The sequence below is a fragment of the Chromobacterium sp. Ag138 genome, assembly GCF_055181315.1.
Genome location: NZ_JBUPWA010000001.1, coordinates 2,211,683 through 2,257,244, shown reverse-complemented (window position 1 = coordinate 2,257,244; position 45,562 = coordinate 2,211,683). Strand labels below are relative to the sequence as shown.

The 45,562-nt window shown below is 66.3% G+C and carries 40 protein-coding genes, 1 rRNA gene and 3 other annotated features (1 of these 44 only partly in view); of the genes, 23 read left to right on the top strand and 18 right to left on the bottom strand.

Annotated elements, in window-relative coordinates; genetic code table 11:
- Window positions 1-133, top strand: a sequence feature (23S ribosomal RNA rRNA prediction is too short).
- 20 nt (window positions 134-153) lie between these two features.
- Window positions 154-313 (top strand) — a sequence feature (23S ribosomal RNA rRNA prediction is too short).
- A gap of 19 nt (window positions 314-332) precedes the next feature.
- Window positions 333-598, top strand: a sequence feature (23S ribosomal RNA rRNA prediction is too short).
- Between the two features lie 136 nt (window positions 599-734).
- Window positions 735-849: ribosomal RNA gene (gene rrf / locus ACY3GB_RS10380) — 5S ribosomal RNA — on the top strand.
- Window positions 850-941: 92 nt separating this feature from the next.
- On the opposite strand, the gene ACY3GB_RS10375 is transcribed toward rrf, so the two are convergent.
- The 7 genes from ACY3GB_RS10375 to ACY3GB_RS10345 form a co-directional block, all read right to left on the bottom strand.
- Entirely contained in the window at window positions 942-1,166 is a 225-nt protein-coding gene (locus tag ACY3GB_RS10375) for a hypothetical protein (protein ID WP_463088658.1), read from the bottom strand.
- 160 nt (window positions 1,167-1,326) lie between these two features.
- Complete coding sequence (gene gabD, locus ACY3GB_RS10370) at window positions 1,327-2,787, bottom strand: NADP-dependent succinate-semialdehyde dehydrogenase (protein ID WP_463088657.1); 1,461 nt, start codon at window positions 2,785-2,787, stop codon at window positions 1,327-1,329.
- Between the two features lie 71 nt (window positions 2,788-2,858).
- Window positions 2,859-4,124: a 4-aminobutyrate--2-oxoglutarate transaminase gene (gene gabT, locus ACY3GB_RS10365; RefSeq protein WP_463088656.1), complete on the bottom strand. Its 1,266-nt coding sequence runs from the start codon at window positions 4,122-4,124 to the stop codon at window positions 2,859-2,861.
- A gap of 181 nt (window positions 4,125-4,305) precedes the next feature.
- On the bottom strand, window positions 4,306-5,649 hold the full coding sequence (locus ACY3GB_RS10360; RefSeq protein ID WP_463088655.1) for a TolC family outer membrane protein: 1,344 nt from the start codon (window positions 5,647-5,649) through the stop codon (window positions 4,306-4,308).
- Complete coding sequence (locus ACY3GB_RS10355; RefSeq protein WP_463088654.1) at window positions 5,646-8,735, bottom strand: efflux RND transporter permease subunit; 3,090 nt, start codon at window positions 8,733-8,735, stop codon at window positions 5,646-5,648. The genes ACY3GB_RS10360 and ACY3GB_RS10355 overlap by 4 nt, the downstream gene beginning before the upstream one ends.
- Before the next feature lie 10 nt (window positions 8,736-8,745).
- A complete protein-coding gene (locus tag ACY3GB_RS10350) occupies window positions 8,746-9,813 on the bottom strand; it encodes an efflux RND transporter periplasmic adaptor subunit (RefSeq protein ID WP_463088653.1) in 1,068 nt (355 codons plus the stop codon).
- Window positions 9,810-10,475, bottom strand: coding sequence for a TetR/AcrR family transcriptional regulator (locus ACY3GB_RS10345; protein ID WP_463088652.1), 666 nt, complete (start codon window positions 10,473-10,475; stop codon window positions 9,810-9,812). Before ACY3GB_RS10345 ends, ACY3GB_RS10350 begins: the two co-directional genes overlap by 4 nt.
- A gap of 176 nt (window positions 10,476-10,651) precedes the next feature.
- Here ACY3GB_RS10345 and argB point away from each other — a divergent pair, with 176 nt between their 5' ends.
- The gene (argB, locus tag ACY3GB_RS10340) at window positions 10,652-11,521 is read left to right on the top strand and encodes an acetylglutamate kinase (protein WP_463088651.1); all 870 of its coding nucleotides are present in this window, start codon (window positions 10,652-10,654) and stop codon (window positions 11,519-11,521) included.
- Between the two features lie 97 nt (window positions 11,522-11,618).
- Window positions 11,619-12,053, top strand: a complete 435-nt coding sequence (locus tag ACY3GB_RS10335) for a CBS domain-containing protein (RefSeq protein WP_463088650.1) — start codon at window positions 11,619-11,621, stop codon at window positions 12,051-12,053.
- A gap of 60 nt (window positions 12,054-12,113) precedes the next feature.
- On the opposite strand, the gene ACY3GB_RS10330 is transcribed toward ACY3GB_RS10335, so the two are convergent.
- Window positions 12,114-12,884, bottom strand: coding sequence for an IclR family transcriptional regulator (locus ACY3GB_RS10330; protein WP_463088649.1), 771 nt, complete (start codon window positions 12,882-12,884; stop codon window positions 12,114-12,116).
- Between the two features lie 133 nt (window positions 12,885-13,017).
- Here ACY3GB_RS10330 and ACY3GB_RS10325 point away from each other — a divergent pair, with 133 nt between their 5' ends.
- From ACY3GB_RS10325 to ylqF, 7 genes are all read left to right on the top strand, one after another.
- Window positions 13,018-14,205, top strand: a complete 1,188-nt coding sequence (locus ACY3GB_RS10325) for an acyl-CoA dehydrogenase (protein WP_463088648.1) — start codon at window positions 13,018-13,020, stop codon at window positions 14,203-14,205.
- Window positions 14,206-14,421: 216 nt separating this feature from the next.
- Window positions 14,422-15,612 carry a CaiB/BaiF CoA transferase family protein gene (locus ACY3GB_RS10320; protein WP_463088647.1) on the top strand — a complete coding sequence of 397 codons (1,191 nt, stop codon included), beginning with the start codon at window positions 14,422-14,424 and terminating at the stop codon, window positions 15,610-15,612.
- Window positions 15,613-15,713: 101 nt separating this feature from the next.
- Window positions 15,714-17,333, top strand: coding sequence for an electron transfer flavoprotein-ubiquinone oxidoreductase (locus ACY3GB_RS10315; protein WP_463090933.1), 1,620 nt, complete (start codon window positions 15,714-15,716; stop codon window positions 17,331-17,333).
- 336 nt (window positions 17,334-17,669) lie between these two features.
- Window positions 17,670-18,209, top strand: coding sequence for a hypothetical protein (locus ACY3GB_RS10310; protein WP_463088646.1), 540 nt, complete (start codon window positions 17,670-17,672; stop codon window positions 18,207-18,209).
- Between the two features lie 14 nt (window positions 18,210-18,223).
- On the top strand, window positions 18,224-18,568 hold the full coding sequence (locus ACY3GB_RS10305; protein WP_463088645.1) for a DUF4870 family protein: 345 nt from the start codon (window positions 18,224-18,226) through the stop codon (window positions 18,566-18,568).
- A gap of 202 nt (window positions 18,569-18,770) precedes the next feature.
- Window positions 18,771-18,983, top strand: coding sequence for a DUF3820 family protein (locus tag ACY3GB_RS10300; RefSeq protein WP_463088644.1), 213 nt, complete (start codon window positions 18,771-18,773; stop codon window positions 18,981-18,983).
- Between the two features lie 3 nt (window positions 18,984-18,986).
- Window positions 18,987-19,928, top strand: coding sequence for a ribosome biogenesis GTPase YlqF (ylqF, locus tag ACY3GB_RS10295; protein ID WP_463088643.1), 942 nt, complete (start codon window positions 18,987-18,989; stop codon window positions 19,926-19,928).
- Between the two features lie 219 nt (window positions 19,929-20,147).
- Here the strand turns inward: ylqF and ACY3GB_RS10290 are convergent, their stop codons facing one another.
- From ACY3GB_RS10290 to ACY3GB_RS10280, 3 genes are read right to left on the bottom strand one after another with little or no spacing between them, the layout of a single operon-like run.
- Complete coding sequence (locus ACY3GB_RS10290; RefSeq protein ID WP_463088642.1) at window positions 20,148-20,606, bottom strand: DUF3592 domain-containing protein; 459 nt, start codon at window positions 20,604-20,606, stop codon at window positions 20,148-20,150.
- Window positions 20,606-21,046, bottom strand: coding sequence for a Holliday junction resolvase RuvX (ruvX, locus tag ACY3GB_RS10285; protein WP_463088641.1), 441 nt, complete (start codon window positions 21,044-21,046; stop codon window positions 20,606-20,608). The genes ACY3GB_RS10290 and ruvX overlap by 1 nt, the downstream gene beginning before the upstream one ends.
- Window positions 21,030-21,590 (bottom strand): YqgE/AlgH family protein, encoded by a 561-nt coding sequence (locus tag ACY3GB_RS10280; protein ID WP_021476103.1) that lies wholly within the window; start codon window positions 21,588-21,590, stop codon window positions 21,030-21,032. Before ACY3GB_RS10280 ends, ruvX begins: the two co-directional genes overlap by 17 nt.
- Before the next feature lie 127 nt (window positions 21,591-21,717).
- Here ACY3GB_RS10280 and smc point away from each other — a divergent pair, with 127 nt between their 5' ends.
- The 3 genes from smc to ACY3GB_RS10265 all read left to right on the top strand — a co-directional run bounded on the left by smc (window position 21,718) and on the right by ACY3GB_RS10265 (window position 27,544).
- Window positions 21,718-25,206 (top strand): chromosome segregation protein SMC, encoded by a 3,489-nt coding sequence (gene smc, locus ACY3GB_RS10275; protein WP_463088640.1) that lies wholly within the window; start codon window positions 21,718-21,720, stop codon window positions 25,204-25,206.
- Between the two features lie 227 nt (window positions 25,207-25,433).
- Window positions 25,434-26,813: an MFS transporter gene (locus ACY3GB_RS10270; protein WP_463088639.1), complete on the top strand. Its 1,380-nt coding sequence runs from the start codon at window positions 25,434-25,436 to the stop codon at window positions 26,811-26,813.
- Entirely contained in the window at window positions 26,774-27,544 is a 771-nt protein-coding gene (locus ACY3GB_RS10265; RefSeq protein WP_463088638.1) for an energy transducer TonB, read from the top strand. Before ACY3GB_RS10270 ends, ACY3GB_RS10265 begins: the two co-directional genes overlap by 40 nt.
- A 21-nt stretch (window positions 27,545-27,565) precedes the next feature.
- On the opposite strand, the gene ACY3GB_RS10260 is transcribed toward ACY3GB_RS10265, so the two are convergent.
- Window positions 27,566-28,033 carry a MarR family winged helix-turn-helix transcriptional regulator gene (locus tag ACY3GB_RS10260; RefSeq protein WP_021475181.1) on the bottom strand — a complete coding sequence of 156 codons (468 nt, stop codon included), beginning with the start codon at window positions 28,031-28,033 and terminating at the stop codon, window positions 27,566-27,568.
- Between the two features lie 513 nt (window positions 28,034-28,546).
- Between ACY3GB_RS10260 and ACY3GB_RS10255 the strand changes: the two genes are divergently transcribed.
- The 5 genes from ACY3GB_RS10255 to ACY3GB_RS10235 all read left to right on the top strand — a co-directional run bounded on the left by ACY3GB_RS10255 (window position 28,547) and on the right by ACY3GB_RS10235 (window position 35,202).
- A complete protein-coding gene (locus ACY3GB_RS10255) occupies window positions 28,547-29,740 on the top strand; it encodes a cell division protein ZipA C-terminal FtsZ-binding domain-containing protein (protein WP_463088637.1) in 1,194 nt (397 codons plus the stop codon).
- 61 nt (window positions 29,741-29,801) lie between these two features.
- Window positions 29,802-32,213 carry an NAD-dependent DNA ligase LigA gene (gene ligA, locus ACY3GB_RS10250; protein WP_463088636.1) on the top strand — a complete coding sequence of 804 codons (2,412 nt, stop codon included), beginning with the start codon at window positions 29,802-29,804 and terminating at the stop codon, window positions 32,211-32,213.
- An 11-nt stretch (window positions 32,214-32,224) separates the two neighbouring features.
- Window positions 32,225-33,658, top strand: a complete 1,434-nt coding sequence (locus ACY3GB_RS10245) for a tetratricopeptide repeat protein (protein WP_463088635.1) — start codon at window positions 32,225-32,227, stop codon at window positions 33,656-33,658.
- Between the two features lie 69 nt (window positions 33,659-33,727).
- Window positions 33,728-34,600, top strand: a complete 873-nt coding sequence (gene galU / locus ACY3GB_RS10240; RefSeq protein ID WP_463088634.1) for a UTP--glucose-1-phosphate uridylyltransferase GalU — start codon at window positions 33,728-33,730, stop codon at window positions 34,598-34,600.
- Between the two features lie 59 nt (window positions 34,601-34,659).
- On the top strand, window positions 34,660-35,202 hold the full coding sequence (locus ACY3GB_RS10235; protein WP_046158834.1) for a hypoxanthine-guanine phosphoribosyltransferase: 543 nt from the start codon (window positions 34,660-34,662) through the stop codon (window positions 35,200-35,202).
- Between the two features lie 58 nt (window positions 35,203-35,260).
- Here the strand turns inward: ACY3GB_RS10235 and ACY3GB_RS10230 are convergent, their stop codons facing one another.
- The 6 genes from ACY3GB_RS10230 to hemP are packed head-to-tail and all read right to left on the bottom strand — an operon-like array spanning window position 35,261 to window position 41,269.
- On the bottom strand, window positions 35,261-36,028 hold the full coding sequence (locus tag ACY3GB_RS10230) for an ABC transporter ATP-binding protein (protein ID WP_463088633.1): 768 nt from the start codon (window positions 36,026-36,028) through the stop codon (window positions 35,261-35,263).
- Entirely contained in the window at window positions 36,021-36,977 is a 957-nt protein-coding gene (locus ACY3GB_RS10225; RefSeq protein ID WP_463088632.1) for a FecCD family ABC transporter permease, read from the bottom strand. The genes ACY3GB_RS10230 and ACY3GB_RS10225 overlap by 8 nt, the downstream gene beginning before the upstream one ends.
- Window positions 36,974-37,765: a heme/hemin ABC transporter substrate-binding protein gene (locus tag ACY3GB_RS10220; RefSeq protein WP_463088631.1), complete on the bottom strand. Its 792-nt coding sequence runs from the start codon at window positions 37,763-37,765 to the stop codon at window positions 36,974-36,976. Before ACY3GB_RS10220 ends, ACY3GB_RS10225 begins: the two co-directional genes overlap by 4 nt.
- Window positions 37,755-38,789 carry a hemin-degrading factor gene (locus tag ACY3GB_RS10215; protein WP_463088630.1) on the bottom strand — a complete coding sequence of 345 codons (1,035 nt, stop codon included), beginning with the start codon at window positions 38,787-38,789 and terminating at the stop codon, window positions 37,755-37,757. The genes ACY3GB_RS10220 and ACY3GB_RS10215 overlap by 11 nt, the downstream gene beginning before the upstream one ends.
- A gap of 49 nt (window positions 38,790-38,838) precedes the next feature.
- A complete protein-coding gene (locus ACY3GB_RS10210) occupies window positions 38,839-41,037 on the bottom strand; it encodes a TonB-dependent hemoglobin/transferrin/lactoferrin family receptor (RefSeq protein ID WP_463088629.1) in 2,199 nt (732 codons plus the stop codon).
- A gap of 58 nt (window positions 41,038-41,095) precedes the next feature.
- Entirely contained in the window at window positions 41,096-41,269 is a 174-nt protein-coding gene (gene hemP, locus ACY3GB_RS10205; RefSeq protein ID WP_463088628.1) for a hemin uptake protein HemP, read from the bottom strand.
- Window positions 41,270-41,470: 201 nt separating this feature from the next.
- Here hemP and ACY3GB_RS10200 point away from each other — a divergent pair, with 201 nt between their 5' ends.
- The 5 genes in view from ACY3GB_RS10200 to ACY3GB_RS10180 are tightly spaced (at most 54 nt apart) and all read left to right on the top strand, a layout consistent with a single transcriptional unit that may run on beyond the window.
- A complete protein-coding gene (locus tag ACY3GB_RS10200) occupies window positions 41,471-41,704 on the top strand; it encodes a hypothetical protein (protein WP_463088627.1) in 234 nt (77 codons plus the stop codon).
- A gap of 11 nt (window positions 41,705-41,715) precedes the next feature.
- A complete protein-coding gene (locus ACY3GB_RS10195) occupies window positions 41,716-42,447 on the top strand; it encodes an S-methyl-5'-thioinosine phosphorylase (RefSeq protein ID WP_463088626.1) in 732 nt (243 codons plus the stop codon).
- Window positions 42,448-42,501: 54 nt separating this feature from the next.
- Entirely contained in the window at window positions 42,502-43,500 is a 999-nt protein-coding gene (gene pseB / locus ACY3GB_RS10190) for a UDP-N-acetylglucosamine 4,6-dehydratase (inverting) (protein ID WP_463088625.1), read from the top strand.
- Window positions 43,493-44,659 carry a UDP-4-amino-4,6-dideoxy-N-acetyl-beta-L-altrosamine transaminase gene (pseC, locus tag ACY3GB_RS10185; protein ID WP_463088624.1) on the top strand — a complete coding sequence of 389 codons (1,167 nt, stop codon included), beginning with the start codon at window positions 43,493-43,495 and terminating at the stop codon, window positions 44,657-44,659. The genes pseB and pseC overlap by 8 nt, the downstream gene beginning before the upstream one ends.
- A protein-coding gene (locus ACY3GB_RS10180; protein ID WP_463088623.1) for an N-acetylneuraminate synthase family protein crosses the window boundary here: on the top strand, window positions 44,656-45,562 show its 5' portion. 164 nt of this gene lie beyond the right edge of the window; only the first 907 of its 1,071 coding nucleotides appear in the window; it begins with the start codon at window positions 44,656-44,658; its stop codon lies beyond the right edge, outside the window. The genes pseC and ACY3GB_RS10180 overlap by 4 nt, the downstream gene beginning before the upstream one ends.

Here is a 45,562-nt window from a genome sequence, read left to right as displayed (position 1 = left end):
CCTAGGTACGGTCGGAAATCGTGCTGATAGTGCAATGGCAAAAGGTAGCTTAACTGCGAGACCGACAAGTCGAGCAGGTGCGAAAGCAGGACATAGTGATCCGGTGGTTCTGAATGGAAGGGCCATCGCTCAACGGATAAAAGGTACTCCGGGGATAACAGGCTGATACCGCCCAAGAGTTCACATCGACGGCGGTGTTTGGCACCTCGATGTCGGCTCATCACATCCTGGGGCTGTAGCCGGTCCCAAGGGTATGGCTGTTCGCCATTTAAAGTGGTACGTGAGCTGGGTTCAAAACGTCGTGAGACAGTTTGGTCCCTATCTGCAGTGGGCGTTGGAAGTTTGACGGGGGCTGCTCCTAGTACGAGAGGACCGGAGTGGACGAACCTCTGGTGTACCGGTTGTCACGCCAGTGGCATAGCCGGGTAGCTAAGTTCGGAAGAGATAACCGCTGAAAGCATCTAAGCGGGAAACTTGCCTGAAGATGAGACTTCCCTGGAGGCTTGACCTCCCTGAAGAGTCGTTCGAGACCAGGACGTTGATAGGTCGGGTGTGGAAGCGCTGTGAGGCGTGAAGCTAACCGATACTAATTGCTCGTGAGGCTTGATCCTATCATTTGAGTGGCTTAGCGAGGCTAAGTGACGAGAGTGGATGTGCGACGTACATCAAATACCGAATATATGCGGGCTGGTTGAATACCAGCCCAGGCTTCTTCAAGTTTGTGCCAGTTTATGTCTGGTGGCCTTAGCGAGGTGGTCCCACGCCTTCCCATCCCGAACAGGACCGTGAAACGCCTCAGCGCCGATGATAGTGTGGCATTCGCCATGTGAAAGTAGGACACCGCCAGACGCCCCATAACAAAGCCCAGCTCAACCGAGCTGGGCTTTGTGCTTTGCGCGCGCGAAATGCGCCCCCCAGCCCCGACCGGTGACCGGCGGGGCTTAGCTATTTTTGGCGCCGTTGAGCTCAATGAAGGCGATAGTGAGGCCTGGACTGGGGCTGGTGGTGGCGATCAGCAGCTTGTGTCCTTCCAGGGCTTGAGCCAGATCTTCGACCTCGAAGGCGATGTGCGGCACCCGTTTGGCCTGTGCCGGATAGGGCGCATCCTGCCAGCAGCGCTGCCATTGAATGCCGAAAGCGTTGTCCTGATGGTCGCTGACCGTCATCGGCAAGTGCGGCAGATCGATTTCATTGTCGAAACCTCCGCTGGTCGGGTATGCCGATATGGTTGTATTTCATACGCTGTCTTCGTTGGCGGACGTAAAAAATCCCCGCTGTTTCGACAGCGGGGAGGGGGAAGAATCCTGTTGATCGATGCCGAGGCTCTCAGCGATCCAGCCCTCCCAGCAGCACGTATTTGATCTCCAGATAGTCTTCGATGCCATATTTCGAGCCCTCGCGGCCCAGGCCGGATTGCTTGACGCCGCCAAACGGTGCGGCCTCGTTGGACAGCAGGCCGCTGTTGACCGCCACCATGCCGTATTCCAGGCCTTCGGCGACGCGGAAGATGCGGCCGACGTCGCGGGCATAGAAGTAGCTGGCCAGGCCGAATTCGGTGTCGTTGGCCAAACGGATCGCTTCTTCCTCGGTCTTGAAGCGGAACAGCGGCGCCAGCGGGCCGAAGGTTTCCTCGCGCGCCACCTTCATACTGCTGGTGACGTCCGCGATCAGCGTCGGCTCGAAGAAGGTGTGGCCCAGCGCGTGGCGCTTGCCGCCGGCGATCAGGCGGCCGCCCTTGGCCAGCGCATCGGCGATGTGTTCTTCCACCTTGGCTACCGCGTTGTGGTCGATCAGCGGGCCCTGGCTGACGCCGGCTTCCAGGCCGTTGCCTACCTTCAGCGTCGCCACCGCGGCGGCGAACTTGTCGGCGAAGGCGTCGTAGACGCCGTCCTGCACATAGATGCGGTTGGCGCAGACGCAGGTCTGGCCGGCGTTGCGGTATTTGGAGATCAGCGCGCCTTCCACCGCGGCGTCCAGGTCGGCGTCGTCGAACACGATGAAGGGCGCGTTGCCGCCCAGCTCCATCGAGACTTTCTTCACCGTGCCCGCGCATTGGGCGATCAGCTTGCGGCCCACTTCGGTAGAGCCGGTGAAGGAGAATTTCTTCACCGTGTCGCTGCCGGTCAGCACCGCGCCGATTTCGCTGGAGCCGCCGGTGATCACCGAGAACACCCCCGGCGGAATGCCGGCGCGCTCGGCCAGTTCGGCCAGCGCCAGCGCCGACAACGGCGTCTGGCTGGCGGGGCGGACCACCATGGTGCAGCCGGCGGCCAGCGCCGGCGCGGCCTTGCGGGTGATCATCGCGCTGGGGAAGTTCCACGGCGTGATGGCGGCGGTGACGCCGATCGGCTCCTTGGTGACCAGCACGCGGCGGTCGCCAGCCGGGCCGGGCACGATGTCGCCGTAGACGCGCTTGGCTTCCTCGGCGTACCACTCGATGTAGCTGGCGCCGTAGGCGATCTCGCCCTTGGCCTCGGCCAGCGGTTTGCCTTGCTCGGAGGTGAGGATTACCGCCAGGTCCTGTTGGTGGGCGATGATCAGGTCGAACCAGCGGCGCAGGATGGCGGCGCGCTCCTTGGCGCTTTTGGCTTTCCAGGCCGGGAAGGCGCGGGCGGCGGCGGCCACCGCGCGCTCGGCTTCGGCTGCGCCCATTTTCGGTACTTGACCTATGGTTTCGCCAGTGGCCGGGTTTTGCACGGCGATGGATTGGCCGCCGTCGGCATCCAGCCATTGGCCGTCCAGATAGCATTGCTGGCGGAGCAGCTTGGCGTCTTGCAGGTTCAACATATCGGGTATTCCTTGAGCAAGCGAGCGGACGCGCCGTCAGGCGTGACCGCTTGCATGGGGTAGAGGGTGGATCAGGCTTTCAGCGCCGCCTCCAGCTTGCCCAGCGCCTCGGCGAAGACCTCGTCTTCGATGGTCAGCGGGAACAGGAAGCGCACCACATTGGCGTAGATGCCGCAGGTCAGCAGGATCAGGCCGTTGGCCAGCGCGTGCTGCTGCACTTTTTTGGCGAAGTCCGGATCCGGATTATGGCTGCCGGGCTGGTTGAATTCGACGGCGATCATCGCGCCCAGGCCGCGCACTTCGGCGATCTGCGGCACGACCGATTTGAGGCCGTTCAGTTTTTCCTTCAGCGCGTCGCCCAGGCGCTGGGCGCGCTCGTTCAGCTTTTCGCTGTCGATCACGTCCAGCACGGCGTGCGCGGCGGCCAGCGCCAGCGGGTTGCCGGCATAGGTGCCGCCCAGGCCGCCCGGCGCCGGCGCGTCCATCACTTCGGCGCGGCCGGTGACGGCGGACAGCGGGAAGCCGCCGGCCAGCGACTTGGCCATGGTGATCAGGTCGGGCACCGCGTCGAAATGCTCGCTGGCGAGCAGCTTGCCGGTGCGGGCGAAGCCGGACTGCACCTCGTCGGCGATCAGCAGGATGCCGTGGCGGTCGCACAACTCGCGCAGCGCCTTCACCCATTCGGCCGGCGCGGCGTAGAAGCCGCCTTCGCCCTGCACCGGTTCATAGATGATGGCGGCGACGCGCGCCGGGTCGATGTCGAACTTGAACAGTTTTTCCAGGCCGGCCAGCGAATCCTGCACCGATACGCCGTGCAGGGCGTTCGGGTAGGGCGCGTGGTAGACGTCGGAGGGGAAGGGGCCGAAGCCCAGCTTGTACGGCGCCACCTTGCCGGTCAGCGCCATGCCCATCAGCGTGCGGCCGTGGAAGGCGCCGCCGAAGGCGATGACGCCGGGGCGGCCGGTGGCGGCGCGGGCGATCTTCACCGCGTTTTCCACCGCCTCGGCGCCGGTGGTGAACAGGGCGGTTTTCTTGGCGTGGTTGCCGGGCGTCAGCTGGTTGAGCTTTTCCGCCAGGCTGATGTAGGACTCGTACGGCACCACCTGGTAGCAGGTGTGGCTGAAGCGGGACAGCTGCTCCGCCACCGCGGCTTCCACTTTCGGGTGCAGGTGGCCGGTGTTGAGCACGCCGATGCCGCCGGCGAAGTCGATGTAGCGCCGGCCCTCGGTATCCCACACTTCCGCGTTTTTGGCGCGTTCGGCGAAGAAACTGCACATCACGCCGACGCCGCGCGGGGTGGCGTCGGATTTGCGTTGCATCAGTTGCTGCTGGCTCATGGAAATCTCCTCGGGGCCGGGCGATCGTGGCGCCGCCGCGGCGGGTCGATATGGCGCCGGGATAGACGGCGCGTCAGCGGATCATTCTATGAGGGTGTTTAGCAAAAAGCCACAGATGCATTAAAAAATTAAACGCCTGTGGCGGAAGAGGCACAGGCGTTCTATCGCGAGAGGTTTGGGCTCAGCGCACGATCAGCTGATTGACCTCGCCCAGCGTATCCGGCTGCAGCTGGCCGGCGGATTGGGCCAGGGCCAGACGCGCTGTGAGGTAGCTGTATTTGGCGTTGGCCAATGTGGTGAGCGCGGTGTAGTAGGCCTGCTCCGCCTGCAGCAGGTCGATGCTGGTGCGGATGCCCACTTCCTTGCCCAGGCGGGTGGACTCCACCTTGCTCTTGGCCGAGACCAGCAGCTGTTGCTGCGCGCGCACCAGCGCCGCGCCGTTGGTGACGCCCAGGAAGGCCTTGCGCACATCCTCTTTCACCTGGCGGCGGGTGGACTCCAGCTGGTCGCGCGCGGCGTCGCGCAAGGCCACCGCCTCGCGCACCTGGGAGTTGATGCCGCCGCCGGCGAACAAGGGCAGGGTGACGGTGACGCCCACCTGGCTGCCGCGGGTATGCTGCGCGCTGGGAAGGGTGCCGGGCTGGTTGCTGATGTTGTCGCTGTAGCCGGCGGTGAGATTGACCGTGGGCAGGTGATTGCCGCGCTTCTCGGTGATGGTCTGTTCGGCCAGCTGCAGGTTCTGCTCGGCGCCCTTGATCTTCAGGCTGTTGCGCTGCGCCATGTCCACCCAGGCCTCCAGGCCGGCGGGCTTGGGCGGCACCAGCGGCAGTTGGTCGCGCACGGTCTGGATGCCGGCCGGCTCCAGGCCGGTCAGTCGTTTCAGATTGTTCTGCGCCAGCTCCAGATTGTTGGCGTCGCTGATCTCCTGCGCCACCGCGCCGTCGTAGCCGGCCTGCGCCTCGTGGGTGTCGGTGATGGTGGCGGTGCCGACCTCGAACGCGGTCTTGGCTTGTTCCAGCAGGTTTTGGTAGGTCTTCTTGCTGGCGCGGGTGGCGGCCAGCGTGTCCTGGGCGCGCAGCACGTCGAAATAGGCCTGGGCGATGTCCAGGATCAGCTGCTGCTCGGCGGCGTCGAAGGTGGTGTCGGCCAGTTCGGTGCCGATCTTGCCCTTCTTGTAGCCGGTGTACTTGCCTATGTCGAACAGCGGCTGCTGCAGGTTGGCGCTATAGCCGTGGCTTTCGTAATGCATGTCGGAAATCGGCCGGCCATTGGCATCTTGCGTCGTCTTGGGCTGCAACGGATTGTTGTAGTTGTAGCTGCCGCTGAGGCTGGCCTGCGGCAGCAGCTGGCTGCGGCCCTGCACCGCTTTTTCCTGGCCGGCGTCGCGCTGGGCGCGGGCGGCGGCGAAGTCGGCGTTGTAGTCGCGGGCCGCTTGCCAGGCGCCGACCAGGTCGAAGGCCTGGGCGGGCAGCGCGGCGCCGCACATCAGCAGGGCGGCGATGAGGGATAGGCGGTGGTTCTTCATTTGTGCTCTTGTTCTTGCGGTTGGGCAGGGAGTTGCCGCTCGTCGCGTCCGACGCGGAACCATTGGGCGTACAACGCCGGCAGGAACAGCAGGGTCAGCACGGTGGCGACCAGCAGTCCTCCCATGATGGCGACCGCCATCGGACCCCAGAACGTGCTGCGGGTCAATGGAATCATTGCCAAAATGGCGGCCAATGCCGTCAGCATTATGGGCCTAAAGCGGCGCACGGTGGAACCGACGATAGCCTCGAAGCGGTCTATGCCCTCGCGGATGTCGTGCTCGATCTGGTCCACCAGGATCACCGAGTTGCGCATGATCATGCCCGACAGCGCGATCACGCCCAGCATCGCGACGAAGCCGAAAGGCGCGCGGAACAAGATCAGAGTCAGGGTGACGCCTATCATGCCGAGCGGCGCGGTGAGCACCACCATCAGCGTGCGCTGGAAGCTCTGCAACTGCAGCATCAGGAGTGTCAGAACTACAACAATCATCAGCGGCGCGACGGCGGCGATCGCTTTCTGCGACTTGCCGCTGGATTCCAGCGTGCCGCCGACCTCGATGTGATAGCCCAGCGGCAGCGTGCGCTCCAGCGTCTGCATCTGCGGCCAGAGCTGGCCGGACACGTCCGCGCCCTGCACGCCGTCCACCACGTCGGCGCTGACGGTGATCGCCGGCAAGCGGTTGCGGCGCCAGATGATGCCTTCCTCCGGCTCGTAGCGGACGTGACCGATCTGCGATACCGGCACGAAGTGGCCGCTGCCGGTCTGCACCATCAGATTGCCCAGGCCGGCGACGTTCTTCTGCTCGCCGGGATTGAGGCGAGCGACGATGGCGATGCTCTGGTCGCCCTCGCGGTAGGCGCTGACGCTTGAGCCGGAGATCAGCATCTGCAGTTGCTGCGACAGCTGCTGCGAGCTCAAGCCCAGCGCGCTGGCCTTGTCCTGGTCTATGTCGATGCGCAGCGCCTTCACCTGCTCGCCCCAGTTCTGGTTGACGTGCAGCGTCGACGGCTGCTTGCGAACCAGCGCCTCCACCTGGTCGGCGATCTTGCGCACCTGGCCGTGGTCCGGGCCCATCACGCGGAACTGCACCGGGTAGCCGACCGGCGGGCCGTTCTCCAGCCGGGTGACCCGGCCGCGCACCAGCGGGAAGTCGTTGTCGAAGATTTTCTCCAGCCGCTTCTTCACGTCCTCGCGCACGTGCTCGTCGCGGGTCATCACCATCAGCTGCGCGTAGTTGACGTGCTGCTGCTGCTGGTCCAGCGGCAGGTAGAAGCGCGGGCTGCCGCTGCCGACATAGCTGGTGACGCTGATCACGTTGGCGTCGGCGCGGGCCAGCTTCTCCATCTTTTCCACCTGTTCCAGCGTGGCGTGGTAGCTGGCGCCACGCGGCAGCCACATGTCTACCATCAGCTCCGGCCGGTTGGACGAGGGGAAGAACTGCTGGGCGACGAACAGCTTGAACGCCAGCAGCGACAGGATGAAGGCGCCCAGGGTGACGGCGATCACCGTCTTGCGGTAGTCCAGGCACCAGGCCACCAGCGCGCGGAAGCGGCGGTAGAACGGCTTCTGGTAGACGTCGGGCTGCTCGCCGTGATGGGCGTGGGAGGGCAGCAGCTTGTAGCCCAGGTAGGGGGTGAACACCACCGCGACGATCCACGACAGCACCAGCGCGATGCCGACCACGGCGAACAGGCTGAACACGTATTCGCCGGCCATCGATTTGGCCAGGCCCACCGGCAGGAAGGTGGCGGCGGTGATCAGCGTGCCGGTCAGCATCGGGAAGGCGGTGCTGGTATAGGCGTAGGTGGCGGCCTGGAACTTGTTCCAGCCCTGTTCCAGCTTCAGCGCCATCATCTCCACCGCGATGATGGCGTCGTCCACCAGCAAGCCCAGCGCGATGATCAGCGAGCCCAGCGAGATGCGCTGCAGGTCGATGTTGAAGAAGTACATGGCGAGGAAGGTCATCGCCAGCACCAGCGGGATGGACAGCGCCACCACCACGCCGGTGCGCAGGCCCAGGCTGAAGAAGCTGACGGCCAGCACGATCACCACCGCCTCCACCAGCGAGCGCATGAACTCGCCCACCGCGTCGTGCACCACCTTGGGCTGGTCGGACACCGCGTGGATCTCCACCCCCAGCGGCAGCTTGCCCTTGATGCGGGCGATGGCCTGGTCCAGGTTGGCGCCCAGCTTCAGCACGTCGCCGCCGCTCTTCATGCTGATGGCCAGCGCCAGCACCGGCTTGCCGTTGAAGCGCACGCTGGTGGCCGGCGGGTCGATGTAGCCGCGCGAGACGGCGGCGATGTCGCCCAGCTTGAAGGTGCGGTCGCCCACGCTGACCGGCGTCGCGGCCACGGCCGCCACCGAATCGTACTTGCCGGTGGGGCGCACCCAGATGCGGTCGCTGGCGGTTTCGAAGGTGCCGGCCGGCGTCATCGCGTTCTGCTGCTGCAGCGCCTGCCAGATGGCGCGGCTGTCGAGTCCCAGGCTGGCCAGCTTGGCGCTGGACAGGTCGACGTAGATGCGCTGCTCCTGCTTGCCCAGCATCTGCACCTTGGCCACGTCCGGCGTGCGCAGCAGCTCTTTCTTGGCCGCTTCCGCGTACTGGCGCAGCTCCTCGTAGCTGAAGCCGTCGCCGCTGAAGGCGTAGATGTTGCCGAAGGTGTCGCCGAACTCGTCGTTGAAGAAGGGGCCCTGCGCGCCGGACGGCAGCGTGTAGGCGATGTCGCCCAGCTTCTTGCGCACCTGATACCACAGCTGCGGCACGTTCTTGGGCGGCACGTCCTCGCGCAGCGACACCACCATCAGGCTTTCGCCCGGCTTGGTGTAGCTCTGCACGTAGTCGATCTCGCCCATCTCCTGCAGCTTTTCCTCCAGCTTGTCGGTGACTTGCTGCTCCATTTCCAGCGTGGAGGCGCCGGGCCAGTTGGCCTGCACTAGCATCGCCTTGAAGGTGAATTCCGGATCTTCCTTCTGGCCCAGCTGGGTATAGGCCCAGCCGCCGGCCAGCATCAGCATGATCATCAGGTAGCGCACCAGCGCCTGATGGCCCAGCGCCCATTCGGACAGATTGAGTTTCTTCATCGGCGCGTCCTCACTGTTCCAGCAGCTTGACGCGCTGGCCTTCGCGCAGTAGGTGCACGCCGGCGGTGACCACCTTGTCGCCCGGACGGACGCCGGAGGCGATGACGGCGCCGTCGCCGTCTATCGACGCCACGGCCACCGGCTTGCGGCTGACGCGCAGGGTCTGGCCGTCTATCGTCCACACGTATTGCTTGCCCTGCAGGTCCAGCAGCGCGGTCAGCGGCAGTTTGAGCTCGCTGCTGGCGCGGGCGGGCAGGGTGGCGGTGGCGGTCATGCCCAGCTGCAGCGCATGGCTGTCGCCGGCCAGCGCGATCCGCGCCGGGTAGGTGCGGGTGGCCGGATCGGCGTCGGCGGCCAGCTCGCGCAGCCTGCCCTCCAGCGGCGCGCCGCCCTTCCACAGCGTCACGCGGAATGCGCCGGCCTTGCGCACCGCCTCCAGCGCGTTTTCCGGCACCTGGATGGCGATTTCGCGCGCGCCATCCTGCGACAGCCGGGCCACCGGCTGGCCGGCGGCCACCACCAGGCCGGGCTCGGCCTGCATCTGGCTGACCACGCCGTCGGCGTCGGCCGTCAGCGTCGCGTAACCGGTCTGGTTGCGGCTGGCGGACAGGGCGGCGCGCGCCTGGTTGACCTTGGCCTGGGTGGCGTTGACGCCGTTCTGCTGCGCGTCGACCTGGGCCTGGCTGATGAACTGCTTGGCCAGCAGCTCGCGGTAGCGCTTCAGGTTGAGCTGCTGCTGGGCGAGGTCGGACTCGGCCGCCGCCAGCTGCGCCTGCTTGGCCGCCAGGTCCAACTGGTAGTCGCTGGGATCCAGCCGCGCCAGCGGCTGGCCCTTCTTCACCCGTTCGCCGCTGTTGACCAGCTTGGCCACCACCTTGCCGGCCACGCGGAAGGCGAGCTGGGTCTCGTGGCGGGCGCGGATCTCGCCGGCGTAGCTGTCGCCGCCGATTTCGGCGTGGCCGCCGGCTGTCGCATAGCGCACCGGGCGGATGTCCTCTGGCGCGGCGGTCTTGTCCTGGCAGGCGGAAAGGCCAAGCGCGGCGATGAGCGCGAGGCCGAGTGGAAGCGGATGTTTCATGGGCGGGCGTCCTGGGGCGCGGGCTGATGCATGCCTTGCAGCGTCAGCCGCAGCGAGGTCTTGAGGAATTCGAGCGGGTTGTCCTTGATGCTGTCGCAACAGCCGGGCACCAGGGCGAAGGAATGGCTGAGGATCATGGTCATCATCATCGGCGCGGTCAGCGAGTCGATCGCGTAGTCGAGATGGACCGGGCGGAACTCGCCGCTGTCCATGCCGCGCTGGATGATGTGGCCGAGCAGCTGGCGGGCCGGCAGGATGGCTTCTTCGTAGTAGAAGCGTGTCAGTTCCGGGAAGTTGGTGGCCTCGGCCGCCATCAGCTTGCACAGGCCTGCGGCGCGGGTGGAGCCGATGTGGGTCCACCAGTCCTCCAGCGCCAGGAACAGCAGCTCGCTGCTGCCGATGCCTTGCAGCTGGGCCAGCTGCGCGCTCATCGCGTGGACGCGGGCGACGATGGTTTCGCGCACCACCGCCTTGAAAATCTCTTCCTTGTTCTGGAAGTACAGATAGGGCGTGCCCTTGGTGACGCCGGCGGCGCGGGCGATGTCTTCCATCTTGGTGGCGAGATAGCCTTTTTCGACGAACAGCGTCAGCGCTGCGTCCAGGATCTCGCTGGGTCTGGCGTTCTTCTTGCGTTGCCAGCGGCTGGTGCCGGTCTCTCCCATCGCGTTCTTTCTGAATGCATGTTCAGTAATGTCGGCACTGTAGGCCTTTTGGCCAGGGATCGGCAATTAATAAATTACAGTTCAGTAACTGGCGTGATTAAAATGCAACACCGTAATCCAAAATCGCCGGCCAGCCGTTAAGGGGCGAAAGCGATCCGCTAGCAAGGAGAAATGAAGTGGCAACAGACGCAGCCGAAAAGGCGAACATCCTGGCCGAGGCCCTGCCTTACATCCGCCAGTTCGCCGGCAAGACCATCGTGATCAAGTACGGCGGCAACGCGATGACCGACGAAGCGCTGAAGGAAGGCTTCGCCAAGGACGTGGTGCTGTTGAAGCTGGTGGGGATGAATCCGGTGGTAGTGCACGGCGGCGGCCCGCAGATCAACGACTTGCTGGCGCGCGTCGGCAAGCAGGGCGAGTTCGTCCAGGGCATGCGCGTCACCGACGCCGAAACCATGGACGTGGTGGAAATGGTGCTGGGCGGCCTGGTGAACAAGGAGATCGTGTCGCTGATCAACAAGCACGGCGGCAAGGCGGTGGGCCTGACCGGCAAGGACGGCCACTTCATCCGCGCCCGCAAGCTGTTCCTGAAGACCGACGGCGACGAGGCGGTGGACATCGGCCAGGTGGGCGAGATCGAGTCCATCGACCCGTCGCTGGTGTCGCTGCTGGACAGCCAGGATTTCATCCCGGTGGTGGCGCCGATCGGCGTCGGCGTCGACGGCGAAGCCTACAACATCAATGCCGACCTGGTGGCCGGCAAGCTGGCGGAGACGCTGAAGGCGGAAAAGCTGGTGTTGATGACCAATACCCCGGGGGTGCTGGACAAGCAGGGGCAATTGCTGACCGGCCTGACCGCGCAGCGCATCGACGAGCTGTTCGCCGACGGCACCATTTCCGGCGGCATGCTGCCCAAGATCAGTTCGGCGCTGGACGCCGCCAAGAACGGCGTGCAGGCGGTCCACATCATCGACGGCCGCGTCAAGCACGCGCTGCTGCTGGAAATCCTCACCGCGGCCGGTGTCGGCACCATGATCCGCGCCTGAGGCCGGTTATCCGGGAGACGTGGAGCCGGCGGCGGGGCTGGGCTATAGTGATGGCATGCCGCGCGCGTAGCCGCGGCGGCTCATAAGGGGAGGCAGCATGCAGACCGTGAAGCAATTTCTGGACAGCAAGCCCAACCGGGCCCTGGTGTACGTGACGCCGGACAGCACCGTGTTCCAGGCGCTGCAGGTGATGGCGGAAAACGACATCGGCGCGGTGCTGGTGATGGAGTCCGGCGACATCGTCGGCATCTTTTCCGAACGCGACTACGCCCGCCGCATCGTGCTGCAGGGGCGGACCTCGGCCGGGACCAAGGTGCGCGACATCATGACCAGCCGCGTGGTGTACGTGACGCCCCAGCAGACGCTGGACGAGTGCCGGGCGCTGATGACCGAGAAGCGCATCCGCCATCTGCCGGTAATGGAGGATCAGACCGTGCTCGGCATCCTGTCCATCGGCGATCTGGTGCGGGCGACCATAGAAGAGCAGGAGCAGGTGATCAACCATCTGGTCCATTACATCCAGTCCGCCTGACGCCGCCACGCGGTTTCTTAAAGACGGCCTGCCTTGAGCGGGCCGTTGTCGTTGGCGCGCTCAGCCGGGCATCGGCGCGATGCGCTGGCGCAGCGCGCGCAAGGCCGGCGCCACGCGCTCGCGCATCGCCGGCTCGTCGAAGGCGAAGGCCGGGCCGCTGGCATTGAGCGCCATCGCCGGCTGGCCGGGCAGCAGCGCCGGCAGATGGATCCCCACCGCCATCACGTCGGGCTCGTATTCGCCGAAGGACGCGGTGTAGCCGTGGACGCCGTAGTCGGCGCAGGCCTGCAGCAGCCGCGAGCGCAGCGCCGGCCAGTCGCCGCGGTAGCGCTCGGCCAACAGCGGCAGCAGCGCCTCGCGCTCCTGCGGCGGCAAGCCGGCGAAGTAGGCGCGGCCGATCGCGGTGGTGGCCAGCGGCACCCGCGAGCCGGTGGATAGCTGCACCGACACCCGGGCCTGGCTGCGGCAGGTTTCCAGATACACCATGTCGCTGCCGTCGCGCAGCGCCAGGCTGACCGACACATTGTTGGCCAGCGCGAACTCGCGCATCAGCGGCGCGGCCGCCGCGCGCGCGTCGTAGCCGGCCAGCGCCGCCGATCCCAGCGCCAGCAGCGCCAGCCCCAGCTTGTATTGGCCGCTTTCCCCTTCCTGTTGCAGGTAGCCCAGCCGGGTCAGCGTGTAGCTCAGCCTCGACACGGTGGACTTGGGCAGCCCGGTGCGGCGCGCCAGCTCCTGATTGGACAGCGATCCCTCGCCGGAGCGGAACGCCGCCAGCACCTCCAGACCGCGCGCCAGCGCGGTGACGAATTGGCGGTCTTCTTCCTGTTGCATCCTGTTCCCCATCGCGACAAAGAATTTGCCGCATGACAGGTAAATCGCTTTACAAGCGCGCGGCAGAGTGTTTAGTCTATTCTGCATGGTGAAATCTAATTCCGCAATGCGGAACTAAAGTGGGAGAAAGCAGATGGCAGCATCCACGCAGCGCGCCTCGTTCGCTTGGGAAGATCCCTTGCTGTTGCAGGACCAGTTGACCGACGAGGAGCGGCTGGTGCAGCAGAGCGCGCACGAGTATTGCCAGGAGCGGCTGCTGCCGCGGGTGCTGACCGCCAACCGCGAAGAGCGCTTCGACCGCGAAATCATCAACGAGATGGGCGAGCTGGGCTTCCTCGGCTGCACGATAGAAGGCTACGGCTGCGCCGGCCTGTCGCATGTGGCTTACGGCCTGGTGGCGCGCGAGGTGGAGCGGGTGGATTCCGGCTACCGCTCGGCGATGAGCGTGCAGTCCAGCTTGGTGATGCACCCGATTTGGGCCTACGGCTCCGACGCGCAGAAGGACAAATACCTACCCCGGCTCGCCAGCGGCGAATGGCTGGGCTGTTTCGGCCTGACCGAGCCTGACTCCGGTTCCGACCCCGCTAGCATGAAGACCCGCGCCCGCAAGGTGGACGGCGGCTATCTGCTGTCCGGCAGCAAGATGTGGATCACCAACAGTCCGGCCGCCGACGTGTTCGTGGTCTGGGCCAAGGACGACGACGACGAGATCCGCGGCTTCATCCTGGAGAAGGGGATGAAGGGGCTGTCGGCGCCCGCCATCCACGGCAAGTTTTCGCTGCGCGCGTCGATCACCGGCGAAATCGTGATGGACGACGTGCTGGTGGCGGACGAGCAGCTGCTGCCCGGCGTCAAGGGCCTGAAAGGCCCGTTCGGCTGCCTGAACAAGGCGCGCTACGGCATCGCCTGGGGCGCGATGGGCGCAGCGGAGTTCTGCTGGCACGCCGCCAGGCAGTACACGCTGGACCGCCGGCAGTTCGGCCGGCCGCTGGCCGCCAACCAGCTGATCCAGCTGAAGCTGGCGAATATGCAGACCGAGATCGCGCTCGGCCTGCAGGCCGCGCTGCAGGTGGGCAGGCTGATGGACGAAGGCCGCGCCGCGCCGGAAATGATCTCGCTGATCAAGCGCAACAACTGCGGCAAGGCGCTGGACATCGCCCGCGTCGCCCGCGACATGCACGGCGGCAACGGCATCAGCGACGAATTCCACGTGATCCGCCATGTGATGAATCTGGAGGCGGTCAACACTTACGAGGGCACGCATGACGTGCATGCCCTGATTCTGGGCCGAGCCCAGACCGGTATTCAGGCATTTGCCTGATAAGCCGGCGCGGCCGGAGGGCCGGCCGCGCCGTTGATTCCTGTCTGTCCTTTGTTGGCCCGGCCTCGCCGGGCCACTTTTTTTGCCGGAACGCATTGCGCGCCGGGTAAGGGACAGTGTCTGGAATATCAGCGATTGCTACACTGAAAGCGCCGTGCGGCGGCGAGCGCCGCGAACGGGCGCATCATCGACATCCGAGCGGGGGAGGGAAGCGCGATGGCAGGAGCGTTGTCGGGTATCAAGGTGGTGGATCTGAGCCGGGTGCTGGCGGGGCCATGGGCGAGCCAGCTGCTGGCCGATCTGGGCGCGGAAGTGATCAAGATAGAGAAGCCGGGCAGCGGCGACGACACCCGGCAGTGGGCGCCGCCCAGCCTGCCGGACGGCAAGGCCGCCTATTTCCTGTGCACCAACCGCGGCAAGCGCTCGTTGACGGTGGACATCTCCCAGCCTGCCGGCCAGGACATCGTGCGCAAGCTGGTGGCCGACGCCGACGTGGTGCTGGAGAACTACAAGGTGGGCGGACTGAAGAAGTACCGGCTGGATTACGACAGTCTGAAGGCCATCAATCCCAAGCTGGTGTACTGCTCGATCACCGGTTTCGGCCAGACCGGCCCTTACGCCAGCCTGGCCGGCTACGACTACATCGTGCAGGGCATGTCCGGCCTGATGAGCATCACCGGTCCGGCCGACGGCGAGCCGCACAAGGTGGGCGTGGCGGTGTCGGACCTGTTCACCGGCCTGTACGCCGCCAACGCGGTGCAGGCGGCGCTGATCGCCCGCGAGCGCACCGGCGCCGGCCAGCATATCGACATGGCGCTGTTCGACTGCTCGCTGGCGATGCTGGCCAATGTCGCCTCCAACTGGCTGGTCGGGCATAATGTGCCGCCTCGGCTGGGCAACGCCCACGCCAATATCGTGCCCTACCAGGTGTTCGCCGCCTCCGACGGCCATTTCATCCTGGCCTGCGGCAACGACAAGCAGTTCGCCGAAGTGTGCCGGCTGGTCGGACAGGCGCAGTGGGCGCGCGATCCGCGCTACGCGACCAATCCGCAGCGGGTCGCCCATCGCGTGCAACTGGTGCCGCTGCTGGCCCAGGCCTTCCGCCACCATGGCCGCGACTACTGGCTGTCGGCGCTGGATAAGGCCGGCGTGCCCTGCGGCCCGATCAACAATGTGGCCGAGGCATTCGCCGACCCGCAGGCGCAGGCGCGGGAAATGGAACTGGAAATGCGCGACGCCGCCGGACAGCAAGTGCCGCTGGTAGGGTGTCCGATCAAACTTTCCGGCACGCCGGTCGAGTACAATCTAGCCCCTCCCGCTCTGGGAGAACATACTGAGCAGATCTTGCGCGCGTTGGGTTATGTGGATTCGGACATTGTCGCATTGCGCAACAATGGCACCGTTTAAACGCTTGTTTGATTTTGACGACGTGACATCTTCATAGCATGATGTCCGGAAAATCAAACCCGTCCAGCGGGCGCAAAGGAGAAACGGTGCAACGCGAATACATGGAATACGACGTGGTGATCGTCGGCGGCGGCCCTTCCGGCCTGTCCGCGGCGATCCGTCTGAAACAACTGGCGGCCGAGCAGGGCCGCGACATCAGCGTCTGCCTGCTGGAGAAGGGTTCCGAGATCGGCGCCCACATCCTGTCCGGCGCGGTGATCGAAACCGGCGCGCTGGCCGAACTGCTGCCCAACTGGAAGGAACTGGACGCGCCGCTGAACACGCCGGCGCTGTCGGACCGTTTCCTCTACCTGACCGAGACCGAGTCCATCCAGCTGCCCACCCCGCCGCAGATGCACAACAAGGGCAACTACATCGTCAGCCTGGGCAACTTCTGCCGCTGGCTGGGCCAGCAGGCCGAGAACCTGGGCGTGGAGATCTACCCGGGCTTCGCCGCCGCCGAAGTGCTGTACCATGCCGACGGTTCGGTCAAGGGCGTGGCCACCGGCAATGTCGGCACCGGCAAGAACGGAGACCAGGAAGGCGAGCCGGGCATGGAGCTGTGGGCGAAGCAGACCCTCTTCGCCGAAGGCTGTAGGGGCTCGCTGACCAAGGAGCTGCTGTCGCGCTTCCGCCTGACCGACGGCGCCGACCCGCAGACCTTCGGCATCGGCATCAAGGAATTGTGGGAAGTGAAGCCGGAAAACCACCAGCCCGGCCACATCACCCACACCGTCGGCTGGCCGATGGACACCGCCACTTACGGCGGCTCCTTTCTCTACCATCTGGAAGACAATCTGGTGGCGGTCGGCTTCGTGGTCGGCCTGGATTATAAAAATCCCTATCTGTCGCCGTTCGAGGAGTTCCAGCGCTTCAAGACCCATCCGGCGATCAAGAAAACCTTCGAAGGCGGCCGCCGCGTGTCCTACGGCGCGCGCGCGCTGACCGAGGGCGGCTTGCAGAGCCTGCCCAAGCTGACCTTCCCCGGCGGCGTGCTGGTCGGCGACACCGCCGGCTTCCTCAACGTGCCCAAGATCAAGGGCACCCACACCGCGATGAAGTCGGCGATGCTGGCGGCGGAGGCGGTGTTCGAACTGCTGGGCGACGACGCGCAGGCGCAGGGCGGCGAGGCCAAGGCCTACTCGGCCAAGTTCCAGCAAAGCTGGGTCCGCGACGAGCTGCACAAGGTGCGCAACATCCGCCCGTCGTTCCGCTGGGGCCTGTGGCCGGCGATGATCTACTCGGCCATCGACACCTTCCTGTTCCGCGGCCGCGCGCCGTGGACGCTGCATCACAAGCACGCCGACAACGAGGCGCTGCGCCCGGCCTACGAATTCAGCCCGATCGCCTATCCCAAGCCGGATGGCGTGCTGACCTTCGATCGCCTGTCGTCGGTATTCATCTCCAACGCCAACCACAGCGAAGACCAACCGGCCCACCTGAAGCTGAAGGACGCGTCGGTGCCGATCGCGGTCAACCTGGCCCAGTACGACGCCCCCGAGCAGCGCTACTGCCCGGCCGGCGTCTACGAGATCGTCGGCCTGGATGAAGGCGCGCCGCGGCTGCAGATCAACGCGCAAAACTGCGTGCACTGCAAGACCTGCGACATCAAGGACCCGACCCAGAACATCAACTGGGTGACGCCGGAAGGCGGCGGAGGGCCGAACTATCCGAATATGTGATCGGGCGTTTCATGCCGCCAGAGGCCGGGTTCTCCGTCGGGAAACCCGGCTTTTTTGTTTTGATCGCCGGCAAGTCTTGCGAAACAACGGCTTGACGGCGGCGGCCATCGTTGGCAGCATGGACGGCATGCTAGAAAAAACCGTGTTTTTCGCCCACGCCTATTATTGGTACCGCCCCTCCCGGCGGCGCCAGGGATAGGCTCGGCAGCGAGATACGCGAAGCCGTCGAGCAGATTACCGACCATGCCGCCGAATACCGGCGGCATTTGTCATTTCAGTCTCACACAACAAATGGTCTCCGGAGCGGCGGCAAGCTTTTACCCAGGAGACAGTGCCATGAACGAAGTCAGCGACGCCCTTTTACTCGCCACCAGCCGCAGCCTGCCCCAGGCGGACCTGCCGCTGTATCCGGTCGCCCTGGCGACCGACGGCGAGGCGCTGGCTTATCGTCCCGGACCGCCGCGGCCGCTGCCGGCCGGCGGCTGCCTGTCCGAAGCGCTGCTGCCGGAGATCCGCGAGCTGGCGTTGCGCCTGGCGCTGGCGCGAGGCTGGCCGCAAGGGCGGACGCCGGACCGCGTCGCCGAGCCCGCCGACTGGCTGGCGGCGCGCATTCTGCTGCTGGAGTGGCAGCAGGTGGAGCTGGCGCTGGACGAGCTGGCGCTGCTGGACGAGGCCAACCACCGCGCGAGCGGGCTGGCCCAGGCGCGGGGCATGGCGTTTTCGCCGGCGCTGCCGGTGCTGTTGCCGGCGGGGCGCGAGCCTGGCGCGCAGCGAGGCTGGCGCGCGCACCCGTTGCCGCGCGGCGGCGTGGCCGAAGCCAGCCGGCGCTGCCGCGAACGATTGGCGGCGCGTTTTGCCGAACTGTCTGAACAATGAACAGGAGCATGCCCATGGAGCTGGAGCTTCACGACGAGAACGAGCGCAAGCTGAACAATCTGACGCTGGCGGTGTATATCCTGCAAGCGGTCAGCCTGCTGGTCGGCGTCACCGCGCTGGTCGGCGTCATCATCAACTACGTGAAGCGCGACGACGTGCGCGGCACGCTGTACGAAAGCCATTTCGAATGGCAGATCCGCACCTTCTGGCTGGCTTTGCTGGGCTATGTGGTCGGTTTCGCCACGCTGTGGATGCTGGTGGGCGGCGTGGTGCTGTTCGCGGTGTGGGTGTGGTACATCTATCGCGTGGTGAAGGGATTCTTGTACTTCAACGACCGCAAGGCTATGCCGGCGAAATGAAAAGGCGGGCGCCGAAGCGCCCGCAAACGGCTCTGCGCGAACCGGGAAAAGCGGCCGGTGATCGGCGCGGATGGCTGTGACGCCATGCTAAACCGCCGGCGACGGCGGCGCAGCGAAACCCGTCCGCCGCTTGTCCCCGGTCAAGCCTGGCAGCAAGCCGCCGTCTTTGGCACAATGCCCAACCTCATCTATACCTGCCATCATGCAAGCCGAAGACCTGCTCTCCCTGACCACCCGCGTGATGCCCTTCGGCAAGCACAAGGGCATGCTGATCTGCGATCTGCCGGGAAACTACCTGAACTGGTTCGCCCGCGAGGGTTTTCCGCCGGGCGAGATCGGCCGCTTGCTGCAATTGATGCACGAACTGGACCACAATGGTCTGACTTTTCTGCTGGACCCGATTAGAAAGCGTTGAACAATGGCAATCCAATGGTTCCCCGGCCATATGAACAAGGCGCGCAAGGATGTCACCGAGCGCCTGAAGGATATCGACGTCGTCATCGAGCTGCTGGATGCCCGCCTGCCGGCGTCCAGCGCCAACCCGATGCTGGCGCGCATGGCCAAGGGCAAGCCCAGGCTGATGATACTGAACAAGCAGGATCTGGCCGACCCGGCCATCACCGAGCAGTGGCTGGCCTGGTACCGCGCCAAGAAGCAGACCGAGGCGCTGGGCATGGACGCCGGCGAGCGCGCGCCGGCGCAGCGGCTGATCGCCGCCTGCCGCGCGCTGGCGCCTAACCGCAGCGGTTTGGAGAAGCCGCTGCGGGTGCTGATCTGCGGCATTCCCAACGTCGGCAAGTCCACGCTGATCAACAGCATGTCCAGCCGCAAGATCGCCAAGACCGGCAATATGCCGGGCGTCACCAAGAACGAGCAGCGCATCATCCTGACCGACGACTTCGAGCTGTACGACACCCCCGGCATGCTGTGGCCGAAGATCGAAGTGGAAGAGGGCGGCTACAATCTGGCCGCCAGCGGCGCGGTCGGCCGCAACGCCATGGACGAGGAAGAGGTGGCGCTGGAGCTGCTGAAATACCTGCTGCGCCATTACCGCGCCGAACTGGCCGCCCGCTACAAGCTGGACGACGAGGAACTGGACGGCATGCAGGACTGGCAGGCGCTGGAGCTGATCGGCAAGCGCCGCGGCGCGGTGCTGTCCGGCGGCCGCATCAATATGCAGAAGGCGGCCGAGATCGTGCTGACCGATTTCCGCGACGGCCAGACCGGCCGCATCACGCTGGAGCGGCCGGCGGAATGGCTGGAGTGGGAGAAGCGCGCCAAGGTTCTCGCCGCCGAGCGCGCCATTTTGCGGGAAGAGAAGCTGAAAGAGAAAGAAGGCCGCAAGCAAGGCAGCCGTTGACATCAAAAAGCCCGGAGCATCCGGGCTTTTTTATTGGCGGCGCGATGGATCAGGCGCTATCGGCCGCCGCCTCGCCGGCCTGCGCCGGATTGCTGTGAGGATCGTCGCCCAGCGTATGCGACGCGATCTGCCGGTCGGCGCGGCATCGCTTCCAACAAAACCAAAACGTGCGCAAAATTTCAGAAGGGATGAGGGCGGCGGGCTGGCCGGGGCAGGGCTTCAGCCCCGGATCAACAGGGCGACCCCGGCGGCGGCGAACAACAGCGTCAGCAGCTGGCCGGCCCGCACGCTCCAGTGCGCGCCGGCTTCCAGGCAGGCTTGCTGCGGCTTGGCCGGGTTGTAGCGCACCTGCACCGCGGCGCCGACGGGGTAGCGGTTGGCGGTGTTCTGCGCCAGCGCCTGGCTGCCGCCGAAGCCGGCGTCGGGAATGCGGATGTTGCCGGCGCGATAGGCCTGGCCGTTGACTTGATAGCGGTAGACGACGTCGGCGCGGTATTCGCGCTGGTCGCTGTGATCGCCGCCGCGGCGCTGCCGCCATTCCACCTCGCTGCGCTCGACCGCGCCGGCCGCGATCGGCCAGTCTTGCGCCGCGTTGGCCAGCTGCGCCTGGCGCCACAGCCAGCAGAAGCCGGCGATGCCGATGGCGATCAACAGCAAGGAGATGAACTTTAACGGCATCAGACGGCGGTGCCCGGCTGCTCGAACCAGCCGGCGAGGATGGCCTGGGCGGCCACCTGGTCCAGCGCCGGCTTTTGCTTGCGGCCTTTCTTGACGCCGGCTTCTTCCAGCAGCTGTTCGGCGATGACCGAGGTGTAGCGCTCGTCCACCAGCCATACCGGCAGGCCGAAACGGCCCTTCAGCCGGTTGGCGAAACGGCGCGACAGCGCGGACAGCTCATGCTCTTCGCCGTCCGGGTGCATGGGCAGGCCCACCACCAGTTGCCGGGGCTGCCACTCTTGTATCAGCTTGGCGATGGCGGCGAAGCGCTCGTCGGTGACGGCGGTGTCTATCGTGGCCAGGGGGTGGGGAATGCCGAGAATCGTATCGCCGACGGCGACGCCGATGCGGCGCTCGCCGAAATCGAAAGCCAATGCGCAACCTTCAGGCATGGCCGACATCCGACGACAGCAGGGAGGGATCGAAGCCTAGCAGCGCCATGGCGGCGTCGTAGCGTTCTTCGTAGGGCAGGTCGAACACGATGGACGGCTCAGCCGGCACCGTCAGCCAGCCGTTGTCGGCGATTTCCTTTTCCAGCTGCCCCGCCGACCAGCCGGCGTAGCCGAGCGAGATCAGCAGCTTTTCCGGCTTCTTGCCCTCGGACACCGCCACCAGCACGTCCTTGGACGTGGTCAGCGCGATGTCGTCGGTGACCATCAGGCTGGACTGCCAGTTGTCGGCCGGCTGATGCAGCACGAAGCCGCGGTCCGGCTGCACCGGGCCGCCGAAGTAGACCAGGCCGGTGCGGGTGTCTTCGTCGTCCAATGGCAGGTCGATCTGGTCGAACAGCTGGGCCATGGCGATGCCGGACGGCTTGTTGATGATCAGGCCCATGGCGCCGTGCTCGCCGTGCTCGCACAGATAGACCAGCGACTTGGCGAACAGCGGGTCGCCCATGCCGGGCATGGCGATCAGGAAGTGATGGGACAGCGATAAGGATTCCATACGGCCATTATGGCACAACTGCCATGCCGGCTGGCTAGCGGCATTTTGTCGTTTTCGCCGGCGCGAGCGTCGCCGGCGGCGGCCTGATAAAATGAACAATTCGCCCTAATCTCGCAGCGAGGATGTTTTGCGCCTGACCCATATCAAGCTCGCCGGCTTCAAGTCGTTTGTCGATCCCACCAGCATCGCGGTGCCGGGCCAACTGGTGGCGGTGATCGGCCCCAACGGCTGCGGCAAGTCGAACGTGATCGACGCGGTGCGCTGGGTGTTGGGCGAATCGTCGGCCAAGCAGCTGCGCGGCGAATCGATGCAGGACGTGATCTTCAACGGCTCGTCCAGCCGCAAGCCGGTGTCGCGCGCTTCGGTGGAGCTGGTGTTCGACAACGGCGACGGCCAGCTCACCGGCCCCTGGGGCCAGTACGCCGAAGTGGCGATCAAGCGGGTGCTGACGCGGCAAGGCGAATCCAGCTATTACATCAACAATCAGCAGGTGCGCCGTCGCGACATCACCGATCTGTTCCTCGGCACCGGCGTCGGCGCGCGCGGCTACGCGGTGATCGAGCAGGGCATGATCTCGCGCATCATCGAAGCGCGGCCGGAAGAGCTGCGCGCCTATCTGGAAGAGGCTGCCGGCGTGTCCAAGTACAAGGAGCGCCGCCGCGAGACCGAAAACCGCCTGGGCGACACCCGCGCCAACCTCGAACGCATCGCCGACCTGCGGCAGGAGCTGGAACGCCAGGTGGAGCGGTTGTCGGAGCAGGCCGAGGTGGCTTCGCAATACCACGACATGCGCGGCGCGCTGACCCACAAGCAAAATCTGCTGGCGCTGGCGCGGCGCGAGGAAGCCGCCCGCAACGAGGCGCATGCCCGCGGCGAGCTGGCGCGCATCGAAACCGAAGAAGCCGCTTTCGAGGCGGCGGTCACCCATCTGGAGACCGAGCAGGAAACCGTGCGCGAGCAGCATTTCGCCGCCAGCGACGCGGTGCACGAGGCGCAGCAGAGGCTGTTCGAGGCCAACGCCCAGCTGGCGCGGCTGGAAGAGGCGCAGCGCCATCGCGAGCAGAGCCGGCAGCGGCTGGAGCGCGACCTCCTGGCCGCCCGCGGCGAGCGCCAGCAACTGGCCGACAACCGCCAGCAGGTGGAGGCGGAGCTGGACGACTGGCTGCCCAGGCTGGAGGAGGCGCAACTGCGGCAGGAAGAGGCGCAGATGGCGCTGGAGGACGGCGCCGACGAGCTGCCGACCGCCGAGGCGGCGTTCCGCCAGCTGGACCAGCAGCAGTCGCAGCTGCTTGCGCAGCAGGCCGACCTGACCCGCGAGCGCGACCTGTCGCGGCAAAAGATCGAGCATTGGCAGCGCGGCCAGCAGCAGCTGGACGGCCGCGACGCCGCGCTGACGCGCGAACTGTCCGATCTGAACCTGCCCGAGCACCATGTGCTGGAGGCGGCGCAACAGGAAGTCGGCAAGGCCAAGGCCGCGCTGGACGCGGTGCGGGCGCGGCTGGTGGCCGACGAGGCCAAGCAGGCCGACCTCGCCGCCGAGCGGGAAAAGCTGGATCAGCAGCTGGCTGCCAAGCGCACCAAGCTGGCGCGCGCCGAGGCCGAGGCCGCCGCGCTGGCGGCGCTGCTGCAGCGCGAGGCGGCGGACGAGCAACTGGCCGGCTGGCTGGACACACATGGCCTGGCCGACGCGCCGCAACTATGGCAATCGCTGCAGGTGGACGCGCGCTGGCAGCAAGCGTTGGAAGCGGCGCTGGGCGAGCGCCTGTCCGCCCGCGCGGCAAGTTTGCCGCATGCGCAGCCGCCGGCGGCGCTGATTCTGGTGGACGGCCGGCGCGCCGCGGCGGCGGGACGGCCCGCGCGCGGCTGGCCGGCGTTGCTGGACCAAGTGAAGGCGCAAGCGCCGTTCGACGCGGCCTTGGCCGACTGGCTGTCCGGCGTGTATCTGGCCGATACCTTGGACGACGCGCTGGCCCGCCGCGGCGAACTGGCCGCCGGCGAGTGCTGGCTGACGCCGGAGGGCCATCGCGTCGACGCCGCCAGCGCGCGCTATCACGCCGAAGCCAGCGGCGACGGCCTGATGGCCCGCAAACGGCAATTGGACGAGGCTTCGGTCCGCGCCGACGCCTTGCGGCCGGAAATCGACGCGATGCAGAAGAAGCGCGACAGCCTACAGAGCATGGGCAATATGCTGGCCGAGGCGGTGCGCGGCCAGAAGGGTTCGCTGACCCGGCTGGAGGCGGAACTGAACGCCGCCACGCTGGAGCAGGTCAAGCTCGATCAGGCGGCGCGCCAGGGCGCGGCGCGGCTGTCGGCGATCGAGGCCGAGCGCGGCCGCATCGCCGAGGACCGGCGTCATGCCGAGGAGGGCATCGCCGAGGCCGAGCTGATGGGCGAGGAAGCGGCGCTGACCCTGGAAGAGCTGGCGCTGCAACTGGAAGAGGCGAGGCTGGAGCGGCTGAACGCCGAAACCCGGCTGGAGCTGACGCGCAACAAGGCGCGCGACGCCGAGCGCGTGCTGCACGAGATCAAGCTGGCCTTGCACAGCGCCGAGCAGAAGGTGGCCGAGCTGTCCCGCCGCGACCGCGAGCTGGCCGACCGCGACGAGCAATTGCAGGAGCGGCTGGAAACGCTGGCGGCCGAGTCCGAGACGGTGGACGAGGCGGTGCCGGAAGAGGCGCTGCAGCAAGCCTTGGCCGAGCGCGAGGCGCGCGAGGGCGAGCTGTCGGCCGCGCGCGACCGGCTCAACCAGCTGACCGAGCGGATGCGCGAAATCAGCCAGCGCCAGCACGAGGCCAACGCCGCGCTGCCGGCGTTGCGCGAGGCGCGCTCCGACTGGCTGCTCAAGCACCAGGAAGCCAGGCTGGCGATGGAGCGCTTCGCCGAAGAGCTGGCCCAGGCCGAGGCCGACGAAACCGCTTTGCTGGCCGATCTGAACGAAGGCGTGAAGCCGAACGCGCTGGCGGCCGAAATCGCCCGGCTGGCGCGCGCGCTGGAAGGCCTGGGCGCGGTCAACCTGGCGGCGCTGCAGGAGCTGGAGGAGGCGAAGAAGCGCGGCGAATACCTGCAGGCCCAGTCGGACGACCTGAACCAGGCGATGGCGACGCTGGAGGAGGCGATCGCCAAGATAGACGGCGAAACCCGCGAGATGCTGCAGGCCACCTACGACGCGGTCAACGCCAAGATGCGCGAATTTTTCCCGACGCTGTTCGGCGGCGGCCGCGCCGAGCTGGTGCTGACCGGCGAAGACCTGCTGGACGCCGGCGTCCAGATCATCGCCCAGCCGCCGGGCAAGAAGAACAGCACCATCCATCTGCTGTCAGGCGGCGAGAAGGCGCTGACCGCGATGAGCCTGGTGTTCTCGCTGTTTTCTCTGAACCCGGCGCCGTTCTGCCTGCTGGACGAGGTGGACGCGCCGCTGGATGACGCCAATACCAGCCGCTTCTGCGATCTGGTCAAGCAAATGTCCGAGCGCACCCAGTTCCTCTATATTTCCCATAACCGGCTGACGATGGAGATGGCCGAGCAACTGGTGGGGGTGACGATGCAGGAGCAGGGCGTCAGCCGCATCGTCGCGGTGGACATCGTCGAAGCGCTGAAGATGCGCGAGACCGCCTAGGCTTGCTTTCGGCAGCCTGCGTCCGGCTTTCGCGCCGCATCGCAGGCTGGGCCGGCTTTTCGCAAGCCTGGTCCGATCACCTGGAGAAAGATCGTGGACAGGCGCATCGGCCGGCATTGACGCGGCGCAAGGCCGGGCCGGAACGGCGGATGGCATACTGCGCCGCCGGCTTGTCAGACTGATCGAAATTGTTCGGCTGCGCCGTTTCGTCACCGTGGAATACGTTCATGACCGTAAGCATCAAACGTTGGGAGCCGGAGAACGTCATTTTCTGGCTGAGCCGCGGCAGCGGCATCGCCCGGCGCAATCTGTGGCTGTCCATCTTCTCGCTGCATCTGAACTTCAACATCTGGATGATGTGGAGCATGGTGGTGGTCAACCTGCCGGCGGTCGGCTTCCTGATTTCCGGCCAGCAGCAGTTCCTGCTGGTGTCGATTCCGCCGCTGGTCGGCGCGCTGATGCGGCTGATCTACTCCTGGATCTGGAGCTGGGTGGGCGGCGGGCTATGGCTGGGCTTGTCCACCTTGCTGCTGCTGTTGCCGGCCTGGGGCGTCGGCCGGGTGGTGCAGGACATTTCCTCGCCGTTCTGGCAATTGCTGCTGGTGGCCGGCCTGTGCGGCATCGGCGGCGGCGCCAGCGCCTCGCATTTGTCCAATACCAGCTTTTTCTTCCCCAAGTCGGAGAAGGGCCTGGCGATGGGCCTCAACGCCGGCCTCGGCAACCTGGGCGTGTCGGTCGCGCAGTTGCTGATTCCCTTGTGCATCCTGTATCCGTTGTTCGGCGCGAGGGCCGGCGAGCCGCAGGTGTGGGGGCGGGGCGGGGAAGTGCATTTCGTCTGGCTGCAGAACGCCGCCTACATCTGGCTGCCGCTGGTCGTGCTGATCGCGCTGGCCTGCCTGCTGTACGCGCACGATCTGCCCAAGCTGCGGATCACGCCGCGCGACCAGCTGGACGCGATGCGCGACGCCCACACCTGGTATATCTGCTTGCTGTACATGGGCAGTTACGGCACTTTTCTCGGCTTTTCCGCCGCCTTTCCGTTGCTGGCGCGGGCGATGTTTCCCCAGGTGGACGCCAGCCCCTATCTGTTCGTCGGGCCGATGGTTTGCGCGCTGTCGCGGCCGCTGGGCGGCTGGATGGGTGACCGCATCGGCGGGGGCATCGCCACGGTGGCCAGCAATCTGCTGATGGCGCTGGGCACGGTCGGCGTCTATCTGAGCCTGCCGTCGGCGGCCAGCGGCGGTTCGTTCTGGCTGTTTCTGGCGATGTTCCAGCTGATCTTCTTCGCTGCCGGGGTCGGCAACGGCTCTTCCTACCAACTGGCGCCCAAGGTCTTCCTGATCCAGGCCGGCCGCGATGCGCAGCGCGGCGGCGAGAGCCTGACGCAGGCCTATGCGCGCGGAGGTCGGCGCGGGGCGTCGGCGATGAACGTCAGCTCGGTGATGGCGGCATTCGGCGGCTTCGTGATTCCCAAGGCTTTCGGCTCGGCCTTGAGCTGGTTCGGCAGCTTTCTGCCGGCGTTCGCGATGTTCTTCCTGTTCTACCTGCTGTGCTGCGTGGTGGCGTGGTGGCAGTACAGCCGCTCGGGGGCGGCGATGCGTTGCTGAGCGGAGAAGGCAAGCGCCTGTGCCGGATGCTGCTGCTGTCCGCGGCCATCCATTTGTCGGCGCTGGCCGCCTGGTGGGCGCTGGATGGCGGACCCGTCCGTCCGCCGGCGCGCGCGTCGGCGCTGGCGCTTGATCTGCAACCGGCCAGTCCGGCGGCGCGCAGCGGTCCGGCAGGCGAAGGGCGGCGGTCCGGGATGGGCGATGGCGCGGCGAGGCCGGATCGGCCGATTGAAACCAGAGAGCGGCCGCGGCCCAGCGCGCATGCCGCGACAGACACGCAGAACAAGGCGCCTGCGTTGCGGGAAGCGATTGGATCGGAAATGCAGGAACGGCAGCCTGTGGATAAGGCGGTTCCAGGCTCTGGCGGCGCCGCGCTTTCCGGCGGCGGGAGCAGCGCCGGCAAAGTCGATGGTTCGGGAAAAAGCCAAGCCAAGTCCGAGGGCGACAGCGAAGCTTTGTACGCGCCGTCGTATTTGCGGAATCCCAAGCCGGTTTATCCGGAACGTTCGCGCCAGCTGGGAGAAGAGGGCGTTGCGACGCTCAGCGTCAGGGTCGGCGCGGATGGGCGCGCGCTGGAGGTGTCTGTGGCGCGCGGCAGCGGCTACAGACGCTTGGATCAGGCCGCGGTGGAGGCGGTTTCGCGCTGGCGTTTCGTTCCCGCGAAGCGCAACGGCAAACCGGTGGAGTCGGATCTGACTGTGCCGGTGCGCTTCGAGGGGGAAGGGCGCTAGCGGCCCTGCCGGCGGCGCGGCTCAGGCCGGCGTGTTTTCCTGCTGTTCCAGCGCTTGGCTGAAGCTGGCGCGCAGGCGGCCCAGCTCGCTGCAGAATCCGGAGAGGTCCTGCTCGCCGAATTGCTGGAAGGCGTTGTGCATATAGTCCAAGTGCGCCGGGAAGGCGTCATTGAACAATTGCTGCCCGTAAGGAGTCAAAGCGACGAAGACGCTGCGGCGGTCGTTGGGCTGCATGCTGCGGGTGACGATGCCCTTGTCTTCCAGGCGGTCCAGCACGCCGGTCAGCGTGCCCTTGGTGATCAGCGTGTGATCGGACAACTCCTTGCAGTTCATCCCCTGGCTGTTGCCCAGCGTGGTGACGACGTCGAATTGAGGTGGTGTCAGCCCCAGCCGGCGGATATTGTAGCTGGCGAACTGTTCAAAGGCCTGATAGGTGCGCGACAGTTCGCGTACGACAGGCAGGAAACTGGCTTGATCGGATTTTTTCATCGAAAGAGTCCCCGTGCTGTTCTAGCAAAAGTGGTACAGAAGAAGGCCCTATGACAGAGTCACCTACAATTCTGACACGCGCTTTGGATAAATTCGCCTGTCTGAAATGTCATGTTCATCCTGACAAAATTTTCTAGATCGGCCTGTCCTGACTGACAGTAAATCGGGAAATCGGGACGATGGAAGCCGGGGAAAAACCGGAATCCGGCATGACGTCAGCCTGGGATCGGTTTTTGTCAAGCCGCAAAGCACTGCCAAATGGTGCGCCGGGGCGGGCTTTCGTTATAATGAGCGTGAAATGCCCGCGAAAAGCGGGCCGGCCGAGAAAGGAAACGTCGGCCGGGCAGGAACAGGACAATAGCGGGAAGCCGCCTGAAGAGCACTGCCGCAAAAACGGCCGGCGACCGGGGCGCGTGACGCGGATTCAATGAGGCGCGGCGTCGGGGCGTGAACGGCTCTTGATGGTTTTTGGAAAAGGCGGCTTCGATTATTCGCCTTAATGCGGACTGGCTAATGAGCGAATTGCAGATTGGTGTATTGATATTGGGCGGCGGCGTGATCGCCTTGGTTGTCGGTTTCAACGTGTTCCAGGAATGGCGTTTCCGCAAACGGACGCAGCAGGCGTTCGCGCGCGCCCATGACGACGTATTGCTCGGCGTGCCCAAGAACAATGTCCGCGACGGCGTTCGCGCCGACCGGATGGAGCCGGTGCTGGTGGACGCGGAGCTGGAGCCGGAAGAGGACGAGCCGATGTTCGAGCCGCAGTTGCCCGAGCAGACGCCTTTCGTCCGCGAGCAGGCGGTTCCGCCGCGGCAGGAGCCGGCCGCGCAGCAGCTGGATGTGCCGGTGATAGACGAAGAGGACGAGGCCGAGCTGGCGATGGACTCCGCCGACCACCAGGCGCTGGTGGTGGCGATGCTGGATCCCTCGCTCGATTTCATCGCCGAGGTGGTGTTCCACGAGCCGCACGAGCTGGCGGCGATGCCGCGTTTCAATGTCGGCAAGCGCACCCAACTGATCGGCCGCACCGAGCGCGGTTTGTGGAAGGTGGCCGAGGCGCTGCCCGGCACCCGCTACAAGCAGATCAACATCAGCATGCAGATGGTGGACCGCTCCGGCGCGGTGACCGAGCAGGAGCTGGCCGCTTTCTGCCAGCAGGTGTCGCGTTTCGCAGAGGACCACGACGCCGCTGTCAGCTTCCCGCAGCGCCAGCAGAAGCTGGTGGCCGCCCGCGAACTAGACCGTTTCTGCGCCGACGTCGACGTGCTGATCGGCATCAACATCGTGCCCAAATCGTCTATTGAAGGCGCGCGGCTGCGCAGCTTCGTCGAGGCCGCCGGCCTGCAGCTGGAGCCGGACGGCGCCTTCCATTACCTGGCCGATTCCGGCAATACCCTTTATTCGCTGGTGGCGGCGGACCAGATGCCGTTCACCTTCCATACGCTGCTGGACAAGTCCTTCCCGGCGCTGACGCTGCTGTTCGACGTGCCGCGCGTGGCCGGCGGCGTCGACGTGTTCGACCGCGCGGTGTATTTCGCGCGGCAGCTGGCGCAGGAGTTCGACGCGCAGCTGGTGGACGACAACCGCCGCGTGCTGAGCGAAACCGGCCTGACCCGCATCCGCGACCAGCTGCTGCATATCTACGGCAGCATGGATGACCGCGGCATCGCGCCGGGCAGCGTGGCCGCCTTGCGCCTGTTCGCCTGAGCGATGAATTTATGATGACAGGGCCGGCCTTGCCGGCCCTTTTGCCGTTCGAGAGTTTCCGATGACCGCAAACGAACTGCGCGCAGCCGAGCTGCGCGAGCTGCTGAACCGCTACGGCCACGAATACTACGTGCTGGACGCGCCGACGGTGCCCGACGCCGAATACGATCGCCTGTTCCGCGAACTGCAGGCGCTGGAGGAGGCGAGTCCGGAACTGGCCGTTCCCGACTCCCCGACCCGCCGCGTCGGCGGCGCGCCGCTGGCCGAGTTCGACAGCGTCGTGCACGCGGTGCCGATGCTGTCCTTGTCCAACGCTTTTTCCGACATGCAGTTGGCCGACCCGGCCGAGCGCCACGCCGAGCTGATCCAGTTCGACGAGCGGGTGCGCAAGGGGCTGGACCTGGCCGAGGTCGAATACGCGACCGAACCCAAGTTCGACGGCCTGGCCATTTCGCTGGTGTATGAGCATGGCGTCCTGGCTCGCGCCGCCACCCGCGGCGACGGCGTGGCCGGCGAGCAGGTGACCAAGAACGTGCGCACCATACGCGCCATTCCGCTGAAGCTGGACGGCGCGACTCCGCCGGCGCTGCTGGAGGTGCGCGGCGAGGTGCTGATGCTGAAGCGCGATTTCGAGCGCCTGAACGCCGACCAGATCGAACGCGGCGACAAGACCTTCGCCAATCCGCGCAATGCCGCCGCCGGCAGCCTGCGCCAGCTCGATTCGCGCATCACCGCGCAGCGCCGGCTGTCGTTCTTCGCGTATTCCATCGCCCGGGTGGAGGGCGCCGATTGGCCGGCCACCCATGCCGGCGAGATGGCGTGGCTGAAGACGCTGGGCTTCCCGGTGGTGGAGGAAAGCCTGCGGCCGGTGGTGCGCGGGGTGGCGGGTCTGTCCGGCTATTACGAGGGCGTGCAGGCGCGACGCTCCAGCCTGCCGTTCGAGATCGACGGCGTGGTGTACAAGGTGAACCGGCGCGACCAGCAGGACGCGCTGGGCTTCGTGTCGCGCGCGCCGCGCTGGGCCATCGCCCACAAGTTCCCGGCCGAGGAGGCGCTGACGGTGGTCGAGGCCATCGAGGAACAGGTGGGCCGCACCGGCGCCATCACGCCGGTGGCGCGGCTCAAGCCGGTCTTCGTCGGCGGCGTCACCGTCACCAACGCCACGCTGCACAACGAGGACGAGGTACGGCGCAAGGATGTCAGAGTCGGCGACACGGTGATCGTGCGCCGCGCCGGCGACGTGATCCCCGAGGTGGTGTCGGTGGTGCTGGCGCAGCGGCCGATGCAGCCGGCCGCGGGCGGCGACCTGTTCAGCGCCGGCCAGGCGCCGCGGTACCCGGCCTACCGCTTGCCGGCCGCCTGTCCGGTGTGCGGCAGCCACGTGGTGCGCGAGGAGGGCGAGGCCATCGCCCGCTGCTCGGGCGGGCTGTCCTGCCGCGCCCAGCGCAGCCAGGCCATCCAGCACTTCGCCGGCCGGCGGATGATGGATATCGACGGCCTGGGCGAGCGCTACATCGACAAGCTGGTCGAGTATGGCTACGTCAAGAGCGTGGCCGACCTGTACCGGCTGAAGCTGGAAGACCTGCTGGAGATGAAGCGCCGCGCCGACGAGGACGAAGGCGCGACGCCGGAGACGGTCAAGGCCGGCAAGGTGGCCAGCAAGTGGGCGGAAAACCTGATCGAGGCGATAGACGCCAGCCGGACGCCGCCGCTGGCCAGGCTCCTGTTCGCGCTGGGCATCCGCCATGTCGGCGAATCCACCGCCAAGACGCTGGCCGACTGGCTGGGCACCATGGCGCTGATCCGCCGTTGCCCGGCGGCGCTGTTCGCCGCGCTGCCGGACATCGGCGGCGTGGTGGCCGATTCGCTGGCCGACTTTTTCGCCGAGGACAACAATGAAAAGGCGCTGGACGCCTTGCTGGCCGAAGTGAGGCCGGCCGACGAGCATGCGCCGTCGCCCAAGCTGCGCGAGCGGCTGGACGATGCGTCGCTGCTGGCGCGGCTGGGCATTCCGCGGCTGACCGAGGTGCGCAGCCAGCAACTGGCGGCGCAGCGCAGCCTGTCCTGGCTGGGGCAGAGCGAGCGCCGCGCGCTGCTGGAGCTGGAGCTGCCCGCCGAAGTCGTCAACGCGCTGGCCGACTGGCTGGACGAGCCGGACCGCCGCGCGGAGCTGGGCCGCTTGGCCGGCCTGCGGGACGAGATCGTGTCCAGCCTGCCGGCCGCTGCCGAGCTGGCCGCGCTGCCGCTGGACGGCAAGACGCTGGTGCTGACCGGCACCCTGCCCACGCTGAGCCGCGACCAGGCCAAGGCCTTGATCGAGGCCGCCGGCGGCAAGGTGTCCGGCAGCGTGTCCAAGAAGACGCATTACGTGGTGGCCGGCGAGGAAGCGGGCAGCAAGCTCGCCAAAGCGCAGGAACTGGGCGTCGAGATACTGGATGAGGCTGGCCTGCAGGCGCTGCTGGCGGCAAATTGACGGAGACCCTCATGGCGTTGAAGACCGTGGCGACGGCCGATTTCGACGAAGGCAACCGCCGGGCGGCGGCCGGCGACTGGCGCGGGGCTGTCGAGTCTTTCGATATGTGCCTGGCGCGCAATCCCAAGGATTGGCAGGCGCTAGCCAATCGCGCCAATGCCTGGCTGCGTCTGGAGGACACCGCGCGCGCGCTGGACGACTATCTGGCCGCAGCGGCTTTGAATCCGGAATCGGCCAATCTCAAGAGCAATCTGGCGGTATTGCTGAAGGAGCTGGGCGAGTTGGAACTGGCGGGCTCGCTGCTGGAAGAAGCGCTGGCGGCGGAGCCTGGCCACGTGGATGCCTGGAGCAATCTGGGCGTGGTGCGCCAGCATCAACTGCGCTACCAGGACGCCATCGCCTGCTTGCTGAAGGCGATCGAGCTGGACGGCTTGACGCCGGCCCGCTGCAACAATCTGGGCAACGTCTGCACCAGCGCGCTGCTGCTGGACGACGCCATCGCCGTGCTGCAGGGCGGGCTGGCCTTGGCGCCGGACGACGCCAACCTGCAGTTCAGCTTGTCGATCGCGCTGCTGCTGGCCGGCCGCTACGCGGAGGCCTGGCCGTTGTACGAGGCGCGCTGGCGCAGCATCCTCAAGCCGCGCCATGCCGGCCGTTTGTGGGACGGCGGGCCGCTGGGCGGCCGCGCGCTGCTGCTGTGGGCGGAGCAAGGCCTGGGCGATAGCCTGCAGATGGCGCGCTTTTTGCCGCGCCTGCGCGCCGAGCATCCGGACGCCAGGCTGCTGCTGGCCTGCCCAGAAACCTTCCACCGCCTGTTTGCCCAATTCGATGGCGTCGAATTGCTGCCGCCGGACGCCGCGCCGGCGTTCGACTGCCAGTTGCCGTTGATGTCGCTGCCGGGCCTGCTCGGCGTGACGCTGGACAATCTGCCCGCGGCGCCGTACCTGCGTCCTGTGGCCGTGGACGCGCCGCCGCTGCCGGACAGCGGGCGCCGGAAGGCGGGGGTGGTGTGGGAGAGCGGCCGCTGGGGCGTGGGCATCGCCGATGCCTGGCGCCAGCACAAATCGGCGCCGCCGCAGCTGTTCGCGGAAATCTGCCGCGCGCCGGGAGTGGACTTCTTCGCCCTGCAGCCGGGAGAACTGCCGGAGCCGTTGCGGGGGCTGGTGGCGCAGCCGGCGATCGGCGATTTCGCCGATACCGCCGCGCTGGCGGCGCAGATGGATCTGGTGATCTGCGTCGACACCGCCATCCTGCATCTGGCCGGCGCGATGGGCCGGCCTGTGTGGGCGCTGCTGCGGGCCGAGAGCGCGCCGTTTTTCCTCGCGGACGCGGAAACCGCGCCGTGGTATCCATCGGTGAAATTGTGGCGGCAGCCGTCGCCAGGCGCCTGGGATCCGGTGTTGCGGGATGTGGCGCAGGCGCTGGCGGGGCAACAGACATTTTGACCTTGAGCGAAGTCGGGCTAGAATGCGGCGCTGTTATCGAGCCTGATCGACATTGATTTCGGAGTGGATATGAAGAAAATCACCAAGGCGGTATTCCCGGTCGCCGGTCTGGGCACCCGTTTTCTGCCGGCCACCAAGGCCAGCCCCAAGGAAATGCTGCCCGTTGTCGACAAGCCGCTGATCCAGTACGCGGTGGAAGAGGCGATCGCCGCCGGCATGACCGAGCTGATCTTCATCACCGGCCGCAACAAGCGTTCGATCGAGGATCATTTCGACAAGGCCTACGAGCTGGAAACCGAGCTCGAGTACAAGAACAAGCAGAAGCTGCTGCAACTGGTGCAGGAAATCATCCCGCCGTCGGTCAGCTGCATCTACATCCGCCAGACCGAGGCGCTGGGCCTGGGCCACGCCGTGCTGTGCGCGCGGCCGGTGGTGGGCGACGAGCCGTTCGCGGTGATCCTGGCCGACGACCTGATCGAAGGCGCGCCGGGCGCGATGGAGCAGATGGTGCGCCTGTTCGATGAGACGCACTCGTCTATCCTGGGGGTGGAGACGGTGGCGCCGGAAGAGACCGGCTCTTACGGCATCGTCAAAGTGGCGCCAAACGCCCAGGGCCACCAGAGCGTGGCGCACATCGTCGAGAAGCCGCGTCCGGAAGAAGCGCCGTCCAATCTGGCCGTCGTCGGCCGCTACATCCTGACCCCGCGCATTTTCGACAAGCTGGTCAATACCGCGGCCGGCGCCGGCGGCGAGATCCAGCTGACCGACGGCATCGCCGCGCTGATGAAGAGCGAGCCGGTGCTGGCGCTGCCGTTCCACGGCACCCGCTACGATTGCGGCTCCAAGCTGGGTTATCTGAAGGCCACGGTCAACTATGGCCTGAAACACAACGAAGTGGCCGGCGAATTCGCCGCCTTCCTGCGCGAGCTGAAGCTCGACTGACGGTTTTTCCATTCGCGCCGCTTTCCGGCGGCGCAGCTTGTTCTGTTCAAGGAGTCATCATGCCTAATATTGCCGAAGCCCGCGGCCTGATCAACAGCGCCGACGTGCTGTTCAGCGCGGAGGAAGTCAGCGCCGCCGTCGACCGCATGGCGGTGGAGATCACCGAAAAACTGGGCGAGGAATACCCGCTGGTGCTGTCCGTGATGGGCGGCGCCGTGGTGTTCACCGGCCAATTGCTGCCGCGGCTGGAGTTCCCGCTGGACTTCGACTATGTCCACGTTTCCCGCTACGGCGACAAGACCCATGGCGGCGAGCTGGTGTGGAAGCAGGCGCCGAAGGAAGACGTGCGCGACCGCGTGGTGCTGGTGCTGGACGACATCCTGGACGAAGGCCACACCATGGCTGCGATCCGCGACAAGGTGATGGCCATGGGAGCCAAGGCTTTCTACAGCGGCGTGTTCGCCAACAAGCTGATCAGCAAGGAAAAACCGATGCAGGCGGACTTCGTCGGCCTGGATGTGCCGGACCGCTACGTGTTCGGCTATGGCATGGACGTGCGCGGCGCCTGGCGCAATCTGCCGGCCATCTACGCATTGAAGTAAGACGGCTGGCCGTCGAGAAAGAAGCCGCCCCCGGCATCCGGGAGGCGGCTTTTGTTTTTCAGGCGGCCTGCCGGTCAGCGGCGGGATGGCCCAGCCGCACCGGCCAGCGGTACACCTCCAGCAGGCGCTCCGGCGTCAGCACCGCGCGCGGCGGACCCTCCGCCACCAGCCGGCCGCCATCCAGCAGCGCGACCCGGTCGGCGTATTCGGCGGCCAGCTGCAGGTCGTGCAGCACTTGGGCGACGGTCTTGCCCCGGGCCGCCAACTCGCGCAGCAGCAATTGCAGCTTGTGCTGGTGGCGCAGATCCAGGTGGTTGGTTGGCTCATCCAGCAGGATCACTGGCGCTTGCTGCGCCAGCGCGCGGGCGATGGCCACCCGTTGCCGCTCGCCGCCGGACAGCGCGTCCAGCCGCTTGGACGCGTAGCCGTCCATCTCCACGATGGTCAGCGCTTCGGCCACCGCGGCGCGGTCCTGGGGAGAGGGACGGGTGAAGGCGCCCAGATAGGGCGTGCGGCCCAGCGCGGCGAATTCGGCCACCGTCAGCGGAATGTCGGCCGGCAGGTGCTGCGGCACCCAGGCCATGTGTCGGGCGCGCTGCAGCGCGTCCATCCGGCACACGCACTGGCCGGCCAGGCGCACCGCGCCATGGCTGGGAATGGCCAGGCCGGCCAGCAGGCGCAGCAACGTGGTCTTGCCGGCGCCGTTGGGGCCGAGCAGCACGCTGACCTGGCCGGCGGGCAGGTCCAGGCGGATGTCTCGCAGCAAAGCGCGGCCGGCTATGTCGTAGCCGAGCTCGCGCGCTTTCAGGGTATGGGTGTCAGGCATCGTGGGGACTCCCTTGTTGGCGGCGGAAAAGCCAGATGAAAAAGGGCGGGCCGGCGAAGGCGGCCATCAGGCCCACCGGCAGGTCCAGAGGCCAGGCGATGTTGCGCGCCAGCGTGTCCACCGCCAGCAGGAACAGCGCGCCGGCCCAGGCCGAGGTCAGGATCAGCTTGCGGCGGCAGCCGCCGATCAGCAGCGACAGCGCGTTGGGGATCATCATGCCGACGAAGCCGATCACGCCCGACAGCGCCACCGCGCCGCCGGTGGCCAGCGCCGCGCCGACGGCGGCGAGCCGGCGGGTGCGGCGGGTGTCGATGCCCAGCGAGCGCGCGGTTTCCTCGCCCAGCAGCAGGCAATCCAGATCGCGGCCTATCGCGCACAGCAGCGCGACGCCGAGTCCGGCCGCCAGCAGGCACGGCCATTGGTTTCCGGGCAGCGACGCGCCCAGATTGCCGGCCAGCCAGCTGCTGGCCGCGCGCAGTGTCAGGTCGTCGGATAGAAATAGAATCAGGCTGGAGACGGCGCCGCAGAAGGCACCCACCACCAGCCCCATCAGTAGCAGGCCGGCCAGGCCGCCTTTGGCCAGCCGCGCCAGCGCCAGGATCAGCCAGGTGGCGGCCAGGCCGCCGCCGAAAGCCGCCAGCGGCAGCGACAAGCCGGACAGGCCCATTGCCAGCACCGCGATCACCGCCAGCGCGGCGCCGCCCGACGTGCCGATCAGGCCGGGATCGGCCAGCGGGTTGCGGAACAGCGCCTGCAGCGCCGCGCCGCTGGCGGACAGCGCCGCGCCGACGCCCAGCGCGGCGATCACGCGCGGCAGGCGCAGGCCGGCGACCAGCGGATCGCTCAGATCCGGCCACGACAACTGCCCGGCGGAACTGGACAAAGCCAGCAGCGGCAATGCCGCGCTGGCGATGATCAGGCCGGGCCACAGCAGTCGGGCGCCGCTCACATCTTCACCATCCGTTCGACCATCTCCGGGCTGCCCAGGCCGATCAGCATGCCCTGCTGCGGCGGCAGCAGATAGATGCGCCCCTGTTTGCCGGCCGGGGTGGCGGCGATCTCGGGACGTTTGGCGAAGGCCTCCTTGCCGCCATAGGCGGCGGAGGTATGGCTGCCCAGGATGATCACGTCCGGCTTCAGCGCCTGCCAGGCGTCGCGCGCCAAAGGTTTGAAGCCGTTCAGCCCGGCCGCGGCGTTGACGCCGCCGGCCGCGCGGATCAGCGTGTCGGACGCGGTCTCGCTGCCGGCGACCAGGCTGCCGTCGTAGCTGACCAGGTAGCGCACGGCGCGGCCGGCGCGCGGCTGCATGCCGCGCTGCCAGTCGGACGCCAGTTTGGCGGCGGCGGCGTCGCGGCCCAGCAGCGCGCCCACCTTGCGGATCGCGCCGGCGAAGTCGCGGCCGTCCTCGCGGGCGCTGACCTCCTCGGCGCGCAGCTTCAGCTGCTTCAGCTGCGGCCATAGCGTAGGCGGCTGGGCGGCGGCGCTGCCCAGCACCAGGGTGGGTTTGAGCTTGGCGATGGCCTCGGCGTTCAGCGCGCGCGAGAAGCCCACCACCTGGGCGTGGGCCAGCTCGGCCTCCTTGCTGCCGCGGTCGCGGCCCACCACCTCGCCGGCTGCGCCCAGCGCGACGACGATTTCGGCGATGTCGGGCGTCACCACCACCAGCCGCTCGGCGGCGGAGGCGATCAGCGGCAGCGCGGCCAGCATCAGGCCGGCCAGCAGGGGCTTACGCGACATCGGCTTTCTCCAGCGGCGGCAGTTCTCCCAGCAGCTTCACCCATTCGGCGCGTTCCGGGCGGCCCGGCTTGCGTTCGCCGAAGAAGGTGGCCAGCGATTCTCCCCGCTCGTCGAACAGCTCCAGCGAGCTGACCACGCCGTTGTCGCCCGGCTTGCGGGTGACCCAGGCTTCGGCGATCAGGTCGGTGCGCAGGTGCAGGTTGAAGTCGGGGTCGAGCACGTTCAGCCAGTCGCCCACCACCTGGACGTTGCGGACCGGGCCGGTGTGGATCTGGATCATGCCGCCGTTGCCGGCGAACACCATGATCGGCGCTGCGATGGCGGCGGCGCGGCGCAGCAGCTGCTCCACCGCGTCTTCGCGCACGCGCCAGGCCTGTCCCGGCGGCGCCAGGCGGAAGCCCTGGCGCCGCGACACCTGCCAGCGGCGCAGGAAGGGGTGGAAGGCGTGCACGTCGCCAAGGCTGCGCCATTCGGCCTGGAAGGCTTCCCGGTCGATGGCGTCGTCGGGCAGCTCGGCGGCGGGCGCGGCGGCCGGCTCCAGCTCCAGCGCGGCGGCGGGCGCGGCGAAGCGCGCCGCCAGCTCGTCGTAGGCGGCGACGTCGCTGTCGGCCGTCAGGTACACCTTGTGCACCGCCTCGCCGTAGCGGTCGAAGAACTGCAGGCTGCGCTGCACGCCGCGCGGCGTCTCGCTGCGCACCGCGAAGCCGTGGCGCCAGTGGAACAGGAAGATGCGCAGATCGATCACCGGGTTGATGGCGAGGCCGACCTTGCCGTTGAACTCGACATTGGCGTAATCGCCCTTGGTCTCGTGGACGCAGGCGTGGTTGCGCGTCAGCGCCATCACCCGGCCCAGCGGGGCCAGGGCGGCGAGGATGGCCTGCCATTCCGGCTGCAGCGGGGTGGCGGCCGGATCGGCGGCCACCAGCTCGCATTCGCTGACGTCCAGCGCGATGGCGGCGTCGCGGGCGCGCAGCTTAGGCTGGCTGGCTTTGAGGGCTTGGTAGCGGTCCCATAGCTGGCTCATGGTGTTCTCCTGTGGGTGCGTCGGGCGGCGTGGCCGCCCGCGGGGTGGATCAGAATTGGTATTCGACGCTGGCGCTGAAGTTGCGGCCGGGCTGGGTGTAGCGGTCCAGCGTCGAGTCATTGGCGGCCATGCCGCGCACGTCGGCGGCCTTCCAGTACTTGCGATCAAAGACGTTGAACACGCCGGCGCGAACCGTGGTGCCCTTGGCCGGTTTCCAGTAGGCGGTCAGATCCAGCGTGGCGTAGCCGGGCGTTTCGAATCCGGCGGTCTGCGCGGTGGAGGGCGGCGGCAGCGCCACGCCGGGTGCCCGGGTATTGCGGACCGCGGCGCGCAGCAAGGCTTCGCCGCCGAAGCGCGATTGGTCGTAGCGCAAGCCCAGCACCGCCGACATCGGCGCGATCGAGGCCAGCGGGGTGTTGCTGTCTAGATCTTCGCCGCGGGTGTAGGCGACAGACGCCTGGGTCTGCCAGCCTGGCGCGAAGCGCCAGGCGGCGCGGGCTTCGGCGCCCTTGATGTCGACGCGGCCGATGTTCTGGTACTGATAGGTCAGCAAGCCGCCGATGGTGCCCAGGCTTTGCTGTTCGATGAAGTCGCGGTAGCGGTTCTGGTAGGCGGTCAGGCCAAAGTCGAAGCTGTCCCACTGGCCTTTCAGTCCCAACTCGATGCCGCGGCTGGTTTCCGATTTCAGATTGGGATTAGCGATTACCTGATAGCGATAAGTGGGATTGACGAAAGCCATGTTGGCGTCGTCGAACGGCGGCGCGCGGAAGCCGGACGACAGCTGGGCGAAGCCGGTGTAATGGCCTGCGAACGGAATGCTCAGGCCCAGCTTGGGCGAGAAAGCGCTGTCCTGGAATGAGGCGACCGGTTTGCCGCCGCTGTTGACATAGGCCTGGTCCGGGTGGGTGGCCATCTTGTAATGATCCCAGCGCAGCGACGGAGACAGGACGATGCCGTTGGCGAATTTCATCTCGTCCTGGATGAACAGGCCGACGCGATCCGAGGTGCTGTCCGGGAAGGTCTTGCTGGGGAAGGTCTCGCCGCCGATGACGTTGCTGGTGCTGCCGTTGGCGTTGTATTGCGTCTTCATCCGCGGCCGGCTGGTATCGGTGCGCGACAAGTCGCTCCCCCACAGCAACTGGTGTTCGGCAGACAGCGCGGCGAAGCGGTGTTCGGCCTCCAGGCTCAGGCCGAGGATTTTCTGTTCGAAGCCGTAGTTGGAGGCGATGCTGCTGCCGTCGCCGTATCGGGCGAGGCTATCGTCGGCGTTGTCCAGCTTCTGCTGGTAGACCTTGGCGGATAGGCGTTCGAACGGCCCCAGTTGCTTGCCTTCCCACCCAAGCGACACGCGGTCGCGCTGGGTGCGGTCTGCGGCGGTCTGGGCCAGCTGCGCCGGCACCGGGCGGCCCCTGGAAACATAGGCAGGATACAGCGTGTTCAGCAGATTGGTGTCTGTGTCGCGGCGGAAGTGCTCCAGCGTCAGTTCCAGGCGTTGCTGGGGAGCCAGCTGATAGCCGAGTTTGGCCAGCACATTGTCGCTGTGCCAACTCTGCGGATTGGGCGCGGTGCGGGACGTGGTGTTGCTGTCGTTGCTGCCTTTGTTGTCGGTCTCGTGGCCGTTGCGGTGGGTGTAGAGCAGCAGCGCGTCTGCGCGCTCGCCCTTGACGCCGAAACCGGCGCTGCCGCCCCAGCTATTGTCGGCGCTCGCGCCCAAGCCCTTGACGCTGCCGCCGATGCCTTGCTCTTCCGGCACGTAGTCGTCGACAGTCTTGGTTCGATAGCCGATCACGCCGCCGATGGCGTCGGAGCCGTAAAGACTGGAAGTGGGGCCTTTGACGATGTCGATGGCGCGCAGCGTTTCCAGCTCGACGTAATCGCGGCCGGCGATGGCGCCGTTGCCGTTGCCGCCGCCTGCGTAGGCTTCCGGTAGGCGTTCGCCGTCGATCAGCATCAGGATGCGGTTGCCGTCGATGCCGCGTATGGTCCAGCCGGCGTTGCCGCGGCGGCTGGGATCCGTCGCCACGTCGACGCCCGGTTCGTATTTCGCTGCGTCGGCGATGTCGCGGATCAGGCGGTCGTCCAGCTTGTGGCGCGAGATCACGGTGGCGTTGGGCGCGGTTTCCGCCAGCGGCTTCTCGCTGCGGTGGGCGGTGACCTGAACGGTCTCCATCGTAGATGCGGTGTCGGCGAAAGCGGGCCAGGCGGCAGCCAGGCTCAATACCAGCGGGGTGGCTCGGAACAGGGCCATGGAAACTCCAATGTCGTTGTTGTTTCCGCTGGCTGGCTGTCGGCTGGCTTGCGGTTGTTTATTTGATCAGTATCAGTTTGCCGTTGCGGGTGAGCTGCAGGCGGTAGACCTCGCCCTGATGCTCGATCAGCACTTCGCGGCCATCGCCGAACAACTGGCGGCTGTGCAGGAGGGGCGGCGTTGCCGCTGCGGCCGGTTTGGCCGCAGCGGGCTGTGGATAATGTGCGTTCATATAAAAATGATAACTATTATCATTTGTGTCGGCAAGATGATTTTCCGCCCTGTCTTTCTTTTCCCGTTGTTCTTTAAAAATGACTTTGTAATTTATTGACTCTGATTGATTGCATCTGGGCTTATTGGAAAGGCGGTCCCGCGGCTTTTGATTGATGGCGGCGGCGGGGCAGGAAAATGCCTGATGGCGCGGATGGGTGGAATGACGCTGCCGAAAGGTCGCGCGGCGTTTTTTTTCCTAGCGAAAATATGTTTTCTCGATAAGGCGGCATCGCCGGCATCGCGCGGGAAAAGCAGGAAAAGCCAACTCCAGCCTGCATCGCGCACTATCCTGAAGCAGCTGGATTCGGACATAATCGAGCTGACGGGGATATGGGAAGCGGGTAAACCTGTCGCATCGGACGGCCAAGGCCGGCCGATGGCCGCGCGGGAATAAAGGAGAATAATATGTTGGCTATCATCGGCGGCAGCGGGCTGGCCCAGCTGCCGGTACTGGACGTCACGCATCGCCAGGTTGTGCGCACACCTTACGGCGATCCTTCCTGCGCGCTGACCTTTGGCAGATTGTCCGGTCAGAATGTGGTGTTCATCGCCCGCCACGGCTACGGCCATTCGCTGGCGCCGCACGAGATCAATTACCGCGCCAATCTGTGGGCGCTGCATAACCAGGGTGTCAAGGGCGTGATCGCCATCGGCACTGTCGGCAGCATCCGCCCCGACATGGGGCCCGGACGCTTGGTGGTGCCGCACGACATCATCGATTACAGCTGGGGCCGCAAGCACACTTTCTTCGAGGGGCCTGAGCGTCCCGTTGTTCATGCCGAATTCACCTCTCCGTATGACGAAGCCCTGCGCGGCCGCTTGAAAGCCGCGATTCAAGGCACGGGCATCAGCGGCGTTTACGATGGCGTTTACGCCTGCACTCAGGGGCCCAGGCTGGAAAGCGCCGCGGAAGTACTAAGGTTGGAGAGGGATGGGGCTGATATCGTGGGTATGACCGGCATGCCGGAGGCCGCTCTGGCCAGGGAGCTTGAACTGCCGTATGCCCATTTGTGCCTGGTCAGCAATTGGGCGGCAGGCAAGGGCGGCAATGCCACGGTGCAGTTCGATGCCGCGACCGGAGCGGCTGGCGTCGAGGCGGTTACTGCCACCTTGCTTGGGCTGTTGGCCCAGTCCTGACAACGGCGCCGACAGTGTGCGGCGCGGGGGGTCCCATCTGTGGAGGCGGGAGACATGTTTGATAATAAGTCGTTGTTGATCAGTGGCGGCACCGGCTCGTTCGGCCGGATGTTCATCCGCACTTTGCTGGCTCGCTACAAGCCCGCCCGAGTGGTGGTGTTTTCGCGAGATGAACTGAAACAGTTCGAAATGCAGCAGGAGTTTACCGACCCCTGCATGCGCTTTTTCCTGGGTGATGTGCGGGATCCGGAGCGGCTGAAGCAGGCGATGCGCGGCATCGATTACGTGGTGCACGCCGCCGCGCTGAAGCAGGTGCCAGCCGCGGAATACAATCCCACCGAGTGCATACGCACCAATGTCAATGGGGCGGAGAACATCATCAACGCGGCGCTGGAGTGCGGCGTGGAGCGGGTCGTGGCCTTGTCCACCGATAAAGCCGCCAGCCCGATCAACCTGTATGGCGCCACCAAGCTGCTGTCCGACAAGCTGTTCGTCGCCGCCAACAACATCGCCGGCGGCTATCGAACCCGGTTCGCCGTGGTGCGTTACGGCAATGTGGTGGGGTCGCGCGGTTCCGTGGTTCCCTTTTTCCGCAAGCTGATCGCCGAGGGGGCCGATAGCCTGCCCATCACCGACCCCAGGATGACGCGCTTCTGGATCACTTTGCAGCAAGGCGTGGATCTGGTGTTGAAAAGCTTTGCCCGGATGCAGGGCGGCGAGTTGTTCGTGCCCAAGATACCTTCGGTGCGGGTCGTGGACCTGGCCCAGGCGATGGCGCCGGATCTAAAGCAGCATGTGATAGGCATTCGACCGGGGGAGAAGCTGCACGAGATGATGATCGCGCGCGATGACAGCTACCATACGCTGGAATTCGACGACCATTACGTGATCACGCCGTCCATTCGTTTCGTGGTGCAAAACGAATACAGCAGCAACGGGCTGATGGAATTGGGCACGCTGGTGGAGGAAGGCTTCAAATACACCTCGGACAATAACCCCTGGTTCCTCACCGTGGAAGAGCTGCAGGAACTGGACCGGCAGCCCCATGCTTAGCATACCCTACGGCCGGCAGAACATAGACGAGGCAGACATCGCCGCGGTGGAGGCCGTGCTGCGCTCCGATTGGCTGACGCAAGGACCGGCGATCGAGCGTTTCGAGCGCAAGGTGGCCGATTATTGCGGCGCCCGTTACGCGGTGGCGGTCAGCAACGCCACCGCCGCGCTGCACATCGCTTGCCTGGGCTTGGGAGTGGCCGAGGGCGCGCGGGTGTGGACGGCGCCGAATACTTTCGTGGCTTCCGCCAATTGCGCCCTCTATTGCGGCGGCGCCGTCGATTTCGTCGATATCGACGGCGAGACCTTCAATCTGTCGCTGGACGCGCTGGAGGCCAAGTTCGAGCAGGCCGCGCGCGCGGGAACGCTGCCCGCGGTGCTGATACCGGTTCATTTCGCCGGCCAGTCCTGTCGGATGCGCGAAATCGCCGCGCTGGCGCGCCGCCATGGCTGCAAGGTGCTGGAGGATGCGTCGCACGCGATAGGCGGCCGCTACCTGGGCGAGCCGGTGGGCGGCTGCCGCTATTCCGATGCCGCCGTATTCAGTTTTCATCCGGTCAAGATCATCACCAGCGGAGAGGGCGGCATGGTGCTGACCAATGACGCCGAGTTGCATCGACGCCTGTTGCGGCTGCGTTCCCATGGCATCACCCGGGATCCGGCGCAGATGCGCGGCACGGCGGAGGGCGATTGGTGCTACCAGCAGCTGGAGCTGGGTTTCAATTACCGAATGACCGACATCCAGGCCGCGCTTGGCGCCAGCCAGATGGACAGACTGGACGCCTTCGTCGATCGCCGGCGGCAGCGCGTGGCCGACTATCGCCGCGAGCTGGCGGACCTGCCGCTGAGCATGCCGCGGCAATTGCCGGATGCCGATCCCGCCTGGCACTTGCTGGCTGTCCGCCTGGAGCGGCCGGAATGGCGTCGCCCCTTGTTCGACGCGCTGCGCGCCCAGGGCATTCTGGCCAATGTCCATTATCAACCGGTCTACCAGCAACCTTATTACCGGCAGCTCGGGTTCCGGGACGGCCTGTGTCCGGAGGCTGAAGCCTATTATCAACGGGCGCTGTCGCTGCCTCTGTATTACGACCTGACGGACGAAGCCTTCGATCGAGTGATCCAGGCGGTTCGCACCTCTTTGAGCGAGATTGCAACATGACCGTACATTTTGGCAAACGAGCGGTGGGCGACGGCCATCCCTGCTTCATCACCTACGAGGCCGGACCAACGCATGACAGCCTGGCTTCCGCCAAGCAATTGGTGAAGCTGGCGGCGGAAGCTGGCGCCGACGCCGTCAAGTTCCAGATTTTCGATGCCGACAAGCTGTGCGCCGACAAGCAACAGCTATTCAGCTACGAAGTGCTGGTCGACAAGGCCAGCGGTCGCATGGAGACGGTGGAGGAGCCCTTGTACCAGATTTTGCGGCGCCGCTGTCTGGAGCGGGATGAGTGGCGTGAGCTGAAAGCCTATTGCGACAGCTTGGGCCTGGCCTTCTTTTCCACCGTGTCGTTCGAGGAGGATATCCGCCTGCTGGAGGAGCTGGGTTGCGATTCGATCAAGATCGCCTCGGCGGATGTCAACCATTTCCCGCTGCTGCGCCAGGCCGCCCGGACCGGCATGTGCGTGCAGCTGGATACCGGCAATGCCACGCTGGGCGAAATCGAGGCCGCGGTGGACGTGATCCGCGCGGAGGGCAACGAGAACATCATCATTCACCAGTGCCCGTCCGGTTATCCGGCGCGCTTGAACAGCATCAATCTCAACATCATCACCACCTTGAAGAAGATGTTTCCGTACCCGGTGGCGTTTTCCGACCATACGCCGGGCTGGGACATGGATGTCGCCGCGCTGGCGCTGGGCGCCAACCTGCTGGAGAAAACCATCACCATGAATCGCTGCACCCGCAGTGTGGAGCATGTGTTTTCGCTGGAGCCGCAGGAGATGGAGGCCTTCATCCGCGCGATCCGCGACGTGGAAACCGCGATGGGCGCCCATCGGCGCGTCCTGCATCCGGAGGAAATGGAGAAGCGCAAGCGCATACGGCGCAGCGTGTTTCTGGCGG

Excerpts from the sequence above, each read along its gene's own strand:
- ACY3GB_RS10315 (WP_463090933.1), top strand. The coding sequence starts at position 15,714 with ATGGAATACGACGTGGTGATCGTCGGCGGCGGCCCTTCCGGCCTGTCC.
- ruvX (WP_463088641.1), bottom strand. The coding sequence starts at position 21,046 with ATGTCGGCCATGCCTGAAGGTTGCGCATTGGCTTTCGATTTCGGCGAG.
- ACY3GB_RS10300 (WP_463088644.1), top strand. The coding sequence starts at position 18,771 with ATGCAAGCCGAAGACCTGCTCTCCCTGACCACCCGCGTGATGCCCTTC.
- ACY3GB_RS10220 (WP_463088631.1), bottom strand. The coding sequence starts at position 37,765 with ATGTCGCGTAAGCCCCTGCTGGCCGGCCTGATGCTGGCCGCGCTGCCG.
- ACY3GB_RS10350 (WP_463088653.1), bottom strand. The coding sequence starts at position 9,813 with ATGAAACATCCGCTTCCACTCGGCCTCGCGCTCATCGCCGCGCTTGGC.
- ACY3GB_RS10215 (WP_463088630.1), bottom strand. The coding sequence starts at position 38,789 with ATGAGCCAGCTATGGGACCGCTACCAAGCCCTCAAAGCCAGCCAGCCT.
- ACY3GB_RS10290 (WP_463088642.1), bottom strand. The coding sequence starts at position 20,606 with ATGCCGTTAAAGTTCATCTCCTTGCTGTTGATCGCCATCGGCATCGCC.
- ylqF (WP_463088643.1), top strand. The coding sequence starts at position 18,987 with ATGGCAATCCAATGGTTCCCCGGCCATATGAACAAGGCGCGCAAGGAT.
- ACY3GB_RS10360 (WP_463088655.1), bottom strand. The coding sequence starts at position 5,649 with ATGAAGAACCACCGCCTATCCCTCATCGCCGCCCTGCTGATGTGCGGC.
- ACY3GB_RS10330 (WP_463088649.1), bottom strand. The coding sequence starts at position 12,884 with ATGCAACAGGAAGAAGACCGCCAATTCGTCACCGCGCTGGCGCGCGGT.
- ACY3GB_RS10230 (WP_463088633.1), bottom strand. The coding sequence starts at position 36,028 with ATGCCTGACACCCATACCCTGAAAGCGCGCGAGCTCGGCTACGACATA.
- ACY3GB_RS10210 (WP_463088629.1), bottom strand. The coding sequence starts at position 41,037 with ATGGCCCTGTTCCGAGCCACCCCGCTGGTATTGAGCCTGGCTGCCGCC.
- ACY3GB_RS10305 (WP_463088645.1), top strand. The coding sequence starts at position 18,224 with ATGGAGCTGGAGCTTCACGACGAGAACGAGCGCAAGCTGAACAATCTG.
- ACY3GB_RS10310 (WP_463088646.1), top strand. The coding sequence starts at position 17,670 with ATGAACGAAGTCAGCGACGCCCTTTTACTCGCCACCAGCCGCAGCCTG.
- ACY3GB_RS10235 (WP_046158834.1), top strand. The coding sequence starts at position 34,660 with ATGCCTAATATTGCCGAAGCCCGCGGCCTGATCAACAGCGCCGACGTG.
- ACY3GB_RS10195 (WP_463088626.1), top strand. The coding sequence starts at position 41,716 with ATGTTGGCTATCATCGGCGGCAGCGGGCTGGCCCAGCTGCCGGTACTG.
- ACY3GB_RS10375 (WP_463088658.1), bottom strand. The coding sequence starts at position 1,166 with ATGACGGTCAGCGACCATCAGGACAACGCTTTCGGCATTCAATGGCAG.
- ACY3GB_RS10335 (WP_463088650.1), top strand. The coding sequence starts at position 11,619 with ATGCAGACCGTGAAGCAATTTCTGGACAGCAAGCCCAACCGGGCCCTG.
- gabD (WP_463088657.1), bottom strand. The coding sequence starts at position 2,787 with ATGTTGAACCTGCAAGACGCCAAGCTGCTCCGCCAGCAATGCTATCTG.
- ACY3GB_RS10270 (WP_463088639.1), top strand. The coding sequence starts at position 25,434 with ATGACCGTAAGCATCAAACGTTGGGAGCCGGAGAACGTCATTTTCTGG.
- galU (WP_463088634.1), top strand. The coding sequence starts at position 33,728 with ATGAAGAAAATCACCAAGGCGGTATTCCCGGTCGCCGGTCTGGGCACC.
- ACY3GB_RS10325 (WP_463088648.1), top strand. The coding sequence starts at position 13,018 with ATGGCAGCATCCACGCAGCGCGCCTCGTTCGCTTGGGAAGATCCCTTG.
- ACY3GB_RS10255 (WP_463088637.1), top strand. The coding sequence starts at position 28,547 with ATGAGCGAATTGCAGATTGGTGTATTGATATTGGGCGGCGGCGTGATC.
- ACY3GB_RS10355 (WP_463088654.1), bottom strand. The coding sequence starts at position 8,735 with ATGAAGAAACTCAATCTGTCCGAATGGGCGCTGGGCCATCAGGCGCTG.
- ACY3GB_RS10280 (WP_021476103.1), bottom strand. The coding sequence starts at position 21,590 with ATGGAATCCTTATCGCTGTCCCATCACTTCCTGATCGCCATGCCCGGC.
- ACY3GB_RS10320 (WP_463088647.1), top strand. The coding sequence starts at position 14,422 with ATGGCAGGAGCGTTGTCGGGTATCAAGGTGGTGGATCTGAGCCGGGTG.
- pseB (WP_463088625.1), top strand. The coding sequence starts at position 42,502 with ATGTTTGATAATAAGTCGTTGTTGATCAGTGGCGGCACCGGCTCGTTC.
- ACY3GB_RS10245 (WP_463088635.1), top strand. The coding sequence starts at position 32,225 with ATGGCGTTGAAGACCGTGGCGACGGCCGATTTCGACGAAGGCAACCGC.
- hemP (WP_463088628.1), bottom strand. The coding sequence starts at position 41,269 with ATGAACGCACATTATCCACAGCCCGCTGCGGCCAAACCGGCCGCAGCG.
- ligA (WP_463088636.1), top strand. The coding sequence starts at position 29,802 with ATGACCGCAAACGAACTGCGCGCAGCCGAGCTGCGCGAGCTGCTGAAC.
- ACY3GB_RS10345 (WP_463088652.1), bottom strand. The coding sequence starts at position 10,475 with ATGGGAGAGACCGGCACCAGCCGCTGGCAACGCAAGAAGAACGCCAGA.
- ACY3GB_RS10200 (WP_463088627.1), top strand. The coding sequence starts at position 41,471 with ATGACGCTGCCGAAAGGTCGCGCGGCGTTTTTTTTCCTAGCGAAAATA.
- gabT (WP_463088656.1), bottom strand. The coding sequence starts at position 4,124 with ATGAGCCAGCAGCAACTGATGCAACGCAAATCCGACGCCACCCCGCGC.
- pseC (WP_463088624.1), top strand. The coding sequence starts at position 43,493 with ATGCTTAGCATACCCTACGGCCGGCAGAACATAGACGAGGCAGACATC.
- ACY3GB_RS10260 (WP_021475181.1), bottom strand. The coding sequence starts at position 28,033 with ATGAAAAAATCCGATCAAGCCAGTTTCCTGCCTGTCGTACGCGAACTG.